At 64.1% G+C, this 50,705-nt stretch carries 49 protein-coding genes, 1 tRNA gene and 2 pseudogenes (1 of these 52 running past the window's edge); 28 read left to right on the forward strand and 24 right to left on the reverse strand.

The window, feature by feature from the left end; genetic code table 11:
- Window positions 1-238, forward strand: partial view of an alpha-amylase family protein gene (locus tag IC761_RS35480; RefSeq protein WP_195801240.1) — the end only. It extends 1,460 nt beyond the left edge of the window; 238 of the gene's 1,698 nt are visible here — the last part of the coding sequence; its start codon lies off the left edge, out of view; the stop codon is at window positions 236-238.
- 20 nt (window positions 239-258) lie between these two features.
- Here the strand turns inward: IC761_RS35480 and IC761_RS35485 are convergent, their stop codons facing one another.
- Window positions 259-1,860 carry an alpha-amylase family glycosyl hydrolase gene (locus tag IC761_RS35485; protein ID WP_195801241.1) on the reverse strand — a complete coding sequence of 534 codons (1,602 nt, stop codon included), beginning with the start codon at window positions 1,858-1,860 and terminating at the stop codon, window positions 259-261.
- 170 nt (window positions 1,861-2,030) lie between these two features.
- On the opposite strand from IC761_RS35485, the gene IC761_RS35490 reads away from it, so the two are divergent.
- On the forward strand, window positions 2,031-2,711 hold the full coding sequence (locus IC761_RS35490; protein WP_195801242.1) for an MBL fold metallo-hydrolase: 681 nt from the start codon (window positions 2,031-2,033) through the stop codon (window positions 2,709-2,711).
- Window positions 2,712-2,771: 60 nt separating this feature from the next.
- Here the strand turns inward: IC761_RS35490 and IC761_RS35495 are convergent, their stop codons facing one another.
- Entirely contained in the window at window positions 2,772-3,146 is a 375-nt protein-coding gene (locus IC761_RS35495) for a winged helix-turn-helix transcriptional regulator (RefSeq protein WP_195801243.1), read from the reverse strand.
- 137 nt (window positions 3,147-3,283) lie between these two features.
- On the opposite strand from IC761_RS35495, the gene IC761_RS35500 reads away from it, so the two are divergent.
- Window positions 3,284-3,589: a hypothetical protein gene (locus IC761_RS35500; protein ID WP_195801244.1), complete on the forward strand. Its 306-nt coding sequence runs from the start codon at window positions 3,284-3,286 to the stop codon at window positions 3,587-3,589.
- A 142-nt stretch (window positions 3,590-3,731) separates the two neighbouring features.
- Here the strand turns inward: IC761_RS35500 and IC761_RS35505 are convergent, their stop codons facing one another.
- Both IC761_RS35505 and IC761_RS35510 read right to left on the reverse strand, forming a co-directional pair.
- Window positions 3,732-4,916 (reverse strand): extracellular catalytic domain type 1 short-chain-length polyhydroxyalkanoate depolymerase, encoded by a 1,185-nt coding sequence (locus tag IC761_RS35505; RefSeq protein WP_195801245.1) that lies wholly within the window; start codon window positions 4,914-4,916, stop codon window positions 3,732-3,734.
- A gap of 150 nt (window positions 4,917-5,066) precedes the next feature.
- Window positions 5,067-5,507 (reverse strand): MFS transporter, encoded by a 441-nt coding sequence (locus IC761_RS35510; protein ID WP_246791417.1) that lies wholly within the window; start codon window positions 5,505-5,507, stop codon window positions 5,067-5,069.
- A 183-nt stretch (window positions 5,508-5,690) separates the two neighbouring features.
- On the opposite strand from IC761_RS35510, the gene sthA reads away from it, so the two are divergent.
- From sthA to IC761_RS35525, 3 genes are all read left to right on the forward strand, one after another.
- Window positions 5,691-7,082: a Si-specific NAD(P)(+) transhydrogenase gene (gene sthA / locus IC761_RS35515; protein ID WP_195801246.1), complete on the forward strand. Its 1,392-nt coding sequence runs from the start codon at window positions 5,691-5,693 to the stop codon at window positions 7,080-7,082.
- 121 nt (window positions 7,083-7,203) lie between these two features.
- Window positions 7,204-8,439, forward strand: a complete 1,236-nt coding sequence (locus tag IC761_RS35520) for an LLM class flavin-dependent oxidoreductase (RefSeq protein ID WP_195801247.1) — start codon at window positions 7,204-7,206, stop codon at window positions 8,437-8,439.
- A 91-nt stretch (window positions 8,440-8,530) separates the two neighbouring features.
- Window positions 8,531-9,907: a cytochrome P450 gene (locus IC761_RS35525; protein ID WP_195804884.1), complete on the forward strand. Its 1,377-nt coding sequence runs from the start codon at window positions 8,531-8,533 to the stop codon at window positions 9,905-9,907.
- Window positions 9,908-10,027: 120 nt separating this feature from the next.
- On the opposite strand, the gene IC761_RS35530 is transcribed toward IC761_RS35525, so the two are convergent.
- The gene (locus tag IC761_RS35530) at window positions 10,028-10,867 is read right to left on the reverse strand and encodes an SDR family NAD(P)-dependent oxidoreductase (RefSeq protein WP_195801248.1); all 840 of its coding nucleotides are present in this window, start codon (window positions 10,865-10,867) and stop codon (window positions 10,028-10,030) included.
- Between the two features lie 194 nt (window positions 10,868-11,061).
- Between IC761_RS35530 and IC761_RS35535 the strand changes: the two genes are divergently transcribed.
- The 12 genes from IC761_RS35535 (at window position 11,062) to IC761_RS35590 (ending at window position 26,204) form a co-directional block, all read left to right on the forward strand.
- Entirely contained in the window at window positions 11,062-12,027 is a 966-nt protein-coding gene (locus IC761_RS35535) for a sensor histidine kinase (protein WP_195801249.1), read from the forward strand.
- 448 nt (window positions 12,028-12,475) lie between these two features.
- The gene (locus IC761_RS35540) at window positions 12,476-14,206 is read left to right on the forward strand and encodes a putative bifunctional diguanylate cyclase/phosphodiesterase (RefSeq protein ID WP_195801250.1); all 1,731 of its coding nucleotides are present in this window, start codon (window positions 12,476-12,478) and stop codon (window positions 14,204-14,206) included.
- Window positions 14,207-14,532: 326 nt separating this feature from the next.
- The gene (locus IC761_RS35545; RefSeq protein WP_195801251.1) at window positions 14,533-15,717 is read left to right on the forward strand and encodes a substrate-binding domain-containing protein; all 1,185 of its coding nucleotides are present in this window, start codon (window positions 14,533-14,535) and stop codon (window positions 15,715-15,717) included.
- Between the two features lie 181 nt (window positions 15,718-15,898).
- A complete protein-coding gene (locus IC761_RS35550) occupies window positions 15,899-16,675 on the forward strand; it encodes an ABC transporter ATP-binding protein (protein ID WP_195801252.1) in 777 nt (258 codons plus the stop codon).
- Window positions 16,672-17,394 carry an ABC transporter ATP-binding protein gene (locus tag IC761_RS35555; protein ID WP_195801253.1) on the forward strand — a complete coding sequence of 241 codons (723 nt, stop codon included), beginning with the start codon at window positions 16,672-16,674 and terminating at the stop codon, window positions 17,392-17,394. The genes IC761_RS35550 and IC761_RS35555 overlap by 4 nt, the downstream gene beginning before the upstream one ends.
- Window positions 17,391-18,401, forward strand: a complete 1,011-nt coding sequence (locus IC761_RS35560) for a branched-chain amino acid ABC transporter permease (protein ID WP_195801254.1) — start codon at window positions 17,391-17,393, stop codon at window positions 18,399-18,401. The genes IC761_RS35555 and IC761_RS35560 overlap by 4 nt, the downstream gene beginning before the upstream one ends.
- A complete protein-coding gene (locus IC761_RS35565) occupies window positions 18,398-19,483 on the forward strand; it encodes a branched-chain amino acid ABC transporter permease (protein ID WP_195801255.1) in 1,086 nt (361 codons plus the stop codon). Before IC761_RS35560 ends, IC761_RS35565 begins: the two co-directional genes overlap by 4 nt.
- 195 nt (window positions 19,484-19,678) lie before the next feature.
- Window positions 19,679-22,771 carry an EAL domain-containing protein gene (locus IC761_RS35570; RefSeq protein ID WP_438265073.1) on the forward strand — a complete coding sequence of 1,031 codons (3,093 nt, stop codon included), beginning with the start codon at window positions 19,679-19,681 and terminating at the stop codon, window positions 22,769-22,771.
- A 1-nt stretch (window position 22,772) separates the two neighbouring features.
- Entirely contained in the window at window positions 22,773-23,819 is a 1,047-nt protein-coding gene (locus IC761_RS35575) for a sensor domain-containing diguanylate cyclase (protein ID WP_195801257.1), read from the forward strand.
- 57 nt (window positions 23,820-23,876) lie between these two features.
- A tRNA-Arg gene (locus IC761_RS35580) sits at window positions 23,877-23,953 on the forward strand.
- 494 nt (window positions 23,954-24,447) lie between these two features.
- Window positions 24,448-25,254, forward strand: a complete 807-nt coding sequence (locus IC761_RS35585) for an arylamine N-acetyltransferase family protein (protein WP_195801258.1) — start codon at window positions 24,448-24,450, stop codon at window positions 25,252-25,254.
- A gap of 251 nt (window positions 25,255-25,505) precedes the next feature.
- Complete coding sequence (locus tag IC761_RS35590) at window positions 25,506-26,204, forward strand: hypothetical protein (RefSeq protein ID WP_195801259.1); 699 nt, start codon at window positions 25,506-25,508, stop codon at window positions 26,202-26,204.
- An 88-nt stretch (window positions 26,205-26,292) separates the two neighbouring features.
- On the opposite strand, the gene IC761_RS35595 is transcribed toward IC761_RS35590, so the two are convergent.
- On the reverse strand, window positions 26,293-26,700 hold the full coding sequence (locus IC761_RS35595) for a nuclear transport factor 2 family protein (RefSeq protein WP_210338507.1): 408 nt from the start codon (window positions 26,698-26,700) through the stop codon (window positions 26,293-26,295).
- 21 nt (window positions 26,701-26,721) lie between these two features.
- Entirely contained in the window at window positions 26,722-27,294 is a 573-nt protein-coding gene (locus tag IC761_RS35600) for a hypothetical protein (protein ID WP_195801260.1), read from the reverse strand.
- Between the two features lie 268 nt (window positions 27,295-27,562).
- Between IC761_RS35600 and IC761_RS35605 the strand changes: the two are divergent.
- Window positions 27,563-27,683 (forward strand): annotated as a pseudogene (locus tag IC761_RS35605) (LysR family transcriptional regulator); the annotation flags it as partial.
- 103 nt (window positions 27,684-27,786) lie between these two features.
- Here IC761_RS35605 and IC761_RS35610 read toward each other — a convergent pair.
- Complete coding sequence (locus IC761_RS35610) at window positions 27,787-28,473, reverse strand: DNA-3-methyladenine glycosylase I (RefSeq protein ID WP_195801261.1); 687 nt, start codon at window positions 28,471-28,473, stop codon at window positions 27,787-27,789.
- 202 nt (window positions 28,474-28,675) lie between these two features.
- On the opposite strand from IC761_RS35610, the gene IC761_RS35615 reads away from it, so the two are divergent.
- Complete coding sequence (locus IC761_RS35615) at window positions 28,676-29,503, forward strand: metallophosphoesterase family protein (RefSeq protein ID WP_195801262.1); 828 nt, start codon at window positions 28,676-28,678, stop codon at window positions 29,501-29,503.
- On the opposite strand, the gene IC761_RS35620 is transcribed toward IC761_RS35615, so the two are convergent.
- The 4 genes from IC761_RS35620 to IC761_RS35635 form a co-directional block, all read right to left on the reverse strand.
- Entirely contained in the window at window positions 29,442-29,930 is a 489-nt protein-coding gene (locus tag IC761_RS35620; RefSeq protein ID WP_195801263.1) for a Crp/Fnr family transcriptional regulator, read from the reverse strand. The genes IC761_RS35615 and IC761_RS35620 overlap by 62 nt on opposite strands.
- 68 nt (window positions 29,931-29,998) lie before the next feature.
- Entirely contained in the window at window positions 29,999-30,739 is a 741-nt protein-coding gene (locus tag IC761_RS35625) for a di-trans,poly-cis-decaprenylcistransferase (protein WP_195801264.1), read from the reverse strand.
- Window positions 30,740-30,768: 29 nt separating this feature from the next.
- Window positions 30,769-31,143, reverse strand: a complete 375-nt coding sequence (locus tag IC761_RS35630; RefSeq protein ID WP_195801265.1) for a winged helix-turn-helix domain-containing protein — start codon at window positions 31,141-31,143, stop codon at window positions 30,769-30,771.
- A complete protein-coding gene (locus IC761_RS35635; RefSeq protein WP_195801266.1) occupies window positions 31,130-31,747 on the reverse strand; it encodes a hypothetical protein in 618 nt (205 codons plus the stop codon). The genes IC761_RS35630 and IC761_RS35635 overlap by 14 nt, the downstream gene beginning before the upstream one ends.
- Window positions 31,748-31,949: 202 nt before the next feature.
- Here IC761_RS35635 and IC761_RS35640 point away from each other — a divergent pair, with 202 nt between their 5' ends.
- On the forward strand, window positions 31,950-33,218 hold the full coding sequence (locus tag IC761_RS35640; protein WP_195801267.1) for a S1C family serine protease: 1,269 nt from the start codon (window positions 31,950-31,952) through the stop codon (window positions 33,216-33,218).
- Between the two features lie 9 nt (window positions 33,219-33,227).
- On the opposite strand, the gene IC761_RS35645 is transcribed toward IC761_RS35640, so the two are convergent.
- From IC761_RS35645 to IC761_RS35670, 6 genes and pseudogenes are all read right to left on the reverse strand, one after another.
- The gene (locus tag IC761_RS35645; protein WP_195801268.1) at window positions 33,228-33,965 is read right to left on the reverse strand and encodes a DUF899 domain-containing protein; all 738 of its coding nucleotides are present in this window, start codon (window positions 33,963-33,965) and stop codon (window positions 33,228-33,230) included.
- A 21-nt stretch (window positions 33,966-33,986) separates the two neighbouring features.
- Window positions 33,987-34,319, reverse strand: a pseudogene (locus IC761_RS35650) (SRPBCC family protein); the annotation flags it as partial.
- A gap of 11 nt (window positions 34,320-34,330) precedes the next feature.
- Entirely contained in the window at window positions 34,331-34,783 is a 453-nt protein-coding gene (locus IC761_RS35655; RefSeq protein WP_195801269.1) for an ArsR/SmtB family transcription factor, read from the reverse strand.
- 51 nt (window positions 34,784-34,834) lie between these two features.
- Window positions 34,835-35,098, reverse strand: coding sequence for a DUF3551 domain-containing protein (locus tag IC761_RS35660; RefSeq protein WP_195801270.1), 264 nt, complete (start codon window positions 35,096-35,098; stop codon window positions 34,835-34,837).
- Between the two features lie 138 nt (window positions 35,099-35,236).
- A complete protein-coding gene (locus IC761_RS35665) occupies window positions 35,237-35,515 on the reverse strand; it encodes a DUF3551 domain-containing protein (protein WP_195801271.1) in 279 nt (92 codons plus the stop codon).
- 147 nt (window positions 35,516-35,662) lie between these two features.
- Window positions 35,663-36,637: a Bug family tripartite tricarboxylate transporter substrate binding protein gene (locus IC761_RS35670; RefSeq protein ID WP_195801272.1), complete on the reverse strand. Its 975-nt coding sequence runs from the start codon at window positions 36,635-36,637 to the stop codon at window positions 35,663-35,665.
- A gap of 128 nt (window positions 36,638-36,765) precedes the next feature.
- Between IC761_RS35670 and IC761_RS35675 the strand changes: the two genes are divergently transcribed.
- Complete coding sequence (locus IC761_RS35675) at window positions 36,766-37,176, forward strand: VOC family protein (RefSeq protein WP_195801273.1); 411 nt, start codon at window positions 36,766-36,768, stop codon at window positions 37,174-37,176.
- Between the two features lie 96 nt (window positions 37,177-37,272).
- Complete coding sequence (locus IC761_RS35680) at window positions 37,273-38,850, forward strand: ATP-dependent acyl-CoA ligase (protein ID WP_195801274.1); 1,578 nt, start codon at window positions 37,273-37,275, stop codon at window positions 38,848-38,850.
- Window positions 38,851-38,860: 10 nt separating this feature from the next.
- Here IC761_RS35680 and IC761_RS35685 read toward each other — a convergent pair whose 3' ends face one another.
- Window positions 38,861-39,955 (reverse strand): HD-GYP domain-containing protein, encoded by a 1,095-nt coding sequence (locus IC761_RS35685; protein WP_195801275.1) that lies wholly within the window; start codon window positions 39,953-39,955, stop codon window positions 38,861-38,863.
- Window positions 39,956-40,216: 261 nt separating this feature from the next.
- Between IC761_RS35685 and IC761_RS35690 the strand changes: the two genes are divergently transcribed.
- The gene (locus IC761_RS35690; protein WP_195801276.1) at window positions 40,217-41,317 is read left to right on the forward strand and encodes a Fic family protein; all 1,101 of its coding nucleotides are present in this window, start codon (window positions 40,217-40,219) and stop codon (window positions 41,315-41,317) included.
- A 231-nt stretch (window positions 41,318-41,548) separates the two neighbouring features.
- On the opposite strand, the gene IC761_RS35695 is transcribed toward IC761_RS35690, so the two are convergent.
- Together IC761_RS35695 and IC761_RS35700 are read right to left on the reverse strand one after the other, a co-directional pair.
- Window positions 41,549-43,831 carry a xanthine dehydrogenase family protein molybdopterin-binding subunit gene (locus IC761_RS35695; protein WP_195801277.1) on the reverse strand — a complete coding sequence of 761 codons (2,283 nt, stop codon included), beginning with the start codon at window positions 43,829-43,831 and terminating at the stop codon, window positions 41,549-41,551.
- Window positions 43,828-44,319 carry a (2Fe-2S)-binding protein gene (locus IC761_RS35700; protein ID WP_092231998.1) on the reverse strand — a complete coding sequence of 164 codons (492 nt, stop codon included), beginning with the start codon at window positions 44,317-44,319 and terminating at the stop codon, window positions 43,828-43,830. Before IC761_RS35700 ends, IC761_RS35695 begins: the two co-directional genes overlap by 4 nt.
- A gap of 486 nt (window positions 44,320-44,805) precedes the next feature.
- Here IC761_RS35700 and IC761_RS35705 point away from each other — a divergent pair, with 486 nt between their 5' ends.
- From IC761_RS35705 to IC761_RS35715, 3 genes are read left to right on the forward strand one after another with little or no spacing between them, the layout of a single operon-like run.
- Window positions 44,806-45,570, forward strand: a complete 765-nt coding sequence (locus IC761_RS35705) for an alpha/beta fold hydrolase (RefSeq protein ID WP_195801278.1) — start codon at window positions 44,806-44,808, stop codon at window positions 45,568-45,570.
- Window positions 45,571-45,589: 19 nt separating this feature from the next.
- On the forward strand, window positions 45,590-45,931 hold the full coding sequence (locus IC761_RS35710) for a hypothetical protein (protein WP_195801279.1): 342 nt from the start codon (window positions 45,590-45,592) through the stop codon (window positions 45,929-45,931).
- 50 nt (window positions 45,932-45,981) lie between these two features.
- Window positions 45,982-46,653: a dienelactone hydrolase family protein gene (locus IC761_RS35715; RefSeq protein WP_195801280.1), complete on the forward strand. Its 672-nt coding sequence runs from the start codon at window positions 45,982-45,984 to the stop codon at window positions 46,651-46,653.
- A gap of 4 nt (window positions 46,654-46,657) precedes the next feature.
- On the opposite strand, the gene IC761_RS35720 is transcribed toward IC761_RS35715, so the two are convergent.
- The 3 genes from IC761_RS35720 to IC761_RS35730 all read right to left on the reverse strand — a co-directional run bounded on the left by IC761_RS35720 (window position 46,658) and on the right by IC761_RS35730 (window position 48,764).
- Window positions 46,658-47,398, reverse strand: a complete 741-nt coding sequence (locus IC761_RS35720; RefSeq protein WP_195801281.1) for a polysaccharide biosynthesis/export family protein — start codon at window positions 47,396-47,398, stop codon at window positions 46,658-46,660.
- A 257-nt stretch (window positions 47,399-47,655) separates the two neighbouring features.
- A complete protein-coding gene (gene msrA, locus IC761_RS35725) occupies window positions 47,656-48,312 on the reverse strand; it encodes a peptide-methionine (S)-S-oxide reductase MsrA (protein WP_195801282.1) in 657 nt (218 codons plus the stop codon).
- A 134-nt stretch (window positions 48,313-48,446) separates the two neighbouring features.
- Complete coding sequence (locus IC761_RS35730; protein WP_195801283.1) at window positions 48,447-48,764, reverse strand: hypothetical protein; 318 nt, start codon at window positions 48,762-48,764, stop codon at window positions 48,447-48,449.
- A 404-nt stretch (window positions 48,765-49,168) separates the two neighbouring features.
- Between IC761_RS35730 and rpsT the strand changes: the two genes are divergently transcribed.
- Window positions 49,169-49,435 (forward strand): 30S ribosomal protein S20, encoded by a 267-nt coding sequence (gene rpsT / locus IC761_RS35735; protein ID WP_027549990.1) that lies wholly within the window; start codon window positions 49,169-49,171, stop codon window positions 49,433-49,435.
- Window positions 49,436-50,705 lie beyond the last annotated feature (1,270 nt).

Raw genomic sequence — 50,705 nt, forward strand, 5'->3', positions numbered from 1 at the left:
GCACAATCTCGACGAAAAGCCACGCGAGACCGCGTTCGCGACCGGCCTGCCGGGCGATGCCGGCGCGCATTTGATCAATCTGCTCGCGGAGGATCACAGCCGCGCCGACAAGCGCGGCCAGCACCGTATCGTGCTGGAGCCGTATGGCTATCGCTGGTACCGCGTCGGCGGGCTGGATTATCTGCTGAAGCGGAGCGATATCGACGGCAGCACGGCGGGCAGCAAGCATCCTGGATGACTCCGTCGTCCCGGCGACGGCTAGGGTGGCGGCGCCACCACCACGCCTTCATTCCCCCGCAGATCCAGCACGCCCTCCAGCTTTTCGCCCTCGCGATCCAGAAACGTCGACAGCAAAATCTCGCTGCCAAACTTGATCGCACTGGTGGTCACCGCAATCGGCTCGGGGCCGAGATTGAGCACCACGATCACCGACCTGCCCTCGGCCTCGCGACGGTAGATCAGGAGATCGCCTTGGGCTGCGATCGGATGATAGTCGCCCGCGACCAGCGGCGGCGAGGCCTTGCGCAAGCCGATCAGGCGCTTGTACAGGCCGAGGATCGAGCGCGTGTCGGCTTCGAGATTGACGACGTTCTCGCGGACGTGATCCTCCGGCAGCGGCAGCCACGGCCGGACCTCGGAGAAGCCGGCGTAGTTCGAAGAATCCCACTGCATCGGCGTGCGGCAGCCATCGCGGCCAACGCCGATGCCGGGGACGTTCTTCTCGAAGGGATCGCGGACGTCCGCGGGCGCAATTGCGAGCTGATGCATGCCGATCTCGTCACCGTAATAGAGCGTCGGCGTGCCACGCAGTGTCAGCAGCAGCATGCCGGCGACGCGGGCCTGCGCCTCGCCGACCCGGCTTGCGACGCGCGGGCGGTCGTGATTGCCGAGCACCCAGTTGGGCCAGGCGCCCCTCGGCAGCGCTTTCTCATAATCGTCGACGATCTTCTCGATCGCGCGCGCGCTCCAGAAGGTCGAGAGCAGCGCGAAGTTGAACGGCATTTGCGCGCCGGTGAGGTCGTTGCCGTAATAGGCCATCAGGCGGTGCAGCGGCAGATAGATCTCGCCGATCAGCACGCGCGCACCAAACGCATCGGTGATGCGCCGCATCTCGGCGATGACATCCAGCACTTCCGGCTGGTCGGTGGAGTATTGCGTCAGGATCTTCTCGTTGGGGGGCCGGCCCGCGACATAATGCGGATTTGGCGGATTGTCGCGAAACTCCGCGTCCTTGATCAGGTGCCAGATCACGTCGACGCGAAAGCCGTCGACGCCCTTGTCCAGCCAGAACCGCATCACGTCATAGATCGCCGCGCGCACCGCCGGATTGCGCCAGTTCAGGTCCGGCTGCTGGGCCAGGAAGGCGTGGTAGTAATATTGACCCGTCGCCGCGTCGACTTGCCATGCGCTGCCGCCGAATTCGGACAGCCAGTTGTTCGGCACACCGCCATCGGGACCAGGATCGCGCCAGATGTACCAATCGCGCCTGGGATTGTCGCGCGAGGAGCGGCTCTCGATGAACCAGGGATGCTGGTCCGAGGTATGATTGGGCACGAGGTCGAGGATCAGCTTCAACCCGTTCTCATGTGCCGCGGCGAGCAGCGCGTCGAAATCCGCCATCGTGCCGAACAGCGGATCGATGCCGGTATAGTCGGAGATGTCGTAGCCGAAATCGGCCATCGGCGAGGGAAAGATCGGCGACAGCCAGATCGCATCGACGCCGAGGGATTTCACATAAGGCAGCCGCCGCAGGATGCCCGCGAGATCGCCGACGCCGTCGCCATCTGAGTCCTGAAAAGAGCGCGGGTAGATCTGATAGAAGACCCCCTCACGCCACCAGTTCTCGCCGCCCTGAGCCATGTCGGAAAACCCACCCTGGATATGCCTCGCGCGAGAGAACGCGGAAGCCGGGCCCAGGTTCAAACCAGCAAGCCAAATGGGACGGCCGTGTGACAATGGGTCGAGCTGTTCCCGGATTTCGACACGACTATTTTGCTTGGCGGCGCAGCAAAAATCGGCATTGTGAGGCCATGACCGAGCAAAACGACACCCAAGAGTCCTCGCAATCCAAGGCCGGCGCGATCATCGTGCCCGTGACGCTGTTCGAGCAGAACTGCACCATCATCTGGGACGAGCCCGGCAAGAAGGCCGTGGTGATCGATCCCGGCGGCGACGTGCCGAAGATTTTGGAGGCGATCAAGCAGACCGGCGTCACGGTCGAGAAGATCTGGCTGACGCACGGCCATATCGACCATGTCGGCGGCGCGGCCGAATTGCGCGACGCGCTGAAAGTGCCGATCGAGGGTCCGCATGTCGCCGACAAATATCTGCTCGACAACGTAGTCGAGAGCGGCGCGCGCTTCGGCATGACCGGGGGGCGCAATTTCGAGCCGGACCGCTGGCTCGACGAGGGCGACACGGTGTCGATCGGCGACCTCACGTTCGACATCCTGCATTGCCCCGGCCACTCGCCCGGCAGCGTGGTGTTCTTCAACAAGGACTTGCGTTTTGCCCATGTCGGCGACGTCCTGTTCGCAGGCTCGGTCGGACGCACCGATTTGCCCGGCGGCAGTCACGCCACGCTGATCAATTCGATCATGACAAAACTGCTGCCGCTCGGCGACGACGTCGGCTTCATCTGCGGCCATGGCGCCGGCTCCAGCATCGGCCAGGAGCGAATGACCAATCCGTTCATCACCGGCGAGATGTAGGACTTTCTTGCTTGCGCATGATCTGATCGGAAAACCGCTTCACACTTTCCGGATCATGCGCTATTCGGCGGCGTCCGCGAACGCTGACGCTTCGCCGAGGTTACGCTCGCCCCATTCGCGGATCGCGGCGACGACGGGCACAAAGCTCTTGCCCTTCCGCGTCAGGCGATACTCGACCTTGGGCGGCACCTCGCCAAAATCCTTGCGGTCAATCAGGCCGCTCATCGTCAACGCCTTCAATTCGCGGCTGAGCACGCGCGGAGTGATCTCGGCGCTGCCGGACGTGCCGCGCAACAGGCCGCTGCGGATCTCGCCATAGCGGCGCGGGCCGTCCTTGAGATCCCAGACGATGCGCAGCTTGTATTTGCCGCTGATCATTTTCTGAAACGCCGCGACCGGGCAGCTGCGGGCCGGAAGCGCCTTTGCCTTCGCCATGGTTTCCTCCACAGGTTAGCCTGCGGGCGAGGATAGGAGCGACGGCGAAAAAGTCCATACTATCAATTTTGTCCGTACTTGCGGGATTGTTCGCAAGGCGCAGATGATGCGTGCACATGACGAACAGGGAGCGTCACATGAAGCACTTCATGATCAAATACGAATTCAGGAACGGCACGACGGACGCATGGCACCAGGAGATCGGCCGCTTCATCAAGGCGATCAACGACGATCCGGAGCTGAAGGGCCGGATCGGCTATCGCGTCCTGAAAAATCGCGACGACGGCCATTACTTCCATCTCGCCAGCGTCACCGACGATGCCGCACAAAAGGCGCTGCAATCGCGCGACTTCTTCAAGGCCTATACGGAGATGACGCGGAAGGTCGCCGCCGGCGGCGAGGTGACGGTAACGCCGATCGAAATGATCGATCAGACGGGGTAGTACAAACCCCACAGTCGTCCCGGCGAAGGCCGGGACCCATACTCCGAGACGGGAGTTTGGAGTTGGTCGCTCGGCACTCCTACCGACCGCAATAGATAGATTCCGCGGTATGGGTCCCGGCCTTCGCCGGGACGACAAGCCGCTACTTCATCAATCCCGCGGCGGTCAGCGCGCGCGTGATGATCTCGCCAATGTCGAAGCCGCGCTTTTTCTCGCGCTTCGGCTTGGCCTGCTCGTCGGCGACGGCGGCGCGGATCGAGCGGGCGAGATGCGGCGCGGGCGACAGTTTTGGCTGCACCACGGCAGCAGGCGTTGCCTCCGCCTTCTTCGCAGCGTCCGGAATCCAGCCAGTCAGGCCGAAGAACTTTGCGATGTGATAGGACGAGGAGATGCCGGCCTCGATCAGGAAGGCGCCTTCGAGGCCGTAGCGCTGATCATTCTCGGCGATGCCGAGCGGCGTGCCATGCGCCATGCCGGTGATGGCATAGGATTCGACCAGCGTCTCGCCGTTCTTGTTCCACCAAGCCTGGCGCGGATAGCCGTCGACATTGGTCTCCGCCATCGGCACGGCTGGCAGCCCATGCAGGTCGAGCCACTGCTTGACGATCTCGTTGGAATTGCCGGGATTGACGGTGCGGTCGGCGCTGCCGTGCCACACCGATACCTTCGGCCACGGCCCGCGATGGGACGAGGCCTTGCGCACGAGATCGCCGAGCTCGCGCGCAGGCCGCACCGGGGAATGAAACATGCCGTCCAGCGCCTCGCGCAGATTCGAGGCGATGCCGTAGGGAAGTCCTGCGATCACCGCGCCGGCCGCAAACACGTCCGGATAGGTCGCGAGCATCACCGACGTCATGCCGCCGCCGGCGGAGAGGCCGGTGATGAAGATGCGTCGGGGATCGATCCGGTGCGCCTCGACCAGATGCGCGATCATCTCGCGGATCGAGCGCGCCTCGCCGGAGTTGCGTGCAGTGTCTTCGGGAGTGAACCAGTTGAAGCAGGTGTTGCCGTTGTTGATGCGCTGCTGCTCGGGCATCAGCAGCGCGAAGCCGTAATGCCTTGCGAGCGTCGACCAACCCGCACCGAGATCGTAGGCCGCTGCGGTCTGGCCGCAGCCGTGCAGCACGACGACGAGCGCGCGCTGCTTCTGCAATTGCGCCGGCACGAACGCGAACATGCGCAGGGCGCCGGGATTGCTGCCAAAGCCCGTGACTTCCTGCAACGGGCTCGACGCATCTGCGCTCGGGCCAAAGTCTGGAAAGCGCAGGCCATCCAGCTCCAGCCTCGGCAGGCGTCTCAACAGATCGACATTTCGGGCGAGTGACACGGCAACTCCTGGCGGGCGACGTTCAACGTTCATCCCAACCAAATAGTTGCTGCGGTGCAAAATAAAAAGACCGTGTGCTGTCGATCGCTGCGAAATCACCGAAAAGCCCGCAGGAATCCGCAAAAATCCGGAGGTATTAACCGCAATGCCTCAACTTGATGCAGCAGCGCGGCGCATCCACGTCAGGAATGCGGCGCAGATCGTGATTAACGTCACAAACAGCGCGAGCGAGACGAGAAATCCTGCGCGCGCCGATTGCAGCGCTTCGATCGCAAAGAACACCGCACCGATTGCGGCCACGCCGGCCGCATTCCCGATCTGAGCAATGGTGCCGTACATGCCGGAGGCCGAGCCGGCGGCGACAGGTTTTACAGTCGAGAGCGCCGCATCCGACAAAGGCGCCATCACCATCCCCTGGCCATAGCCGAAGATGATCATGATGAGCGCGAGCAGGAGCGGCGTCGGCTTATCGATCTCCACGACAACGAACGCGATCGCGGCGAGGCCCGCGATCTGAAGCATGCAGCCTTCGATCAACAGTTTGGTGCCGCGATGCTTCGCCCGCGCGACGCCACACCAGATCAGCGGCACGCCGAATCGATTTGTCTTGTGACGGTTTGATGGATCGGCGCACGGACCTTCCGGAATTATTTGCACCGGATGCTCTCAGATCGGCATCGTCCGCGCGATCACCTCAGAGGTAGACCTTGCTGCCTTGGCCCGATTGCTGCATGGGAGTTTCCGCTGGTCTCGCGGGGTTCGGAAGCGCGTCCGATGTACGACTACGACATGGTGGTGATCGGCTCGGGCCCGTCCGGGCGCCGGGCCGCGGTGCAATGTGCCAAGCTCGGCAAGGCCGTGCTGGTGGTGGAGAAGGGCCGGCGGGTCGGCGGCGTCTCGGTCCATACCGGCACCATCCCCTCGAAAACCCTGCGCGAGACCGTGCTCAATCTGTCCGGCTGGCGCGAGCGCGGCTTCTACGGCCGCTCCTACCGGGTGAAGCAGGACATCGCGGCCAGCGACCTGATGACCCGGCTGCAGAAGACGCTCGACCACGAGGTCGAGGTGCTGGAGCATCAGTTCAGCCGCAATCTGGTGCGCACCGCCAATGGCGAGGCGCGGCTGGTCTCGCCGCACGAGGTCGAGATCACGAGCTCGATCGGCGAGACCAAGACTGTGTCCGCCGCCTTCATCCTGATCGCCTGCGGCACGCGCCCGTTCCGGCCCGACTACGTGCCGTTCGACGGCGCGACCGTGCTCGACAGCGACGAGATCATCGAGCTGCCAAAGCTGCCGCGCAGCCTCGCCGTGATCGGCGCCGGCGTGATCGGCGTCGAATACGCCACCATCTTCAGCGCGCTCGACGTGCCCGTGACCCTGATCGAGCCGCGGCCGACCTTCCTCGATTTCATCGACAAGGAATTGATCGACGAGTTCATGCACGAGCTGCGCGACCGCAACGTCGCGCTGCGGCTCGGCGCCAAGGTCAATTCGATCGAGAAGACCGCGACGGGCGGCATCGTCACGCATCTCGCCGACGGGCGGCACGTCACCACGGAAATGCTGCTGTTCGCGGCGGGCCGCGTCGGCGCCACCGATCGCCTCAACCTCGAGGCCGCCGGCATCGAGGTTGACCACCGCGGCCGCATCAAGGTCGATCCCGTGACCTTGCAGACCAGCGTGCCGCACATCTACGCCGCCGGCGACGTGATCGGCTTTCCGAGCCTCGCCTCCACCTCGATGGAGCAGGGCCGCGTCGCCGCCTGCCACGCGCTTGGCATGGAGCCTTTGGCGCCGCCGGAATTCTTTCCCTATGGCATCTATTCGGTGCCGGAGATCTCGACCGCGGGACTCACCGAAGAAGAGGTGCGCACGCGCGGCATTCCCTACGAGGTCGGCATCGCGCGCTTCCGCGAGACCTCGCGCGGCCACATCATGGGCCTGAACAGCGGCATGATGAAGATGATCTTCTCGACCAAGACGCGCCGGCTGCTCGGCGTGCATATTTTGGGCGAAGGCGCCACCGAGCTGATCCATATCGGCCAGGCCGTGCTCAATCTCAAAGGCACCATCGACTATTTCATCCAGAACACGTTCAACTATCCGACGCTGGCCGAGGCCTACAAGATCGCCGGCCTCGACGCCTGGAACAGGATGACGCGGTAGCTTCGCCTCTCCGCACATAGCTGCATTCCGCCGCGCGGGACACCGCGCGATTGCGTTCGTGCCATCGGGCACGTAGCTTCACGGCACCTAACAAACAGAAAATTCAGCCGGAGAGAACGCCATGGCGCGCCTGAAGTTTGGAGCCTTTCTGGCCCCGCATCACCCGATCGGGGAGCATCCGATGCTCCAGTTCCGGCGCGACCTCGACCTGGTCGAGCAACTCGACGCGCTGGGTTATGACGAGTTCTGGTGCGGCGAGCACCATTCCTCCGGCTGGGAGATGATCGCCTCGCCCGAGATGTTTCTGGCCGCGGCCGGCGAGCGCACCAAGCGGATCAGGCTCGGCACCGGCGTGGTGTCGCTGCCCTATCACCACCCCTTCAACGTCGCGCAGCGCATGGTGCAGCTCGACCACATGACCGGCGGCCGCGCCATCTTCGGCTCCGGCCCCGGCGCGCTGGCGTCGGACGCGCACACGCTCGGCATCGATCCGATGACCCAGCGCGACCGCCAGGACGAGGCGATCGGCGTGATCCGCCGCCTGTTCAGCGGCGAGCGTGTGACCGCCAAGAGCGACTGGTTCACCATGAACGACGCCGCGCTCCAGATCCTGCCGTTGCAGGAGGAGATGCCGTTCGTCGTGGCGTCGCAGATCTCGCCGTCGGGCATGACGCTCGCCGGCAAATACGGCATCGGCATCATCTCGCTGGGCTCGATGACGACGCAGGGGCTGATGTCATTGCAGCAGCAATGGCAGTTCGCCGAGGATTCCGCCAAGAAGCACGGCACGACGGTCAACCGCGCCGACTGGCGCGTGCTCCTGAGCTTCCACATCGCCGAGACCCGCGAGCAGGCCCGCCGTGAGGCCGCCGCCGGGCTGATGCGCTGGCACAACGAATACAATGTCGGCACGTTGCAGCGGCCGGGCCTCGAGCCATTCTCCTCGCCCGATGAAGCCGTGGACAAGACCGCCTTCGTCGAGGGCGCGGCGTCCACCATCGGCACGCCCGACGATCTCGTCAAAACCATCAAGAACGTGATGCAGGTCTCCGGTGGAGTCGGCGCCATCATCGGCTTCGTGCACGACTGGGCCAATCTGGAAGCGACGCGCCGGAGCTGGGACATGGTGGCGCGCTATGTCGTGCCGGAGATCAACGGCTACATCGACGGGCTGCGCAAGTCGCAAAAATTCGTGATCGAGAACCGCGCGATCTTCGAGCGTGCGGGACAGGCCGTGATGGCCAAGATCATGCAGAACGAGAAGGCCGCCGAAGCGCTGAAAGTGACCGGCCCCGGCCGGGTCGCGATTCCCGCCGTGAATGCGCCGGATTTGCAGAAGGAAGCGGCGAAGCGATAGCTGCTTGCCGCAAGCCGCTGTGACGGTGATCACAGGCGAAGCATCTCCGCCTGTGCTATGCTGATCCGGTCAGTCAACCGGAACCTTCATGATGTCGATGCAGAATTTGGCCTCGCCTGCGCTTCAATACACCGCGCCCAGGCGCAACGAGCTGACGCACATCCCCGGCGACGAAGGCTGGCCGATCATCGGCAAGACGTTTCAGGTGCTGGCCGACCCGAAGGGCCACGTCGAGGCGAACGGCGCCAAATACGGTCCGGTCTACCGCACCCATCTTTTCGGCGAGACCAATGTCGTGCTGCTCGGGCCGGAAGCCAACGAGCTCGTGCTGTTCGACCAGCAGAAGCTGTTCTCGTCGACCCACGGCTGGAACAAGGTGCTTGGCCTGCTGTTTCCGCGCGGATTGATGCTGCTCGATTTCGACGAGCACCGGCTGCATCGCAAGGCGCTGTCGGTCGCGTTCAAATCCGGGCCGATGAAATCTTATCTCAGCGATCTCGACCACGGCATCGCAGGCCGCGTCGCGCAGTGGAAGGCCAAGCCCGGCGAGATGCAGCTCTATCCGGCGATGAAGCAGCTCACGCTCGATCTTGCCGCCGCGTCCTTCCTTGGCGCCGACATCGGACCCGAGGTCGACGAGATCAACCGCGCCTTCGTCGACATGGTCGCCGCCGCCGTCGCCCCGATCCGCCGGCCGCTGCCGGGCACCCAGATGGCGCGCGGCGTCGCCGGGCGCAAGCGCATCGTCGCCTATTTCAGTGAGCAGATCCCGCTCCGCCGCGCCAAACAGGGCGGCGAGGATCTGTTCTCGCAGCTCTGCCACGCCACCCATGAGGACGGCGCGCTGCTGTCCGAGCAGGACATCATCGATCACATGAGCTTTCTGATGATGGCGGCGCACGACACGCTGACATCGTCGCTGACCTCGTTCATCGGCGAGCTCGCGGCGAACCCGGAGTGGCAGGACAAGCTGCGCACGGAGGTTCAGGCGCTCGGGCTTGCCGCCGATGCTCCAAGCTCCTTCGACGATCTCGAAAAGATGCCGCTGTCGGAGATGGCCTTCAAGGAAGCGCTGCGGATCAAGCCGCCGGTGCCGTCGATGCCGCGCCGCGCGATGCGCGATTTCAGCTTCAAGGGTTTTACGATTCCCGCCGGCACCGCGATCGGCGTCAATCCGCTCTATACCCATCACATGAAGGAGATCTGGCCCGAGCCGGATCGCTTCGATCCGCTGCGCTTCACCGACGAAGCCCAGCGCAACCGCCATCGCTTCGCCTTTGTGCCGTTCGGCGGCGGCGCGCATATGTGCCTCGGCCTGCACTTCGCCAACATGCAGGCGAAATGCTTTGCGCGGCATTTCTTGCAGAACATCGAAGTGTCGCTGCCGCCTGGCTACAGGCCGGACTGGCAGATGTGGCCGATCCCGAAGCCGCGGGATGGGATGCGGGTGGTGGTGAAGGCGGTTTAGCCGCAGCTCTGGTAGGGTGGGCAAAGCGAAGCGTGCCCGCCCTGTTTCTCGATGCTCGAACAACGATGGTGGGCACGGCGCGCGAAGGGCGCGCCTTTGCCCACCCTACGGCTCCGCCTTCTACGCTCCCTGATCGAACGCCTTGCGCAAGGCCACATAGCCCTGCTGCTGCTGGGTCCAGTTGCGGCCGCCGGTGATGGCGCCGTCGATGACGAGGTCGTGGCCGTTGATGAAGCTGGACTCGTCGCTCGCCAGGAACACCGCGGCATGGGCGATGTCGTCGGGAAGGCCGGCGCGCGGGATCGGCTGCGCGGTCTTGTAGACATCGCGCATCACCGCCGGCGTCTTCTCGGCGGCCTCGGTGGACAGTCCGAGCGCCTTGCCAAAGATGCCGGTCGCGATTGCACCGGGCGAGATCGAGTTGACGCGCACGTTGGACTCGCCGAGCTCCATCGCCACGCATTTGGTGAGATGGATCACCGCCGCCTTGGCCGCGCCATAGACGACGGAGGACGAGAAGCCGGCCAGGCGGCCGGCAATGCTGCCATTGTTGATGATGCTGCCGGACCCCTGCTTCTTCATGTAAGGCGCGGCGTGCTTCATGCCGAGCATGACGCTGCGCACCAGCGTCGCCATCGCAGCGTCGAAGCGCTCGACCTCGAGGCCCTCGATGCCGCCGGTCTGGGCCGGACCGCCGGCATTGTTGAACAGGCAATCGATCCTGCCGAATTTCTCCACGGTGAGCGCGATCAGCGCCTGCATCTGCGCCTCGACCGTCACGTCCGTCTGACGGAAAACGCAGGCGACGCCGAGCTGCTTCGCCAGCGCCTCGCCTTCCGGTATGCGCCGGCCTGCGATCACAATTTTGGCACCTTCGGCAACGAAGACTTCTGCGGTACGCAATCCGATCCCGCTCGTCGCTCCGGTGATCACCGCAACCTTGCCGTCCAGCCTGCCCATGGAATGTTCCTGTTCTCGAACGTTTTGAAGCCAAATGGCGAACGCCGGTCGATGACGTCTCCGCGACAGCCGGAGCCGCGACAATCACTATTCCCGCGGGCTTCCACCAAGGCAAGCTTTGCTTGCGCGGATGACATGCGTAACATTCCCGACTGCCACTCGATTTTCGAACGCATATCGCGACTGGGCTGCGCATGGGGAAGCTGATCGACGAATTCCGCAGAGGCTGGCAGGGCGTGGCGCCGCCATCGCTCGGCCTTAGCATCGCCTTTGCGGTGGCTTGCCTCCTGGCCGCGACCCTGGCGCGCTGGGGCCTCGCGCAGGTGCGCCCCGACGTCTACTTCACGCCGTACTTTCCGGCCGTGTTCTTTGCCGCCGCCTTCGGGGGTTTAAGGATCGGCATCATCACGGCACTGGTCGGCGGCGTGCTTGGCGTTATCGTCAATTTCGGCGACGCCCATGCCGATCGCGCCAGGTTCGCCCTGCTGACACTTTATTGGGGCGTCTCGGCGCTTACCATCTGGGGTGTCGAGCATTATCGCACGATGCTGACGGAGCAGCGGCGGATCTCCAAGCGCCTGATCGAGGAAGAGGACTATCGCAAGCTCCTGGTCGACGAGCTCCAGCACCGGCTGAAGAACAAGCTGTCGACCGTGCATGCCGTGCTGCATCAGGTGCTGCATGACCAGCCGCAGGTCTGGGCCCGGATCGACCCGCGACTGCGCTCGCTGGCGGCAACCGACGATCTGATCTCGCGGATCGACAAGGCTGGCTGCGATATCCGCGACCTCCTGATCTCCGAGCTCGGCCCCTACGGCCATGTCCGCTTCACCCTCAACGGCGAGCGGCTGTTCCTGCCGCCGAAGCTCGCGGTCACGTTGTCACTAATGTTTCACGAACTCGCCACCAATGCTGGCAAGTACGGGGCCTTCTCTGCACCGCGCGGATTGTTGCAGGTGTCATGGACCGTCAGCGACGACCGTCTGACCGTTACCTGGGACGAGACCGAGGGACCGACTGTCGACAAGATTTCCGAGCCGGGCTTCGGCACCAAGCTGCTGAAATCGGCGCTGTCCGCCTTCGATGGCAAGACCGAGATCTCCTACCTGAAGACCGGGCTGCATTGCATCATGCAATGTCGCATTCCAAAGAGCGAATAGAACATGATGCGGTTAGTTCAAATGTCGCAACGTGGGAGGCGCGCTCCCTCCCCCCGCTTGCGGGGGAGGGTTGGGGAGAGGGTATCTCCGCGATCGAGAAACCGCGAAGAGGAGAGGACCCTCACCCGGCGCGCGGGACGATGCTTCATATCGCCCGGGACGCGCCGACCTCTCCCGCAAGCGGGAAAGGTGCACCGACCTCGCGGCCGACCGATTCTAGCCAAGCTCATCCTGCGCTAGACTCGTCTCAAACGAAAGCGCACCGCACGCTTCGCTTGCTCTTCCGCAAGCGCCGTTGACGCTCTGTTAATGACGATCGTCTGCGCGCGTCGCATCGCTGCGAAACACCCCCGTATTTCTTCGGACCCCTTAACCAAACCTAAGAGGGAATTGCGCAAAATCGCGTCCATTGCAAAGGCGCGCTGAAACAACAAGATTCATGACTTCTATGAACGACAACAAATATTTTGGCGCGTCCGAGGCCGAGCTCGGATTTCTCAAGGAAATCGTTAAATTGCTGCCGGCCGGCCTGACCGTGCAGGATGCGCAAGGCGAGCTTCTCCTGGTTAACGATGCTGCCGCAACCCAGCTCGGCATGGACGGCCGCCGGCCGTCACTCGATCTCGCGCAGCGTCGCGACGCTTGCCGGCGGGCACTGAACGCCGGCCAGGCCGTCATCGCTGAGGAAGCACTCCACGACGGCCCCGCGCGCCAGGTGCTGCTCACCACACATCGTCCGGTCCGTCTCGCCGGCCGCGACCTCCTGATCTCGGCCTCTGCCGACATCACCGAGCAGAAGAATTTCGAGGACCAGCTGTTTCGCTCGGCCTATTTCGACGAGCTGACCGACCTCCCCTCGCGGCGCGTGATCGAGCATCGCGCCAACAGCCTCTTGGCGCGCGATGGCGAGCGCTTTGCGCTTGCCTTTCTCGACGTCGACAATTTCAAGCACATCAACGACTATTACGGCCATGCCGTCGGCGATGCACTGCTGGCCGAGCTGTCGAAGCGGCTCGGGCGCGACTTGCGCGATTCCGACATGCTGTCGCGCATCTCCGGCGACGAATTTCTGCTGCTGCTGTCGCCGATCCAGAGCCAGGAGGAAGTCGCCGAATTCATGCAGGCGACGCTGGAGCGGCTGACCGCGCCGTTCTTCATCGACAATTCGGAGATCTTCGCCTCCACTTCGGTCGGCGTCAGCCTCTATCCGGATCATGGCCGCAACTTCGAGACGCTGCGCCAGAACGCCGACATCGCGATGTACCGCGTCAAGAACAACGGCAAGGGGTCTGCCGCGTTCTTCGATGCCGGCATGGAGCGCGAGGCGCTGGCGCGGATGAAGATCGAGCAGTCGCTGCGGCTCGCCATCCTCGAAAAGCGCTTCTGCTGCGCGTTCCAGTCCAAGGTCGATATCCGCACGCAGGCCGTGAAAGGCATCGAGGCGCTGGTGCGGTTGCGCGACGACGAGGGCGTCATCCAGGCGCCCGGCTCGTTCATCAACCTTGCGGTCGAGCTCGGGCTGATCGACGAGCTGACGCATCTGGTGCTCGCCGAGATCGTCAAGTCGATCGACCTGATCAACGACATGTTTGGCGCGGATGCGACCATCAGCATCAACGTCGCGGCCAAGCAGGCCGGCAACCCCGAATTCATGCGTAGCTTTGCGATCGCCCTGGAGGAGACCGGCTTTCCCAAGCGCTTCATGATCGAGGTGACCGAAGATGCCTTCGTCGCCAAGAATCATTTCCAGTCCGAGATCCTGCCGATGTTCCGCAAGCTCGGCGTCGGCATCTCGATCGACGATTTCGGCACCGGCTTCTCGTCGCTCTCGGCGCTCGCCGACATTACCGCCGACGAGATCAAGATCGACCGCTCCTTCATCACCGACATCCATAAGCGGCCGCGCAGCCAGGGCATCTTGCGCGCCATCGAATCCTTGAGCGAAGCGCTCGGGATGACGGTGATCGCCGAAGGCCTCGAATCCTACGAGGAGCTCGCCTATCTCCAGGCCGCGACCAAGATCCGCTATGCCCAGGGCTATTATTTCGCCCGCCCGATCTTCCTGGAAGAGCTGAAGCTCGCCACGCCCGCCTCCAGCGAGGCCCGCGTCAGCGTCGCCAGCCGGCCGACGCAGCAGAACCGCCAGGGCTATTCGCGCGCCAGCGGCTACCGGCGCTAGAGACCTAACGTTGTCCCACAACCTCGGTGTCGTCCCGGCGAAGGCCGGGACCCATAACCACAGGGAGCGGTTTGGCGGAGGCTGGCGATTACCAGCTCGCACCACGACATCGTCTGCGGCGTATGGGTCCCGGCCTTCGCCGGGACGACACTGGGACTGAGCCCCCGATCCAGGGATGGGTTCGCGCTGCCGATTTCCGTGGCAGGCGCGCGTCAAGACACTGTCACATGCGCTCCCTGCGAAGTCCGCCGGAAGGTGGAATTGCAATGTTCGCAGCGTTGTGCAAATCGCTGTGACCAAGGCATTTTAATCAAGGAGGAACCATCGTGCGTCGATCACTCATTTTAACGGCAGCTGTTCTCGGCCTGGCTGCGAGCTCCTCCGCTCGCGCCGAGGACCTCAAGGTCGCGCTGATCTATGGCAAGACCGGTCCACTGGAGGCCTATGCCAAACAGACCGAGACCGGCCTGCAAATGGGCTTTGAATACGCCACCAAGGGCACCATGACCCTCGACGGTCGCAAGATCGTCATCATCACCAAGGACGACCAGGGCAAGCCGGACCTCTCCAAGGCCGCGCTGGCCGAGGCCTATCAGGACGACAAGGCCGATATCGCGATCGGCACGACCTCGTCGGCCGCAGCGCTCGCCATTCTCCCGGTCGCCGAGGAGAACAAGAAAATCCTGATCGTCGAGCCCGCGGTGGCGGACCAAATTACCGGCGAGAAGTGGAATCGCTACATCTTCCGCACCGCGCGCAACTCCTCGCAGGACGCGATCTCGAACGCGGTCGCGATCGGCAAGCAGGGCGTCACGGTGGCGACGCTGGCGCAGGACTATGCCTTCGGCCGCGACGGCGTCGCCGCCTTCAAGGAGGCGCTCGCCAAGACCGGCGCGACGCTCGCCGCCGAGGAATATGCTCCGACCTCCACCACCGACTTCACCGCGGTCGGCCAGCGCCTGTTCGATGCGCTGAAGGACAAGCCGGGCCGCAAGGTGATCTGGGTGATCTGGGCCGGCGCCGGCAATCCGCTGGCAAAGCTCCAGGACATGGATCCGAAGCGCTACGGCATCGAGCTTTCGACCGGCGGCAACATCCTGCCGGCGCTCGCGGCCTATAAGGGCCTGCCGGGCATGGAAGGCGCGACCTATTATTACTATGACATTCCAAAGAACCCGGTGAACGACTGGCTGGTCGCCGAGCACCAGAAGCGCTTCAACGCGCCGCCGGACTTCTTCACTGCGGGCGGCTTTGCCGCCGCGATGTCCGTCGTCGCCGCCGTCACCAAGGCGAAGTCGACCGACACCGAGAAGCTGATCACCGCGATGGAAGGAATGGAGTTCGACACGCCGAAGGGCAAGATGGTGTTCCGGAAAGAGGACCATCAGGCGCTGCAGAGCATGTATCACTTCAAGGTCAAGGTCGATCCGAACGTCGCCTGGGCCGTGCTCGAGCCGGTGCGCGAGCTAAAGATCGAAGACATGGACGTTCCCGTCCGCAACAAGCGCTGAGTGCTTCACCTCTCCCATCGGGAGAGGTCGGCGCGAAGCGCCGGGTGAGGGATACCGCCCTCCCGTGGGACCTGAGCCCCCTCACCCGATTTGCACTGGACGATGCTCCGCATCGCCAGGAGCAAATCGACCTCTCCCCTCCGGGGAGAGGTGAACCGATGGACCAACCCGGTTTGCAAGAATGACGCTGACCCTCGAAACCCGCGACCTCACCATCCGCTTCGGCGGCCATGTCGCAGTCAACAACGTCACTTGCGGCTTCCGCCCGGGCGAGCTCACCGCGATCGTCGGCCCGAACGGCGCCGGCAAGACCACCTATTTCAACCTGATCTCGGGTCAGCTGCGCGCCTCCTCAGGCCACATCCTGTTCGGCGGCGCCGACATCACCGGGCATTCCGCGCCCTTGCGCACCCGCGCGGGCCTGGGCCGCGCATTTCAGCTCACCAACCTCTTCCCGAACCTCACCGTGGAAGAAAATGTCCGCCTCGCCGTGCAGGCGGCTGACGGCACCCATTACGACATGCTGCGGCCCTGGATGGTTCGCCGGGACCTGATCGCGCGGGCCGACGCCATTCTCGACCAGGTTGCGCTCGGCAATCGCCGCGGCGTGGCTGCGACGGCGCTGTCGCATGGCGACCAGCGCAAGCTCGAGGTCGCGCTGATGATCGCGCTGGAGCCAAAGGTGTTCATGTTCGACGAGCCGACCGCCGGCATGAGCATCGACGAAGTGCCGATCGTGCTCAACCTGATCGCACAGCTCAAGCAGGACAGGAGCAAGATCATCCTGCTGGTCGAGCACAAGATGGACGTGGTGCGCTCGCTCGCCGACCGCATCATCGTGCTGCATAACGGACAACTTGTCGCGGACGGCCCGCCGGCCGAGGTGATCGCCTCGCCGATCGTGCAGGAGGCCTATCTCGGCGTCGCACCCAAGAAAGCTGCGGAGGGCGCAGCATGACCGATCTGCTCAAACTCTCCGGCGTGCACACGCATATCGGCCGCTATCACATCCTCCAGGGCATCGACCTCGCGGTCCCGCAGGGGCAGGTCACGATGCTGCTCGGCCGCAACGGCGCCGGCAAGACCACCACGCTGCGCACCATCATGGGCCTCTGGCAGGCCTCGCAGGGTGAGATCAGCCTCGCCGGCGAGCGCATCGAGAGCCGCGCCACGCCCGATATCGCCCGCCTCGGCGTCGGCTACGTGCCGGAGAGCATGGCGGTGTTCTCCGATCTCACCGTGAAGGAAAATCTCGTTCTCGCCGCCCGCGACGGGCCGATGGACGACAAGCAGCTCGAGTGGATCTTCGGCTTCTTCCCGGCGCTGCGCCGGTTCTGGCTGTCGCGCGCGGGAAGCCTGTCCGGCGGGCAGAAACAGATGCTCTCGATCGCGCGCGCGATCATCGAGCCGCGCAAGCTCCTGCTGATCGACGAGCCGACCAAGGGGCTCGCGCCCGCCATCGTGGTGGCACTGATCGAGTGCCTGAAGGAGATCAAGCGCAAGGGCGCGACGATCTTGCTGGTCGAGCAGAATTTCTTTGCCGCCCGCGAGCTCGGCGACGTCGTGCTGGTGATGGACAACGGCACCATCGTCCATCGCGGCGAGATGGCGGCGCTGGCCGCCGACGTGCCGCTGCAAGAGCGGTTGCTCGGCCTGAGCCTGGAGGCGCATCAGTGACTGACCTTGCCGCAACCGATCCGCTACCGAAGCCGAAGCGCGACCTCGCGCCGATCCTGCTGCCGGTCGCGCTCGCGCTGATCATGATCCCGCTGGTCGGCTCGCCCTCGACCTGGCTGACGCTGACCGCGGCAAGCCTCGCCATGGGCATGATGATCTTCATCATGGCCTCGGGCCTCACACTCGTGTTTGGCCTGATGGACGTGCTCAATTTCGGCCATGGCGCCTTCATCGCGGTCGGCGCCTATGTCGCAACCCTGGTGTTCGCGCCGTTCGCGGCCTCGGTGCAGGCGGATTCGCTCTGGGTGAACCTCGCGGTGCTGGCGCCGGCGGCGCTGCTGTCGATGGCCGTTTCCGGCGCGCTTGGCCTGGTGGTCGAGCGCGTGCTGATCCTGCCGGTCTATGGCCAGCATCTGAAACAGATCCTGATGACGACCGGCGGGCTCATCGTTGCGGAACAGACGCTCTATGCGCTGTGGGGCCCGCAGATCATCCCGATGCCGCTGCCGACCTCGCTGCGCGGCTCCTTCATCTTCGGCGATGTCGCGATTGCAAAGTACCGCGTGCTGGCGATGCTGATCGGGCTTGCCGTCTTCATCGCGATCCAGCTCGTGCTCAACCGCACCAAGCTCGGCCTCCTGATCCGCGCCGGCGTCGAGAACCGCGAGATGGTGGAGGCGCTCGGCTATCGCATCCGCCGCCTGTTCCTCGGCGTGTTCATGACGGGATCGGCGCTCGCCGGCCTCGGCGGCGTGATGTGGGCGCTCTATCGCGAGCAGGTTCACGCCTCCATGAGCGACGAGCTCACCGTCCTGATTTTCGTCGTCGTCATCATCGGCGGGCTGGGCTCGATCGGCGGCTGCTTCATCGGCGCGATTCTGGTGGCGATGGTTGCCAATTACGGCGGCTTCCTGGTGCCGAAACTCGCCCTCGTCTCCAACATCCTGCTGATGGTCGCCGTTCTGATGTGGCGGCCGCGCGGCCTCTATGCGGTGACCAGCCGATGATGCTTCTCTCCGGCGACCCGCCGCGCAGCCGTGTGCTCACGCTCGTTCTCGTCGTCATCATCCTGGCGCTGGCGGCGACGCCGTTCCTGTTCCCCGGCGCCAAGGCGCTGAACGTCGCGGCGAAGATCTGCGTCTTCGCGGCGCTCGTTGCGTCCTACGATCTGCTGCTCGGCTATACCGGTTCGGTGTCGTTCGCCCACACCATGTTCTACGGCATCGGCAGCTACGCGATCGCAATCGCGCTCTACGGCATGGGCCCGACCTGGACCGCGGTCGCAACCGGCATCGTCGTCGGCCTGCCGCTGGCCGCGCTGCTCGCGCTCGCCATCGGCCTGTTCTCGCTGCGGGTCGCCGCGATCTTCTTTGCCATGATCACGCTCGCGGTCGCTTCGGCCTTCCAGGTGCTGGCCTCGCAGCTGTCATGGCTGACCGGCGGCGAGGACGGGCGCAGTTTCCAGCTGCCCGAGCTGCTGCGGCCCGGCACGGTGCTGATCTCCAGGAACCTGCTCGGCTTCGAGATCAACGGCCGCATCCTGACCTTCTATCTGTTGTTCGCGGTCTCGGCCCTGATGATCCTGGCACTGTTGCGCGTGGTGAACTCGCCGTTCGGACGCGTGCTCCAGGCGATCCGCGAGAACCGGTTTCGCGCCGAGGCGCTCGGCTTCCGCACCGTGTTCCATCTGACCTATGCCAACTGCCTCGCCGCGCTGGTCGCCGCCGGCGCCGGCATCCTGAACGCGCTGTGGCTGCGCTATGCCGGCCCCGACACCTCGCTCAGCTTCTCGATCATGCTGGACATCCTGCTGATGGTGGTGATCGGCGGCATGGGCACGATCTACGGTGCGATCATCGGCGCCACGATCTTCATCCTGGCGCAAAACTATCTGCAATCGCTGATGGGCGTCGCCTCCAAGGCGGCCTCGGAGGCCGGCCTGCCGCTGTTGCCGGGATTGCTGCATCCCGACCGCTGGCTGCTGTGGCTCGGGCTGCTCTTCATCGCCAGCGTCTATTTCTTCCCGACCGGCGTGGTCGGGCGTCTCCGCAATGTGGGCGGCGACAAGGGCACGGGCGCCTCGCATTAGGCAGCGGTTAATGATGCAGCGCAGCGGTTGTTGCGGACGCCGTGCAACTGCGGAGCGATTCGCGCCCTGCTCGATGCCGGCGCGATCGCGCAAACGGATTAATCCTTAGGTAACTGGCTTTCCTAAGCTTTGGGCCATCTGTGCGGTGTATTTCTGTTCCTCCAGGGGGAGGCAATGCGCCACGCAGTTTCAGGGATGGCAGCCAAACTGTCGCTAGCCGCGAGGAGCGGCTGGGACGCTGCCATGCGGCGCAGCCCGGTGCTGTGGCTCATCCTGTCAGGCGCGCTGTTAGTCGCCGGCATCTTCACCGCCACCACCATGGTGATCGGCGACTTCCGCGAGCGCGCCCTCGCCAACAACGAACGAGAGCTGGAGAATACGGTCCTCCTGTTGACCCGCCACTTCGATCAGCAGTTCGAGGATTCCGAGACCGTCGCCGCCGATCTGATCTCGCAGATGAACCTGCCGGACATCAGCTCGCCCGAGACATTTCGCGAGCGCATGTCGGGCGCCGACGCGCACCGCATGCTCGCGAACAAGATCAGCGCCGTGAACTATCTCGGCGACATCGCGATCTACGACATCAACGGGGACATCATCAACTGGTCGCGAAACGAGCCTCTGCCGCGCATCAACATCTCGTCGCGGAGCTACTTCCAGACCTTCAAGTCCAACCCCCGATCCGAACCGGTGCTGCTGGAAACCGTGCGGAGCTTTCTCATCGACAAATGGACCACCGTGGTTGCACGCCGCTTGACGAGCCCGGCAGGCAAGCTGCTCGGCATCATGGTGCGGCGGATCGATCCTGAGAGCTATCAGAAATATTTCTCCTCTGTGGCGCTCGGAAGCGGCGCCGCCATCTCGCTGTTCGACCGCCGCGGCACGATGCTGGCGCGGCACCCTCACGTCGAGGAACTGATCGGCAAGAGCTACGCCAATGGGCCGTTGTTGCAGAAAATCCTGGCCGAAGGAGGCCAGCAGACGCTGCGGATCGAGAACAGCCCGATCGACGGCCAGGGGCGCCTGGGCGCGGGGGCGCCGCTTCGGCATTTCCCGATCATCGTCATCGCGACCAATACGATGGAATCGGCCCTTGCAGATTGGCGCGAGCAAACCCGGTTCATGATCACCGCGGCCACGCTGGCGGCAACAATCATCGCGCTGATCCTGTTCCTGATCATCCGCCAGATCAACCGGCAGAACCGCGAGGCCCAGCAGCGTCTCGAGGCGGAGCGGCAGCGGCTCGACACCGCCTTGAACAACATGTCTCAGGGCCTGATCCTGTACGACGCGGCGGGATACATCGTCACCTGCAACCGGCGCTATGCCGACATGTTCGGCCTCTCCAGCGAAATCATCAAGCCCGGCTGCCACATCCGCCAGGCGATGTATCATCGTAAGGAGCGCGGCGCGTTCGATGGCGACGTCGAGGCGTTCTGCGCCGATGTCATGAGGGTCGTCGCCGAACGCAAAGTCTCCACCCGGACCCACGAGCTGCCGAACGGCCGCGCCTTCCAGGTCATCAACACCCCGCTCGCGCAAGGCGGCTGGGTCGCGACCATTGAGGAGATCACCGAGCGGCGCAATCTGGAGCAGGAGCGCGACCGCAACTACACGTTCCTGCGCGAGATCATCGACCACATCCCGTCGCAGATCACGGTGAAGGATGCCCGGACGCGGCGCTATCTGCTGGTCAACCGGATTGCCGAGGAGACCTTCAAGGACGCGGCCGAGACGCTCGTCGGCAAGACCGCCGCCGATATCCTGCCGGAAGCGGACGCCGACATCGTCACGTGCGACGATGACGCCGTGCTGCACTCGCCCGACTGGCTGTTGCTCAAGGAGCAAAGCTGGCAAACCCCGGCCGGAGGCCAGCGCCATACCATCTCGAAGCGCATCGGCATCCGCGACAAGGCCGGTGAGCCGCGCTACATCATCAACGTCATCGAGGACGTCACGGAACGGCGAAAGACGGACGAGAAGATCGCCCACATGGCGCATTACGATGCGCTCACCGACCTGCCGAACCGGGCGCTGTTCCGCGAGCAGATCGAGCGCGAGCTCACGAAGGTCGCCGGCGGCGAGCAGTTTGCGCTGCTCTATATCGACGTCGACGAGTTCAAGGGCATCAACGATTCGCTCGGTCACCATGTCGGCGACGAGCTGCTGAAGGCGATCGCGGACCGCATCCGCGGCTGCCTCAAGCCGGGCGACCTGATCGCGCGGCTCGGCGGCGACGAATTCGCCGTGATCCAGACCGGAGTAGAATCCTCCGCCGACGTGCTCGCCTTCGTGACGCGGATCCATGAAGCGATCCGCCGCCCCTATCACTGCCTCGGCCATCAGCTCTCGACCGACGCCAGCATCGGCATCGCGCTCGCGCCGCAGGACGGCACCGATCTCGACCAGCTCGTCAAGAACGCCGACCTCGCGATGTACGGCGCCAAGGCGGAAGGGCGGCGCACCTACCGCTTCTTCGTGCCGGAGATGGATGCGAGCGCGAAGGCCCGCCTCACCCTGGAGCAGGATTTGCGCCAGGCGCTGGTCGATGGCGGTTTCGAGATTCACTACCAGCCGCTGGTCAATCTGCGTTCGGGCGACGTTTCCGGCTGCGAGGCGCTGTTGCGCTGGCGCCATCCCGAGCGGGGCATGGTGTCGCCGGCCGAATTCATTCCGATCGCCGAGGATACCGGCCTGATCAACGAGCTCGGCGACTGGGTGCTGCGCACCGCCTGCAACGAGGCCGCGACCTGGCCTGCCCATGTACGGCTCGCGGTCAACGTCTCGCCGGTGCAGCTCAAATGCGACACGCTGGCGCTCAAGATCGCCGGCGCGCTGGCCGCTTCCGGGCTCGAGCCGTCGCGGCTCGAGCTCGAAATCACCGAGGCCGTGCTGATCCGCGACGACGAGGCGGCGCTCTCGATCCTGCATCAGTTGCGCGCGATCGGCGTGCGCATCGCCCTCGACGATTTCGGCACCGGCTATTCGTCGCTGAGCTATCTGAAGCGCTTCCCGTTCGACAAGATCAAGATCGACCGCTGCTTCGTCGCCGACATCGCCGATGCCGGTGGCGCACCCGTGATCGTGCAGGCGGTGGTGAACATCGCCTCCGCCAGCAACATGACCACGGTCGCCGAAGGCGTCGAGACCGAGGCACAGCGCGAGATGCTGCGCACGCTCGGCTGCACGGAGATGCAGGGCTATCTGTTCAGCAAGCCGAAGCCGGCGGCCGAGGTCCGAAAACTGTTCGGCCCGGGCGATGCGATGCCCGTGGCGGCGGTGGCCTGAGATGGCAAAATCTCCCAAAACCACCATCGACGTGGCGCATTCCTACGCGGTGCGGCTGATGCAGCATCTGGTGGTGCCGACCTTCGTGATCGACCCCAGGCGCCGCGTCGTGATCTGGAACCGCGCCTGCGAGCGGCTGACCGGTGTCGCCGCCTCGGAAGTCATCGGCACGACAAAACACTGGCAGGCCTTCTACGAGACCAAGCGCCCTTGCCTGGCCGATCTGGTCGCGCTCGACCGCCCGGAGCAGCTGCCGGAATATTATTCGGAATACGCCGCGCGCGGCCACAACGGGCTCGGCTTTTCCGCGGAAAACTGGTGCGTGATGCCGAAGCTCGGCAGCCAGCTCTATCTCGCGATCGATGCCGGCCCGATCCATGACGAGGCCGGCAATCTGATCGCCGTCGTGGAGACGCTGCGCGATCTCACCGACCAGAAGCGCGCCGAGACGGCGCTGAAGGAGCTCGCCACCAAGGACGGGCTGACCGGGCTTTCCAACCGCCGCTCCTTCGACCAGATGCTGATGACCGAATGGGCCCGCGCCCAGCGCACGCAAAAGCCCTTGGCACTGCTGTTCGTCGACGTCGACCATTTCAAGCTGTTCAACGACCGCCACGGCCACCAGACCGGCGACGAATGCCTGCGCGCGGTGGCTCATGTCGTCAGCCGGCATGCGGTGCGGCCGCTCGACCTCGCCGGCCGCTATGGCGGCGAGGAATTCGCGCTGATCCTGCCCGATATGAGCTGCGATGACGCCTGCGCCATCGCCGAGGAGATCCGCTGTGCCGTGATGGCCTTGGCGATCGCCCATGGCGCCGACGGCGCGGGAGATCACGTCACCCTCAGCGTCGGCGTCGCAGGCCACGTCCCGGGTGAGAGCGACGGCGGCCCCGACCGGCTGCTAGGGGCGGCCGACCAGGCGCTCTATGCCGCCAAAAGGCTCGGCCGCAACCGCGTCATTTGCGCAGATCGGATGCTGGCCGAATTCGTGGGCCTTGGCCGGGAAAGCCTGCCGGTTCCTGCCCCGACGGCCCGCAAAACCGCCTAGAATGACGCGGCGAGACCGGTTGCCCGCCCCTCGCCAATCGGCTAAATGAGCCCCACTGCACCCGTAGCTCAGCTGGATAGAGCGTTGCCCTCCGAAGGCAAAGGTCACACGTTCGAATCGTGTCGGGTGCGCCAGTAAAATCAGCAACTTAGATCAATCCTATGGTTTCGCGCGTCGCGCCTGGGCAGCGGTTGCAAAAATCCGTCAATTCGCCTGAGGCCGCAAAGTGAGCTGCCGCACGAGGGTCCGGGCGCGAAGGTGTTACTTTCATGACGCCGTCGACCTCGTCGCAATGCCTGACAGCGGTTCCCCGAGCACAACCAACGCGATCAGAAGGATGATGACCCCGGCCGGCAGCCGACCAGATAGCCGGCCGAAAAGCCCGGCGGATGGACTTAATTATTCGGGTCTGACACCATGAAGCACATAGGGCGGCGTCCCGCTATCGAAGCGAATTGGGTTGGCTCCCATCGCTTTAGGAGGTGCAGTGACCATGGCTGAAATACTTTGCGCAGATCGCCTAAGGAACGACTGCGCCCTGCTCTTGCGCCGCAACGATTTTCCGCGTCCTCGCGCAATCCACTCGCGCGCTGTTCAGTAATTTCTTCGCATAAGGGTGTTCAGCACGATGCCGAATACTTTCGACCTCGACGCTTACCTCGGCCGTATCAACTACACTGGCCCGCGCACGCCGACCTACGAAGCCCTGGCTGGAATCCTCGCGGGCCACGTCGCGCACATCCCCTTCGAAATCTTTGACATCCTCCTCGGCCGCCCGATCAGGCTGGATCCCGAAGGACTGAAAGCCAAGATCATCACTGCCCGTCGCGGCGGACATTGCGTCGAACACGCAACCCTCATGTATGCCGCCCTGCATGCGATCGGCTTCAATCCTGTCAGGCACTCGTCCCGCGTCGTTTTCTTCAAGCCCCGTCATGAGAGCGTGCGGGAGCACATGTTTCTCTCGGTCGCGGTCGATGGCGCCACCTACGTGGTCGATCCCGGCTTCGGTCCCTTTGCCTGCCCGCACCCGATACCCGTTGACGGCACTCCCGTGCCGATCAGCGCCCCAACCCACAGGCTTGCCCACGAAGGCAATGATTGGATTCTCTACGTGATCCGTAACGGCGGGGAGACGCGAGGATGGATATCCAAGATGGAGGAGGAGTACCCGGTCGATTTCGAGATGATGCACTATTACCTCGTCAGTCACCCGCATTCTTTCTACACGCACAACCTTGTCGCCAGCGCCGTCACGAAGGAAGGCCGCATCAACATCACGAACCAGGAGGCCAGCTTCATCCGTGATGGCGCGGCTCAACCGGTTCAACTCGCCGACCGCAAGGCGTTGCGCCTGCTCGTCTCACAGCACTTCGGGTTCGACCTTCCCGAACTGGAAACGATGAAAGTCGACGGCGTGCCCGGCTGGCTATAGCCGACAGCACCGCACGGAAGGCTGGCGACCTCGGCACGTGGCCTCTGGCTGCGATATTTTGTTTCTGAATGTTTCTATCAGTTGCCTGGCAATATCAGGCAACCTGCACCGCGTCATGCCGAAGGCTCCGCGCCAGCTCCCATTTCTACCACGGCTCAACCGGGCGAACCCAACAGCCAGGGCGAACCCAGGACTGGATAACATTTGGGGGCGATTTCACCTCAAATCCATCACAAGCACGGAAAGCCAGCATGACCTCGATTTCGGCGCTCTCCTCACACCACCACCGCACATCGCCGCTGCAGCGGCTGCAAGACGAACTGCAATCGGAAGTCTCCTCCGGCGCGATCAGCTCGACCGATCAGTCGGCGCTGTCGTCGGCGCTCAGCGACATCGATACCGCCTTGCAGTCAGGCGACGCGAGCGATCAATCCGGCAGCGGCACGTCATCGCCCGACGCCGTCAAGTCGAAGATCGATGATCTCATCCAGCAGGAAGTCTCGTCCGGCAAGCTGACCGACCAGCAGGCCACCGAGCTGCAAGGTGTTTTCAAGGCGGCGTTTTCCGATGGACCGGATGGAGCCGGCGGAGCGGGTGGGCCGCCGCCCGGCGGGCCTCCTCCGGCTGGCGGCCCGCAGGGTTCGTCGAGTGGCAATTCGGTGGTGGACTTGCTTCAGCAATTCCTTCAGTCGCTGAAAGACGCGCTCACGGGCTCGACCTCCTCGAGCACCACGGCATCAACCGACACGACGACGACCAGCGCGTCGTCTGCGACCAGCAGCATCGACAGTTCGTCGAGTGGCAGTTCGACAACGGACCTGCTCGAGCAATTCCTTCAGTCGCTGAAAGACTCGCTCACGGATCCGACCTACAGCGCGACGGGATCAGGCAACACCACGAACGCGAACGACCCTTCGCTTTCCGGTGTGATTCTCAACGAGAAAGTCTGACGACGGCCGCAATCATGCGGCTGGCTTGCGTTCCGATCGCGACGTCCGGACGGGGGCCGCACGCGGCCCTCGTTTTCGTGCCAACGGCTCAAGTCGGGAATTTGTCGCCGAACATCGGCAGGCCGCTGCGCGACTGCGCCTGCGTTGCTTCGTCCTGGATCACGTCCCAGTGCTCGGCGAGCACATCGTCTTCCATGCGCACGATGTCCGCGACGACCCACGCCGCCGGCAGGCCGATGCCGCTGAACCGCCCGTGGAGAATGACGAAATCGCCCGTTGCCGCTGCGACGTGATTCTCGTAGCGCAGCGTCGCGGGCAAGCCCTTGATCAGATCGAACAGACCCTCACGTCCAGGCGGAATATGTGCGCTGTGCTGGATGTAGCGTGGCGACCAGAACCGCTCGGCGGCAGCGTAGTCACGCTTGTTGAAGAGCGTATCAAACGCATTCAGGACGATCTGGACGCGGCCACCTTCGCCGGACGTAATCATGGTCATTCTCCTTGTCGAATCCTGGGGTTACTTCCGGACCAAAGGGATTTGCAGATTGGTCGGCCGGTTCTGCTCGGTATCGAACCCGCGGCCGTCGATATTGCGCGCGCCCCAGAACAGCAGGTCGCCCCTGAGATAGACCAGGTCGTACTCCATGAAGTTCGTTCCCTCCTTGAGACCAAAGGGAACGAAGGTCTTGCCGAAGATGCTCTGCGACGCATTGACGGCCCAGGGCGCGTACCCGGCTGACGCGACCTTGTTCAGCAGATCGGCAAATCCCTGCACCAGCGGCGTCACCTCGTAGGTCTCGTCGGCAATGAAGTCGACTTTCTGCGCGCCGGGCGCGATCGGATGCGCACCTTGCCACTGCATGTGCCCGCCGATCTTGATGCGCGCCAACGGCACGGCCCCGTAGGGGTCGGCCGAGTTGATGATCTCGAGCTCGAACCGGTCGGATGGCAGATATCTGAAGGCGCGCTTGAGATAGAACGGCTTCAGCGTGCCGTCGGCGTTCTTGCTTGCGCTGGGCCGCACCTCGGGCGCGATGCTTTCCCAGTTTCCGAGCAACGACCCTTTGATCTTGGTGACGTCCGTTTCCATGGCTGCTCTCGCCTGGTTGGGTGGAGACTGCGCCGCAGCCCCACCGATATCTGCCATCACCAGAAGCGACAGCAGCAACGCTTTAACGCCGTGACACATGTGCGTGCTTTCCTCTCGCCCGGAGCAGCGCGTGCCTCTGCAAGCCCGCGCATGCCCTGCCTCGCAGGCAGCCCCCGGATACGGCTCTCGCTCTGCTATAGAAGCTGCTAGCGGGCCTGAAAAAGACTTTGTAGGCTGGCCCCATGCCTGTGAGACATGGGAGATTGGGATGGAGCTCCGGCATCTTCGCTACTTCATCGCCGTCGCCGACGCCGGTAGCCTGACCGTTGCGGCCGAGCAGAAACTCCACACGTCGCAGCCCTTCCCTCAGTCGGCAGATCCGGGATCTGCTGCTGCTGTCACGAGTCGGCAAGCTCGCGGGGACGTCGTAGCCGCGCCGAGCCGTCGACCGCCACCGACCGCGCGCGGCGCGCCTGCATCGCGAGTCGAACGTTACTCGCTCCTGACCTCGCCAACCGAGAGCGCGCAGATCCGTGACAGATGCGTGTAGGGCAGACCAGTCTCTTTCGCCCAGGCATTGAACTGCGCCTGCACCTTGGCGAGGTCTCCCTTGGACTTGACCTCTTCTGCGATGTCGAGGCCGGCCTCGCGGAGGCAGGCAACGACATCCCTGGAGGCGACAAAACCGTCCCAGCCGACGAAGCGCAGCAGCATCTGGCCGGTGTTGCCGCCGAGCCGGCTGCCGCGCTTGGTGAGGAGATCGAGCAGGCCGATTTCATCGGACGGCGGCCATTTCGCCAGGAACTTGCCGAAGCTGCCGTGCTCCCTGGCGATTTCCTGCACGAAGGCGGCGTTCTCGCGTACCGACATGATCTTGGCGCCGTTGCGCACGATGCGCGCGTCGCGCGAGAGGCCTTCCCAATAGTCCTCCGGCTGGAAGCTGAGCTTGGCCGGCGAAAAGTGCAGGAAGGCGTCTTCAAAGCCATCCCACTTCGCATCGATCACGCTCCAGGCAAAGCCCGCGCAAAACACCCGCTTGGCCATCTCAGCAAGAATGCGGTCGTCGCCGAGCCTGGCGAGCCGCTTCAAATCGGGCTTGTCCGGCATCAGCGCCTCGAGCGCCTTGGCGCCGCCCTTGCGTTTCTCGGCGCGCGCGCGAATGGTCTTGAACGAGGTCATGCGGTCACCGCGTTGAGGGCGCGCCACGACATCAGAATTCGACGATCCGGTCCAGCCCTGCGACGCACCGACACTTGCATCGGCGCCGACGCCGCAGCATGCTTTGGTCGGCCGAAGGATTTGCGGCCGTGCTGGTCTGCTTCTTGCTTTTCAAGATTCTGGGATTCTCAAACATTTTCAATCTCTCACGGACGGATTTCTAATGCGCTGCCTGGTCGTGGCCGACCTGCACTATTCGCTGCCGCAATTCGACTGGCTGGTCAGCGCGGCTGCGCAATTCGACCTCGTGATCTTTGCCGGCGATGCGCTCGACATCGGCTCGATGGTGGATTTCCGTGCCCAGATCGTGGTGGTGAAGAAGTACCTGGCGCTGCTCGCGGCGCAGACCAAGGTCATCCTCTGCTCCGGCAATCACGACCTCGACGAGCGCAACGCGGAGGGCGAGAAGGTCTCACGCTGGATCTCGGAGGTGCGCGAGCTCGGGATTGCCTGCGACGGCGACAACATCGCCATCGGCGACACGCTGTTCACGGTGTGCCCGTGGTGGGACGGGCCCCTGGTCAAGCAACGCATCGCCGAGCAGCTGCGCGACGCTTCCGTCAACCGCCCATCGCGATGGATCTGGGCGCATCACGCGCCGCCGGCGAATTCCCCGACCAGCTGGGGCGGCAAGCGCTTCTTCGGCGATGTCGAGCTGGTGCAGTGGATCATGCAATATCAGCCGTCGATGGTGATCTCGGGCCACGTGCACCAGTCGCCCTTCATCAAGGACGGCTCGTGGTTCGACCGATTGGGCCAGACCTGGGTCTTCAATGCCGGCCTGCAACCGGGCCGGCCGCCGACGCACATCGTGCTTGATCTCGATGCGAACAAGGCGTTCTGGCTAGCCGCGGGCGAGGGCCGATGGATCGACCTCAGCGCGCCGCTGAAGCGGCCGGCCGCCATGATCGTGGATCCGCCGGACTGGCTCACATCCTTGGGTCGGATTGCCGATCCGAGCCTGGCGAGACCTCAAGCGGCGGCAGGTTGATCATGCTCTGGAGCACCTCGCCGACCATGGCGAGATGGGTGCCATGGCCGGCATATTGCCGCTTGAGATCGGCGAGATAGGTGTTGGCGACGTTGAGCCGCTGCGCCAGCATGCGCGCGAGCAGCAGCGCCACCTCCGGCTCCTGCTTGAGGAATGAGGCGGCGTCCTCGAACTCGTAAATGACAGTATCGGAGCAGGCCCGCACCGTCGCGGTGTGCGGCAGTCCGAGCAGCACGGACATCTCTCCGAGCACTGCGCCGGGCTCGGCGATGGTGGCGACCACCATGTCACCCTTGAGCACCTCGAGCTTGCCGCTCATCAGCACATAGAGACGGCCGGAGGAGGTGCCGCCTTCGATGACCAGATGCATGCCGGCGGCAACCTGCCGCTCTGTTCCGCCGGTGCAATAATCCAGAACTGCGCGCATCTTGCGAAAGCTCCTGCCGCGGGAGCTTACTAGAGCACGATCCGTGCCACGCGGCAAATCATGGCATGTCATGCACGGGAGAGTGAAGGCACCTCGGCCGGCATGATCGCCTGGAGGCCGCCGAAGCGGCGCTCGCGACCGTGGAAGGAGGCCAAGGCCGCAGCGAGGTCGGCCGCGTCGAATTCCGGCCACATCCGCTCGGTGAAGTGCAGCTCGGCATAGGCGCCTTCCCAAAGCAGGAAGTCGGACAACCGCTTCTCGCCGGAGGTGCGGATGATGAGATCGACGTCGCGCAAACCGGCCTCGCCGGTGACGAGCTGAGAGAACGCCTCGCGGGTGAGGCTCGTCAGCGCGGCCGCCTTGGCCGCGGCGTTGAGGATGGCGTCGCGCGCGGAATAGTCGACGGCGATGCGCAGATGAAGTGTGCTGCCGTGTGCGGTGGCGTCTTCGGCACGCGCGATCGCCGTGGCGATTCCGTCCGGCAGACGGTCGCGGCGGCCGATCACGGAAAGGCGCACGCCGTTCCTGACCAGGCTCTGCACCTCGTTGGCGAGATAAAAGCGCAGCAGCGTCATCAGCGCACCGACCTCGGCCTTGGGCCTGCGCCAATTGTCGGTGGAGAAAGCGTAGAGCGTCAGCGTGCCGATGCCCTGCTTCGGCGCGGCCTCGACGATGCGGCGGATGGTCTCGACGCCGGCCTCGTGGCCGCGCACGCGCGACAGGCCGCGCCGCGTGGCCCATCGGCCGTTGCCGTCCATGATGATGCCGACATGAAGCTTCTCGCTGTGGGACGTGACGTCACTTTGCATTGCAAAGTCTCCAGTCAAAAAAGGGAGGATCAGGTCGAAAGGATGCCGAGGCGTCCGAGCGGCGGCGCCTCGCGGCCGGCGGCTCTCGCCGCATCGCGCACCAGCCGCTCGAGCACCGCGAGATAGTCGAGGAAACGCCTGCGGCCGGTCTTGGTCAGGCGGCAGGTGGTGTGCGGGCGGTTGCCCTCATAGCCCTTGGTCACCTCGACGAGGCCGGCCTCCTGAAGCACGGCGAGGTGCCGGCTGAGATTGCCGTCGGTGAGACCACAGAGCTGCTTGAGATCGGCAAACGCCAGTCCCTTCGGATGCGCCATCAGCGAGCTCAGAAGCCCGAGCCTCGCCTTCTCGTGGATCACGCGGTCGAGCCCTTCATAGGAGAACGGCGCGCTGTCAGTCTTCGACATCATTGTCTCCGGACGCGAAATACAGAATGGTTGCCATCACCGACTGACCGATCACGAAGGGCAGCCCCATGGTCCAGGGCGACAGCGTGTGGGTCTGGCTCGCGTGCACCACCACCGCAAAACCCGAGATGAAGTACCAGGCGCCGGCGAACGCCACGCTGCGCGGCAGCGAGCGGACGGATGCGAAAATGCCGAGCGACACCAGGATCTGCCACAGCCCCGGCAAGAACCACAGCGTCTCGGCGGCGAACTTCCACATCACCACCGCCAGCAGGACGCCAGCGACGCCGGCGGGCAGGAACTGCTCGACGGCCTGGTGGATCATCGCATCCGCAAGGCCGGAATGATGCCGGCGCGAGCGAGCGCGCATCTCGACCCAGATCATCAGGCCGGAGAGCGCTGCGGCAACGAACCAGCCGAGGAAGAAGCCGAGCGGCTGACTGCTGGGATCGCCGAGCAGCCAGAATTGAAGGATCGCGGTGATGAGCGCGACGGCACCGGTCGCAGCCATGGTCGCCGGGCCGTAGCCGCGGAATGCCGTGCCGGCCGCAATCTGGCTGCGGATCGCCACGATATCGGCCAGCGCCTTGTCGAGATCGCGCATCGGCAACGCCAAAACCTCGCTCCACCCAAGCTTGCGGACCGGCTCACCCGGTCACTTTGTATCGCAAAGTATACCGCGTCACAAAGCAAACGCAAGCGGGAAGGTCTTAACGGGGAGATGACATTCACCGGGGACAACTGCGGGTTGCGCCGAGCCCGTGACGGCGGATATGATGGCCGCATAAGCGTGCTGGGGGGAAGTCATGTGGCTTAGATCGTTCGCCGTCGTCTCGCTGTTTCAGGCAAGTCTTGCGTTAGGTCTTGGCGGTGTGGCACATGCGGCGGGGCCGTTTGGCTCCGTCAACGTCGGCAACTGGATCGGCGGCGCCTTCAGCAACGATCAGACCGGCGACTTCTCCCATTGCGCCGCCACGGCGCCCTACGCCAATGGCGTCATCCTCGTCGTGAGCCAGAATGCCGCCGGCACGTGGTTGCTGGCCTTTGCGAGTCCCAGCTACCGCTTCAACAAGGGTGAGAACGCCGCGATCGACGTCATCTTCGACGGACAGGAGCAGGCCAGACTGTTCGCTACAGCGAACCAGACCAACATGCTGACGGCCGTCATGCCGGCCAATGTCGTGCGGACGTTTCAGAAGGCAAGCCTAATGGTCGCCACCAGCGGCCGCACCGTCCTGAATTTCGACCTCAGTTCGACCGGGCCAGTCATCGCGGCCTTGGCGAATTGCGTCACGCGCGTGAAGGCCGACGGGCTCAGCAAGGCCGGCGATTTCACCAAAGGCGCGGCGAAGCCGGCAGCCGTGGCGGACAAGCAGGGGTCACCGCCGGCCGGCAAGTCCGGCAAAGGAACCAAGGGTAGCAGCGGCTTCGGCACCGGCTTCGTGGTCAGCGCGAGCGGGCACATCGTCACCAACAACCATGTGATCGACGGTTGCAGCGAGCTCAAGGGCAATCTCACCGGCGAAGCCGCGATGGTGTTGCGCGTCGTGTCTGCTGATGCGAACAACGATCTGGCTTTGTTGCAGCCGTCGACGACGGCATCATTCAAGGACTTTGCCCGGATTCGCGACCGCTCGTTCCACTCCGGCGATTCCGTCGTGGCGATCGGATTTCCCTATCATGGCTTGCTGACGTCGGACTTCACCGTGACGACCGGCATTGTCAGCTCGCTCAGCGGCATGCGCAACGACACGCGTTTCCTGCAAATCAGCGCACCGGTGCAGCCCGGCAATAGCGGCGGCCCGTTGTTCGACACCAGCGGTCAGATCGTTGGCGTGGTCACTGGAAAGATTCCCGGATTGCGCATTGCCGCGCTGACCGGCGATATTCCCGAGAACATCAACTTCGCGATCAAGACCGGCGCGCTGCGCGACTTCCTCGACAATTCCGTGGTGCCTTACCAGACGGCCGAGCCGAAGGGCGAGCTCAAGACCCCCGAGATTGCCGGCAATGCCCGCGCCTACACGATGCTGATCTCGTGCAAAGGCACGGAGCAGGCCGACGCGAAGAAGTGAGAACCGCTCTCACCCTTGGCAGCACGCGTCCTTATCGGCCTGCGGCTCGTACTGGTCGCGCAAGCGCACCCAGTCCATCGGATAGGGCAGCCCGTCCTCGTGACGGCCGAGCGGGGTGAGGTCGAGATATTGATAGGCGGCATTCATCATGTCGAGGCCGCGGGCGAAGCAGGAATAGGTGTGGAAGATCTCGCCGGCCTCGTTGCGGTAGAACACGCTGATGCCGGGCAGCTCCGGGCCATAGAACGGCGTGGTGCCGAAATTGTATTTCGGCACGCCCTCGTCGATCTCCTCGCGCGTGAACGAGACCTCATAGTCGTGATTGAAGTCGTTGCCGCCTGAGGAGACCCAGTCGAAGCTCCAGCCCATCCGCATCTTGAAGGCTTCGAGCTTCGCAACTGGCGCCAGCGAGATCGCGACCATGGTGGTGTCGCGCGCGGCCAGATGCGGCACCATGCGCTCGAAGCCGTCGGCCCAGAACGAGCAGCTCTTGCAGGCTGCCTCCCAATCGGGCGCGAACATCACATGCTGGACCACAAGTTGCGGACGACCCTTGAAGAGATCGCCGAACGTGATCTTGCCGTTCGGCCCTTCGAACACGTAATTCTTGTCGACCTTCACCCAGGGCAGCGCACGGCGCTCCTCGGCGAGGCGCTCGCGGGCCTGCGAGAGCTCCTTCTCATGTGCGAGATGAGTTTTCCGGGCCGCGATCCATTGCTCGCGCGAGACGATCTGATGTTGCTGCATGGTGTCCTCCTCTGACAGGGATCAGGCGACGAAGGCGTCGAGCTTGTCGAAGAACGAGCTCCAGCCGCGCTGATGGTTGTCGCGCGCGGTCTCGTCGACGAACTGGGCGTGATGGAAAATCATCAGGGTGCCGGCGCTGTCAGGCTTCAACGTGATCGTCACCAGCGATTCACGTTCCGGCGTCGAATGCCAGGCCCAGGTGAAGACCAGACGCTCATTCGGCACCACCTCGCGATAGGTGCCGCCGGCCTCGAAATATTCGCCATCGTCGCGGGTGAAGGAGATGCGGTAGCGGCCGCCCGTCCGAACGTCGAGCTCGGCGTTCAGCGTCGCCGGCTTCATGTTCGGCGGGCCGAACCATTGCGCTAGCTGCTCGGCTTGCGTCCAGGCAGCGAAGACTTTTTCCGGCCGCGCGCGGAGCCGGCGGGTGAGCGTGAGACTTGGACGCTCCGATGTGCGGGGATCGGCGTTGACGGCTGCGTTGGCCATGGTTTGTCCTCCACAAAGGCGGCAAGGCGGTCGAAACTCTCGGACCAGAATTGCGCGTAGCGATTGAGCCAGTTCATCGCCTGCTCCATCGGCTGCGCGGTGAGCCGGCAGGCGACCGTGCGCCCGGTCTTCTCGCGCACGATCAGGCCCGCATCCGTGAGCACGTCGAGATGCTTCATGATCGCCGGCAGCGAGATCGAGAACGGCGCGGCGAGCTCGCTCACTGACAGGCCGTCTTTCTCGCCGAGACGCGCGAGCAGCGCGCGCCGCGTCGGATCGGACAAGGCCGCGAACGTGCGGTCGAGCGTCTCATCTTTATACTTAACCATAAGGTTTAGTATAGGCGCGAGCGCGATGGCGTCAAGCAGGAACTCTGGCAGCTAGTTCGGCGAAAGGCGCGGCCTGCGCCGCGCGGGAGGCTGCGCAGGTCGATTCAGGACGAGGCGAGGATTTTCGCTGCATGATCCCTTCTGGCCCGACACGCTCTGAAGGCACTGCTCGCGGGTTTGATAGGCGCAGTCCCCGGGATAGCCGTATTCCGCATCCTGAATGCACCAGGGGTAGTCATAGTCCGCGCGCGCCGGGCTACCGCCTGCGAGCCACACAAGGACTATGGTGCCAAGCACAATTTGCGCTTTGGGCATGACCGATCTCCCATGTTGGCCGCTCGCGACATGCGACCTCACAGAGAAAGAGGCTGGCGGAGCCGATTTATTCCGGAGCGATCACGCAAAAATGCGCCGTCGCGGCATGCGCGATGGCTTCATAGAATGTGAGCGCGATCAATACGGCGTGACGGGCCGTGCGCGACGATGCGGCCGGGGTAGCGGCTGCGGGGCCTGTCCATAGGCGACGCGCGGATTGGGACCGCAGTACAGCAGCCGGCCGGAGACGCTGGCCTCGCATTGCTCGTAGGTGCTGTAGGCGCATTCGCCGGGATAGTCATATTCCCCGCCTTGGGCACACCAGGGATAGTCGCGAGCCGCGGCCGGTGTGACCGTGACGAAGCCGGCAAGGACCGTCGCGCCCAGTGTCAGCAGCGCCAATTGCGTCTTGCGCATGATCCCAACTCCTCTCTTCACGGCACGAGATACGCGCCATGTATCATCAGGTTTCACAGCACCGTTTTATTCCAGCTTGCCGCGCAGCCTCGCAAGAAAAAAGCCCTGCCGAACGGCAGGGCTCCATTCCCACTCATCACAAGATCGCTACTCGACCTTGAGGCCGGCGAATTCGACGACCTTCTTCCATTTGGCGGTCTCGGCCTCGATCTCCGTGCCGAACGCCTCGGGCGTCTGCACCAGCGGATCGCCGCCGAGCTCGACCAGGCGCTTGGTCATGTCCGGCTCCTTCATCAGCGCGTTGATCTCGCTGTTGAGCTTGGCGATCATCTCCTTGGGCATGTTCTTCGGCGCGCCCATGCCGAACAGCGCGCTCGCCTCGTAGTCCTTCACGGTCTCGCCGATCGCCGGCACGTCGGGCAATTGCGGCGAGCGCTGCGCCGTGGTGACGCCGAGCGCGCGGAGCGAGCCCGAGCGGATGTGCTGGATGATCGAGGGCATGTTGTCGAAGATCACCTGCACCTGGCCGCCGAGCATGTCGGTGATCGCGGGCGCAGCACCACGATAGGGCACGTGCTGCATCTTGCAGCCGGTCAACGCCATGAACATCTCGCCGGACAGATGCACCGAGGTGCCGTTGCCGGAGGAGGCCATGTTCACCTTGCCGGGATTGGCCTTCACATAGTCGATGAACTCGGCGACAGTCTTGGCCGGCACGTCCTTGTTGACGGTCATCACGTTCGGCACGCGCTGGAACGAGGCGATCGGCGCGATGTCGCGCACGAAGTTGAACTTGAGATTGGCGTACAGCGTCGCGTTGATGAAGTTGGCCGGATTGACCAGCAGCACGGTGTAGCCGTCGGGCTCGGCGTTGACGACGGATTCGGTGCCGATATTATTGCCGGCGCCCGGCTTGTTCTCGATCACGAATTGCTGGCCGAGCTTTTCCGACAGCCGCTGGCCGATCAGCCGGGCCAAAATGTCGGTGGCGCCGCCCGGCGGATAGCCGACCACGAACTTCACCGGCCGGGACGGATAATCCGCGGCAAAGGCCTTCGACAGCGGGCTGGCTGCAAGAGGCGTGGCGGCAAGCAGGCCCAGCGCGGAACGGCGAGTGATCATCTCAAGGGTTCTCCCAAGTGTTGTTCTTAAAAAGAGGCGTTGTTCTTGATAGCGGCGTCAGCGGCGTTGTAACAAAGCCCGACTGCTGCGGAAAGTGCGCAAGCCCCATGGCGACGAAAGGATGAGGCATGCCGGTCAAGGTTCAGGCCCTCGATCACCTCGTGATCAACGTTGCCGATGTCGCAGCGACCACCGAGTGGTATCGCAAAATCCTCGGGATGGAAGTCAAGGTGTTCGACCCCGGCGGCGGCAAAGCGCCGCGGACGTCGCTTCAGTTTGGTCAACAGAAGATCAACGTCCGGCCCCGCGATGCCGACAAGGTAGAGTGGTTCACCGCCGACCAGACGACCGCCGGCAGCGAAGATCTGTGCTTCCTCACCTCCTCGACGCCCGACGAGGTGGTGGCGCATTTAAGGGCACATGGCGTCGCGATCGAGGAAGGCCCGGTTCTCAAGCAGGGCGCCCGCGGCACCCTGCGCTCGGTCTATTGCCGCGATCCCGACGGGAGCCTGATCGAGATTTCGTCGTACGAGACATAGGGCGTTGCCTGCGATTTGCTCCCCGCGCCATCCGGTGGCAGAAAGTCTCCCGACAACACAAGCAGCCGCCGCGAAGCAGGCTGCACGGGAGGACACATGCCGAACGACACGGCCGCCGGAATCGTAGGTCCATTCGCCGGGCTCGACGTGCCCTGGCTGCTCCGGATGCGGGCCGAGGTGCGCAGCTCACATCCATTCCTGATCTGGGCGCCGTTCGATGCGCCGGCGCGACGCTGGAGCTATGGCGAGTTTCACGAGCGGGTCGGCGCACTCGCCGCGGGGCTCGTAAAGCGCGGCATCAAGCCGGGCGAGTACGTGCTCATTCATCTGGACAATTGCATCGAGGCGATGCTGGCCTGGTTTGCCTGTGTCGAGCTCGGCGCCATCGCGGTCACCACCAACACCCGTTCGGCGCCGGCCGAGATCGCATATTTCGCCGATCATTGCGGCGCGGTCGCTGCGATCACGCAACCGGCCTATGCGGAGATCGTCGCACAGAATTGCCGCGACATTCGCTGGATGGCGGTGACCTCGCACGATGCGGGCGCGGCGCCTGCGCACGCGGTCTCACGCGGCGACAGTTTTGAGGCGCTGTTCGCCGACAGCGCCGACCGGCCACAGCGCGCGACCGATCCGCTCGCGCCATGCAGCGTGCAGTACACGTCGGGCACGACCTCGCGCCCGAAGGCGGTGCTGTGGACACATGCCAACGCGCTGTGGGGCGCCAAGGTCAACGCCGCGCATGAGGATCTGCACGCGGGCGACGTGCACCAGGCTTACCTGCCGCTGTTCCACACCAATGCGCTGGCCTATTCCATGCTGGCGACCTTGTGGGTCGGCGCCACCTGCGTGATCCAGCCGCGCTTCTCGGCGAGCCGGTTCTGGGGCGTCGCGCGCGAGCACGGCTCGACCTGGACCTCGACCATTCCGTTCTGCATGAAGGCGCTGCTCGAGCAGGAGATCCCGCGCGACCATAAATTCCGCCTGTGGGGCACCGCGATCAACGAGCCGCCGGCTTTCGCCGCGTTCGGCGTCAAGATGATCGGCTGGTGGGGCATGACCGAAACCATCACCCACGGCATCGTCGGCGAGGTGGACCAGCCCAACATCCCGATGTCGATCGGCCGTGCCGCGCCGGAATATCAGATCCGCATCACCGATGATGACGGAAGGCCGACCGAGGTCGGCGACACCGGCAATCTCGCGATCAAGGGCATCCCCGGCCTGTCGCTGTTCGCCGAATATCTGCACAACGAAAAGGCCACGCGCGAGAGCTTTGACGCACACGGCTTCTTCCTCACCGGCGACCGCGTCGAGCGGCTGGAGAACGGCTTCATCAGGTTCGGCGACCGCGCCAAGGACATGCTGAAGGTCGGCGGCGAGAACGTCGCGGCCTCCGAGATCGAGCAGGTGATCGCCGTGGTCCCCGGCGTGCGCGAAGCGGCCGTGGTGGCGAAGAAGCATCCGATGCTGGACGAGGTGCCGGTCGTCTTCGTCATCCCGCACGGCGGCGTCGCGGGCGCCGCGCCCGATCTGCATGACCGCGTGATGGCGGCCTGCCGCAAGGGCCTCGCCGACTTCAAGGTGCCGCGCGAGGTCAGGCTCGTCGACGACATGCCGCGCTCGACCTTGGAGAAGGTCGCGAAGGCGGAGTTGCGGAAGATGCTGGAGTAACGGCGCCGGGTCAGAACGACCCGAGCGCCACCGGGCGGAACGCCTGCAACAGCTGCTGGTCGAGCTTGCCGCCCATGCCTTCCATCATCGTGAAGGCACGCGAATGGGTGAAGGGCATGCGGTAGGCGCGCTTCTCGACCAGGGCGGCGTAGATGTCGACGATGGTCGTCAGCCGCACGATGTCGCTGATCTGGTTCGACGACAGGGCATTCGGATAGCCGCTGCCGTCGAGGAATTCGTGGTGATGCAGCACCACGTCGAGCATCTCCGGCGGGAAGCCGCCTTGGGCTGCCAGCGCGTCATAGCCGCGGCGCGGATGCTGGCGGACCTCGGCCATTTCCTCATCCGTGAGCTTGCCGGGCTTGTCGAGCAGCGCGGAGGGAACGAAGGCCTTGCCGACATCGTGCAGCAGCGCGGCGCGGGTCAGCCGGCGCTGGTCGTCCTCGCGCATGCCGAGATGCTGCGCGAAGGCAACCGCGAAGCCGGTGACGAACAGGCAATGGCGATAGCTGCCGACATGGTGGCAGCCGACGGTGGTGAGCCATTCGCGCAGCGAGGAGTGCTTGATCGCCTTCAGGATCTTGCTCTCGGCGGCGATGACGTCGTCGAAGGTAAAGGGCACGCCGAGCGGCAGCTTCTCGAACATCTTGGCCAGCACCGCATGCGCCGCCTCGACGCCGCGGTTGAGCGTCTTGCCGCGATCGGTCGCGTCATAGGTCGCGGTGTCCGGGAACGCCGCGCGGATGCGCTGGAGGATCGCGTCGGGCTGGAGCGGACGCGAGATGGTGTCGGTGGCCCCGAGCGCCCAGGCCTGCATGGTGCCGTGGTGAAGCGCGTCCGCAAGCACGAACAATCGCGGCAACGAACGATAGCCTTCGCTGCGCAGCTTGTTGCGCACCCGCTGCACGCTTTCGGGCGAGCGCAGATTGATGTCGACCACGAGGCCGGACAAATCGCGCGACGGCTGCTCGGGGATATCCTGGGTCGCGACGGTCGCGACGTCGCCGACCGCCTTCAGGATGCTGGCGAGCTCGCTGCTCTGATCACTGCGATCCGAGGCCAGCAGGAGCTGGCGTTTGGTAGCCGGTTTGGCTGTGGCGTTCATGGCTTCCCCAAAAGCACGGGACTGTCTTTGGCGAGAGCCTAAGCCGGATCAGGTTCTCCGGGGCTTAAGAGGCGTGCTCAATGGAAGCCTGAGGATTTGGGTACAATTTGAGGAACTTGCGGGCCGGCTGGCTCCGACAAAAATGTCGAAAACAACCCCATGCACAGTAGCCGGGCCACCTCATTCCCATCAATAAGTGACGAGAATAGACTGGACGCGACGAGAATAGGCTTGATATTCTCGTCATAGAGCGCAGAGAATATGGCCTATATCCATGACAGACCGGACTGGCCCAAGTTTCAGTGGCGCGCGGACACGCTCGCGGCGCGGCTCGCCCAGGTGCGCCACAAGCAGGGCCGCCTGCTCGGACGGATGGAAAGCCTCGGCTTCAATTTGAAGGCCGAAGCCTCGCTCCAGGTGCTGACCGAGGATGTCGTCAAGTCCAGCGAGATCGAGGATGAGATCCTCGACCGCGATCAGGTCCGGTCGTCGATCGCACGCAGGCTCGGCATCGATATCGGCGCGCTTGCACCTGTCGACAGACAGGTCGAGGGCATCGTCGACATGACGCTCGACGCCACCCGGAATCACGATCAACCCGTCACCGCCGAGCGATTGTTCGGCTGGCATGCGGCGCTCTTCCCGACCGGCCGGAGCGGCATGTTGAAGATCGTTGTTGGCGGATGGCGCACCGAGCAATCCGGTGCCATGCAGGTCGTCTCCGGACCAGACGGCCACGAACACATCCATTTCGAAGCGCCGGCGGCCGGGCGGCTCGACAAAGAGATGCGCGCGTTCCTCGACTGGTTCAACACCGATCGGGACTCAGATCCCGTCATCAAGGCCGCGATCGCGCATCTCTGGTTCGTGACCATCCATCCGTTCGAGGACGGCAACGGCCGCATTGCGCGCGCGATCGGCGATCTGGCGCTGGCGCGTTCGGAGCAAAGCACGCAGCGCTTCTACAGCCTATCGGACCAGATCCGGAAAGAGCGAAGCGCCTATTACGGCATCCTCGAAAAGACCCAGCGCGGAACGCTCGACATCACCGACTGGCTAAATTGGTTTCTCGACTGCCTCGACCGCGCATTCGACGGCGCCGAGATGATCATCGGCGATGTGCTGCGCAAGGCGAGGTTCTGGGAGCGTCACGGCACAAGCTCGCTCAACGATCGCCAGCGACGCATGTTGAACCGCCTGCTCGATGGCCTTGAAGGCAAGCTGACGTCGTCCAAATGGGCGAAGATCGTCAAGGTTTCGCAGGCGACCGCTGCGCGCGACATCGAGGATTTGATCGACAAGGGCATCCTGCAAAAGGACGCCGCCGGCGGCCGCAGCACAAGCTATTCGCTGGTGGTGTAGAGACGTGGTGAATTCTGTCCGATCGGGCACTTTGGTTCACCTCTCCCCAGCGGGGAGAGGTTGGATTGCGCAGCAATCCGGGTGAGGGGCCGCAACGCTCAGTGAGACCCTAACCCCTCACCCGGATCGCATCTTCGATGCGACCCGACCTCTCCCTTCGGGAGAGGTGAACCAAAAAAATCCGCCGGAGGTAGCCCTCCGGCGGATTGTCTCGCGCAGCCCTCGGCCGCCTTACGCCTTCATCGCGCCCTTCACGGCCTCGGCCGTAATCGGGAGCGACCGCACGCGGGCGCCGCTGGCGTTGAAGATGGCGTTGCCGATCGCCGGGGCGACCACCGTGACCGCGGGCTCGCCGACGCCGGTCGCCTTCTCGCCATTGGCGATCACGGCGACGGCGACCTCGGGCATCTGGCTCATGCGGAGCGGCGTGTAGCCATCGAAATTGGTCTGCTCGATGCCACCGTCCTTCAGCGTCGCCTTCTCGTACAGCGCCAGCGACAGGCCCCACAGCGCCGCACCCTCGACCTGGGCGCGGATGTTGTCGGGATGCACCTGCGTGCCGACGTCGGTTGCGACCGTGAGCTTCTTCACGGTCACCTCGCCTGACGAAGCCACCGCAACGTGGGCGACGCAGGCTGTCCAGCTTGCGGATGCGCGTTCCTGCGACGACACGCAGGCAACGCCCATGCCTTCACCTTTCGGCAGCTTCTTGGTGCCGTAACCGGCAAGGCCCATCGCGGCGAGCAGCGTGTTGCGCAGCCGCTGCGCGCCGCCGTCGTTCTCGCCGGCGCCGTCGAGCAGCGAGATGCGGAGCTGGGCGGGATCCTTGCCCGTCGCAGCCGCGATCTCGTCGATCATGCTTTCGACCGCCCAGAAGGTCCAGCCCGGCGCCACCGAGCGGAGCTGACCGGACGGGGTGGCGTTGTGCGCCATCTCGTTCTTGATCGCCCGCACATAATGATTGGGCACGGTGTAGAAGAAATCCGACCCGTTCACCGTGAAGGCATCGAGCGGTCCCTTCTTGTCGACCGAGGGCGACAGGAAGTCGGGAATTCCCCAGCGCTGGGTCGGCCAGGCCGAGACCACGTCGTGGCTGAGCGCGACGATCTTGCCGTCGCCGTCCATGCCGGCCTTGATCTTCTGGTAGGTAAGCGGACGCGAGAAATCCATCGTCATGTCGTTCTCGCGCGTGTAGATCACCTTCACCGGCTTGCCGACCGCTTTCGCGGCCTGCACCGCCGGCACCATCATGTCGGCATCGAGCCTGCGGCCGAAACCGCCGCCGAGCCACATCTGGTGCATCACCACGAATTTTGGGTCGATCCCGGCGGCGCCTGCGGCGATGGCGCCGGAGCGCGTCGCGAACTGGTTGCCGGAATAAATGTGCAGGATATCGCCCTTGAACTCCGCGGTGGCGTTCATCGGCTCCATCGGCGCGTGGATGTTGATGCTGGTGGTGTACTCCGCCTCCAGCACTTTTGCCGCCGTACCGAGGGCAGCCGCGGGATCGCCGTCCTTGACGAAGAACTGGCCGGAATCGTCGAGCCCTTGAAGCCGCTTGGCCTCGGCGTACAGCGACTCGCTCGACACCTTCGCATTCGGACCGCCGTCATAGCTGACCTTCAGCGCCGCGGCCGCCTTCTTGGCGTTGGCATAGGTGTTGGCGACCGCAACGACCCAACCGGTTGTCGTCTGGGTCTTGTCGTCGAGGGTGACGGCCTTGATGAAGCCCGGCACCTTCTTGGCATCGCTGTCGTCGACCGACTTCACCGTGGCGCCGTAGCGCACCGGCGGCGTCACCACCGCGCCATAGGCCATGCCCGGTATCATCACGTCGATGCCGTATTTGGCCGTGCCGTTGGTCTTGGAGGGGATGTCGATCTGCGGCACCGACACGCCGATCATGCTGTATTGATCCGGCGTCTTCAGCTTGATCGCCTTCAGCTCGTCCGGCGTGAAGGTCTTGGTCGCCTTGCCGCTCTTGACGATATCGGCGAACGACATCTGCTTCTTCGACTTCGGATGCACGATCATGGAATCGCGCACCACGAGCTCGCCGGCCGGCACGCCCATCGCAGCGGCCGCGCCTTCCGTCAACGCCATGCGTCCGGCGGCGCCGGCGCGGCTCATGGCGTCAAAGTTCATCATGGTCGACCAGCTGCCGCCGGTGATCTGCGCCCCGAGCACGGGGTCGTTGAATTTTGGATCGTTGGAGGCGAGATTGACCCGCATGTCGCTCCACTTCGCGCCCAGCTCCTCGCAGACGATCTGCGCCATGGTGGAGGCGATGTGCTGGCCCATGTCGGCCTTGCCGCAGGTTACGGTGACGAGACCGTCGGGCGAGATCGCATACCACACGCTCGGCTCGAAGTTCGAAGGTGCGGCGAGCGCCTCGCCGATGCCGGGCACTCCGGCATAGCCGAGCACGAGGCCGGTCGCGGCGGTGCCGACCAGGAACGAGCGACGGCTGAGATCTGATGTCTCGGGGATGATGTTCTTGATGTGCTGATTCATGTGGGCCTCCGCTCGTTGCCGGCGGCCGATGCGGTGCGCATTTCAGTAGCGGCGCGCATGATCGCTTTCTGGATCCGCGAATAGGTCATGCAACGGCAGAGATTGCCGTCCATATGCGCCACGACCTCTTCCTTGGTCGGATTGGCGTTCTTCGCGAGCAGCGAGGCTGCCTGCATGATCTGCCCGGACTGGCAGTAGCCGCATTGCGGCACCTGCTCGGCGATCCACGCCTTCTGCAAGGGATGATCGCCCTTGGCGGAGAGGCCTTCGATGGTGGTGATCTTCTTGCCGGCGACGTCGCCGACCATGGTCTGGCACGAGCGCACGGCTTCGCCGTTGACATGCACGGTGCAGGCACCGCACAGGCCGGCACCGCAGCCGAATTTCGTGCCGGTCATCTGGAGTTGTTCGCGGATGGCCCACAGGAGCGGCGTGTCGTTCGCCGCATCCACGGACATACTCCGCCCGTTGATGGTGAGAGTTGGCATAGGCGTCTTCCCCTGCCGGTGCATGAAGCCGCTTACGGCGGCAACTTGTGATGACGGACGCCCACCGGGCCGGCGGCCGCCTTGCGCGCAAGAATGATCGCGTTCGCGCGCCGAGGCAAACGCAATTTGGAATCGATCGAAACTATCGCGGCGTCTGCTCGTTGTGCGTTGCGACAGCGGAACTGACGTTAGCGACTGGACACGACAAGCGGTGCGGCGAGGCATGAGTGCCACTGCGCTCAGGCAGTTTCTTCAAGGTAACTTACAGAGCTAGAGTGCAGCCGCGGATGCGGTCGTTCCCTTCTCCCCTTGTGGGAGAAGGTGGCGCGAAGCGCCGGATGAGGGGTTCTCTCCACTCGCGAAACCATTCGTGAGGAGAGAGACCCCTCACCCGGCTTCGCTTCGCGAATCCACCCTCTCCCACAAGGGGCGAGGGTGCACCGTCATCGTGGTTAGAATGAACAAGCATAAGGAGGGCGGAAGCAAATGCCACGGATCGCTCGGGACGGCGTCGACATCTATTACGAGGTGTACGGTGATGGGCCGCCGCTGCTGCTCACCCACGGCTATTCCTCGACCTCGGCGATGTGGCACGGCCAGATCGACGCGCTCGCACGCGACCACAAGCTCGTGCTGTGGGACATGCGCGGTCACGGCCAGTCGGATTATCCCGATGATCCCAACGCCTACAGCGAAGCGCTGACGGTCGGCGACATGGCGGCGATCCTCGATGCGGTCGGCGCGGAGCGCGCCATCATCGGCGGGCTGTCGCTCGGCGGCTACATGTCGCTCGCCCTCTATCGTGCGCACCCGATGCGCGCCCGCGCGCTGCTGATCATCGACACCGGACCGGGCTTCAAGAAGGACGACGCGCGCGAGGCCTGGAACGCGCGGGCGCTTGCAACCGCGGAGAAGCTCGACCGCGAAGGTCTCGACGTGCTGAAGGCGGCGACGCGCGAGCGCGCCACCGCCAGCCATCGCAACGCCAAGGGGCTGGCGCTGGCCGCGCGCGGCATGCTGACCCAGCGCGATGCCAAGGTGATGGAGCTATTGCCCGACATCAAGGTGCCGTCGCTGATCGTGGTCGGCGCCGACGACACGCCGTTCCTGGCGGCGTCCGACTACATGGCAGCCAAAATCCCCGGCGCACAAAAGGTCGTGATCCCCGCGGCCGGACACGCCGTCAACATCGATCAGCCGCAGGCTTTTGTTGACGCCGTGCTGCCTTTCCTGAAGAACTTGCCGGAATAGACAAACAGGAATCACGACGATGAAGCGGGCACTACTAGCTGCGGGCGCAGCGCTTCTCTCCATGGCAGCGTCGGTGCAAGCCGAGCCGTTCGGCACGGTGCCGCCGCGCCGTCCCTTCGTCGACACCCTGTCGAACAACACACCCCTGGCGTTCGGGATGGATGCGGACCAAACCGCGCGGGCGCTCGGACAACCCCTGCAATATGTCAAAGGACGTCCCGGCAACGAAATCTATCTCGCACTGCGCGACGTCGGCGGCAGCGGATTGATCCCCTATCGCCACCGCCTGTTCCTGCAATTCCGTCACGGACGGCTGGCGGGATGGAAAGAGGATTACGGCGAGAACTGGATGTGGGAGTGAGGGGCAGCTGCGAGCCCCGCATCGACAATCAACCAAGAAGGACAAACCGCGTGGGACAAGACATCAAACTGACGGCGTCCGACGATTTCCAGCTTGGCGCCTATCGCGCTGACCCGGCCGGAACGCCCAAGGGCGCGGTGGTGGTGATCCAGGAGATCTTTGGCGTCAATCATCACATCCGCTCGGTCTGCGACCGCCTCGCCGGCGAAGGCTATGTCGCGATCGCGCCGTCGATCTTCGACCGGACCTCGCCGGGCTTCCAGTCCGGCTACACGCCCGATGAGATCGCGGAGGCGCGCAAATTCGTCGCCAATCCGGACTGGGCGGCGATGCTGCGCGACACCCAGGCCGCGATCGATGCGGTGAAGGGCGCCGGCCCGGTCGGCATCATCGGCTTTTGTCTCGGCGGCAGCATCGCCTTCGTCGCGGCGACGCGGCTGTCGGGCCTCAAGGCCGCGATCGGCTATTACGGCGGCGCCGTGGTGCGCTTCGCCGACGAGACGCCGAAGGTGCCGACGCAACTGCACTTCGGTGAAAAGGACACCGGCATTCCCCTGACCGACGTCGAGACCGTCAAGGCGAAACGGCCGGACGTCGAAATCTTCATCTATCCCGGCGCGCAACACGGTTTCCATTGCGACGAGCGGCCGAGCTACGACAAGACCAGCTCCGAGATCGCCTGGCCGCGCAGCCTGGCGTTTTTCGCGAAGCATTTGAAATAGCGCGCTAGAACCAACGCTCGCCGACGAACACGGTGTCGCCGGGGCTGACGGGCGTGCCGAGCGGCACGACGGCGCGCATGGCGCCGCCGCCTTCGGTGTGGGTGACGGTGACCACGTCGCGCTTGGCGCGCGGCGAGAAGCCGCCGGCGATCGCGACCGCGCTCTCGACGGTCATGTTCGGCACGTAAGGATATTGGCCGGGGGCGGCGACTTCACCCAGGATGAAGAACGGCCGATAGGATTCGATCTCCACCGCCACCGAAGGCTCGCGGATATAGCCGTTGCGCAGGCGAGCGGCGATCTCGCCGGCAAGGCCTGCCGTGGTGCGGCCACGCGCCGGCACCGCGCCGATCAGCGGCATGGTGATGGAACCGCCGGCATCAATGGCGTAGCTGTTGGTGAGACCTTCCTGGCCATAGACCACGACGCGCAGCTTGTCGCCGGCATCGAGATGATAGGAGGCGTCGTAGCGGACGGGTGCTGCCACCGCCATCGGCGCGGCATAGGCGACCGGCATCGGCGCAGGACCCGAGGCAAAGGAATTGGTGAGCGCATCGATGGCGCCGCCGCCATTGGCAACGACGACCGGCCGCGGCGCGCTGTAGGGCGCGCCATAGGCCATGGTGTCGAGATCGGGGCGCGGCTGCACGTATGCGACGGGACCGGCGGTCTGCATGCAGCCGCCAAGGCACAGCGCGGCGGACGCTGCCAAGATCGACCAATGAGACGCGCGCGCAACCGGCACTGGAGCTATCCCTGAAAACGAGACAGCTTCAGTGATGCACTGGTTATGGTTAATAAAGGGTTGAGGGGGCCCTGGGGCGCGACGATGCCCGCTGCGGGCGCGGTGCGCCCCCTCTCCCGCTTGCGGGAGAGGGTTGGGGAGAGGGTGTTTCCGCAATGGGACTCCCCAAGAGGAGAGAACCCTCACCCGCATTGCATCTTCGATGCAATGCGACCTCTCCCGCAAGCGGGAGAGGTGCAACGCGCCCGGAACGCAGACTACGCGCTCACACCGACGCCGATCGGGCAGGACACGCCGGTACCGCCGAGGCCGCAATAGCCGGCCGGGTTCTTGGCCAGATATTGCTGGTGGTAGTCCTCGGCGAAATAGAACTCGCCCGCCGGCGCGACCTCAGTGGTGATGGCGCCGAGGCCTTTTGCCGCGAGCGCCTTCTGGTAGAGCTTCTTCGAGTCGTCGGCCGCCTTCTTCTGCGCATCTGAAGTGGTGTAGATCGCGCTTCGGTATTGCGTGCCGACGTCGTTGCCCTGGCGCATGCCCTGGGTCGGGTTGTGGCTCTCCCAGAACGTCTTCAAGAGACGCTCGTAGGAGATCTTCTTCGGATCGAACACGACCAGCACCACTTCGGTGTGGCCGGTGCGACCCGAGCAGGTCTCTTCATAGGTCGGATTCGGCGTGTGACCGCCGGCATAGCCGACCGCGGTCGTGACGATGCCGTCGCCGAGCTCCCAGAATTTGCGCTCGGCGCCCCAGAAGCAGCCGAGCCCGAACACGGCCTGCTCGAGGCCGTCGGGATAAGGCGGCTTCAGCTGCGCGCCGTTGACGAAATGGGTGCTTGCGGTCGGGATCGGTTGCGCACGGCCGGGCAGCGCTTCAGCTGCGCTCGGCAATGCGGTGGTCTTGCGCATGAAGAACATGATCGGATCTCCGAAAACGGGCTGCGCATCGCCTGAGCCAGAGGTGCTCGGGCGGCGTGCTCGCGATCAAATGGGAATATAGGTCTTTACGTAAAAAGAGGCAGCCCTGTTACGGCGCCCCTGACGTGTGGCGCTCAGTCCCGCGAATAGCCGATCAACGGTTTCCGCGGCCGGAACAGGATCATCAGCAGGATGCCCAAAATGCCGAGAACGGCGAACACCGGCTGATCCAGCACCAGGCGGATCACCGAGGTCCAGAGCCAGGGCGCCTTGGCCTCGATCCAGGTCCGGAACGCCGTCTGGCTGGTCTGATTGATGTCGTTCCAGAACTGGCCGAACCGGGTGAACCGCAGGGTCTGGTCGGCCACCCAGCGGGCGCCGTCATAGACCATGAAGATGAACCCGCCGGCGAGCAGCAACAGCCCTATCAGTCGGAAAAAGCCGCGGATCATGCCCCACCTTATATGGTCGTCCGATCGAACGAGCCTAAGAAATCGCTGCCTGCCAATAGCCGCAAGGCGGCAGAAATTCAACCTCATCAGGACGTTACGGCCCCTCCTGGAGCGCCCGAAAGCCGCTTTTTTGGGGCCCGGAAAGCGTTGACGCTGCCAAAGACCGCCTCTATAAGGGCGCCAACTGGCGGTGGGCGCAATCCTGCCGCCGCTGTTCTTTGAGCAGTTGCAGGCTTCTTGAGCTTTAAGGCTCTTTGGGCCTTTAGAGATGGCCGCAAGGCCGTCGCTCATGCTCCCGGAACAGCCCAGCACCGAACACCCTAAATCCGAGCGTCGATTAAGCGGTCAAGCAGCCGGCGCTACCCGACCAAGACGCGACCGGTACCGCAAAGGATATTGAGACCATGGCCAATACCACTTCCGCCAAGAAAGCGACGCGCAAGATCGCCCGCCGCACTGCCGTCAACAAGTCGCGCCGCACCCAGATGCGCGGTGCCGTGCGCACCGTCGAAGAAGCCATCAAGACCGGCGATCGCGCCGCCGCCGTGAAGGCGCTGGCGAATGCCGAGCCCGCGCTGATGCGCGCCGCGCAGCGCAACATCATTCACAAGAACAACGCCAGCCGCAAAGTCTCGCGGCTCACCGCCCAGATCGCCAAGCTCGCGAAGTAATCTCCGCCGAGGCCTCCGATCGATGCGTTCGATCGGCTGAAGCGGCCATCGCGTTCGTCACAAAGCCCGGCAGCTGCGCCGGGCTTTTTATTTTTCTGTCACAATTCGCGCTCGCGGTCGCGGGGCAACCAATCTTCCGTTGGAAGAGTCGCATCGTCTTCGCTATGCTGCATCCGTAATTTTACCTGCCGGCGTTTTTGCAATCGCGGAAACTTTCACTGCGCTGCGATAAATCCCTGCGGGGCAGGCCTAAGTTGGATTCGCACACGTGCCGCTTCTGCACACCGTAGTTTCCACGAAACGCGTTTCGCAATGGAGTTACCCTGCGAAACGAGACTCAAAAAGCGGTGTCTCGATAATCACTTATCCACATAGCGGCGGCAAGCATTTGGAAAACGAGCCGACGCGGCGATCGCGTGACGCTTTTGTAAAATATTTTTGGCTGCTGTTCGGCAATTGTCACACTGCGACTTTGGCGTTCGAATCTCTACGCTGATTCAAACTCTTGGTCTCAGGCTTGTGAACAAGCCGCGCGCGGCGTTAACGCAGATCAAGTTTTTAGTTGCCTCAAGTGTGAATCAATTCGATTGCGCCTCTTAGCGCATCGTGTATTTCTTAAGTCGTTCGCGGCGCCCACGATCCTGAGACCAGCGCGGTATCGGAAACGGGGCGAGCGTGCAAATCGGCGGCGGTGTGCACGTAGGCGACGCTTCAACAAGCGATTGTCGGATCGAAACCCATAGCAATATGGGAACGGTAGCTCTTTGTCTGAATGTCTCCAAGCGGGATCTTTCCGATCTCGCTCGCGCCAGGCGCTTGTGAGAGACATCTTGAGGCTATCCCGACACGCGCGATGGCGAAGCCGAGCGAACGACACGAGCAGACGGGCAGGGCATTCGCGACTGGAGCGTTTCAGGGGCGGTTGTCTTTTTGACACGCAGGACCTTGCCGTGAGCAATCACGGCAGGACGGGGAGGTATCATGTCCTACGGATTCAACGCGGTATTGAGTTTGGCTTCATCGTTCAACGATGCCGTTTCCGATCCGTCCTGCGATCAGCCTCCCACGTGTGACGGCGCGTCGAGTACGCGCTGACCTCGCGAACCATCCATCTCTGACATCGCTGATCTGACCCGCGGCGTTCCCGCCGAACGGTCGAGCTGTGCCTGACGATGGACTCGCTTGAGGTCGCGCCATCCAGAGTCCTGGCAGGAACTCTGCATGGCGCCCACCATGAAACCAAAACTCTCAAGAAAAGTCTTTATAGATG

The organism is Bradyrhizobium commune (assembly GCF_015624505.1).
Classification (GTDB): Bacteria; Pseudomonadota; Alphaproteobacteria; order Rhizobiales; family Xanthobacteraceae; genus Bradyrhizobium; species Bradyrhizobium commune.

Coding starts and splice junctions, on each gene's coding strand:
- IC761_RS35675 (WP_195801273.1), top strand. CDS start 36,766: ATGCCGGTCAAGGTTCAGGCCCTCGATCACCTCGTGATCAACGTTGCC.
- IC761_RS35540 (WP_195801250.1), top strand. CDS start 12,476: ATGAACGACAACAAATATTTTGGCGCGTCCGAGGCCGAGCTCGGATTT.
- IC761_RS35655 (WP_195801269.1), bottom strand. CDS start 34,783: ATGGTTAAGTATAAAGATGAGACGCTCGACCGCACGTTCGCGGCCTTG.
- IC761_RS35485 (WP_195801241.1), bottom strand. CDS start 1,860: ATGGCTCAGGGCGGCGAGAACTGGTGGCGTGAGGGGGTCTTCTATCAG.
- IC761_RS35730 (WP_195801283.1), bottom strand. CDS start 48,764: ATGATCCGCGGCTTTTTCCGACTGATAGGGCTGTTGCTGCTCGCCGGC.
- IC761_RS35645 (WP_195801268.1), bottom strand. CDS start 33,965: ATGCAGCAACATCAGATCGTCTCGCGCGAGCAATGGATCGCGGCCCGG.
- IC761_RS35680 (WP_195801274.1), top strand. CDS start 37,273: ATGCCGAACGACACGGCCGCCGGAATCGTAGGTCCATTCGCCGGGCTC.
- IC761_RS35615 (WP_195801262.1), top strand. CDS start 28,676: ATGCGCTGCCTGGTCGTGGCCGACCTGCACTATTCGCTGCCGCAATTC.
- IC761_RS35565 (WP_195801255.1), top strand. CDS start 18,398: ATGATGCTTCTCTCCGGCGACCCGCCGCGCAGCCGTGTGCTCACGCTC.
- IC761_RS35535 (WP_195801249.1), top strand. CDS start 11,062: ATGGGGAAGCTGATCGACGAATTCCGCAGAGGCTGGCAGGGCGTGGCG.
- IC761_RS35705 (WP_195801278.1), top strand. CDS start 44,806: ATGCCACGGATCGCTCGGGACGGCGTCGACATCTATTACGAGGTGTAC.
- IC761_RS35590 (WP_195801259.1), top strand. CDS start 25,506: ATGACCTCGATTTCGGCGCTCTCCTCACACCACCACCGCACATCGCCG.
- IC761_RS35520 (WP_195801247.1), top strand. CDS start 7,204: ATGGCGCGCCTGAAGTTTGGAGCCTTTCTGGCCCCGCATCACCCGATC.
- IC761_RS35550 (WP_195801252.1), top strand. CDS start 15,899: ATGACGCTGACCCTCGAAACCCGCGACCTCACCATCCGCTTCGGCGGC.
- IC761_RS35555 (WP_195801253.1), top strand. CDS start 16,672: ATGACCGATCTGCTCAAACTCTCCGGCGTGCACACGCATATCGGCCGC.
- IC761_RS35600 (WP_195801260.1), bottom strand. CDS start 27,294: ATGGAAACGGACGTCACCAAGATCAAAGGGTCGTTGCTCGGAAACTGG.
- rpsT (WP_027549990.1), top strand. CDS start 49,169: ATGGCCAATACCACTTCCGCCAAGAAAGCGACGCGCAAGATCGCCCGC.
- IC761_RS35500 (WP_195801244.1), top strand. CDS start 3,284: ATGAAGCACTTCATGATCAAATACGAATTCAGGAACGGCACGACGGAC.
- IC761_RS35525 (WP_195804884.1), top strand. CDS start 8,531: ATGTCGATGCAGAATTTGGCCTCGCCTGCGCTTCAATACACCGCGCCC.
- IC761_RS35635 (WP_195801266.1), bottom strand. CDS start 31,747: ATGCGCGATCTCGACAAGGCGCTGGCCGATATCGTGGCGATCCGCAGC.
- IC761_RS35665 (WP_195801271.1), bottom strand. CDS start 35,515: ATGCGCAAGACGCAATTGGCGCTGCTGACACTGGGCGCGACGGTCCTT.
- IC761_RS35530 (WP_195801248.1), bottom strand. CDS start 10,867: ATGGGCAGGCTGGACGGCAAGGTTGCGGTGATCACCGGAGCGACGAGC.
- IC761_RS35625 (WP_195801264.1), bottom strand. CDS start 30,739: ATGCAAAGTGACGTCACGTCCCACAGCGAGAAGCTTCATGTCGGCATC.
- IC761_RS35640 (WP_195801267.1), top strand. CDS start 31,950: ATGTGGCTTAGATCGTTCGCCGTCGTCTCGCTGTTTCAGGCAAGTCTT.
- IC761_RS35575 (WP_195801257.1), top strand. CDS start 22,773: ATGGCAAAATCTCCCAAAACCACCATCGACGTGGCGCATTCCTACGCG.
- IC761_RS35660 (WP_195801270.1), bottom strand. CDS start 35,098: ATGCCCAAAGCGCAAATTGTGCTTGGCACCATAGTCCTTGTGTGGCTC.
- IC761_RS35690 (WP_195801276.1), top strand. CDS start 40,217: ATGGCCTATATCCATGACAGACCGGACTGGCCCAAGTTTCAGTGGCGC.
- sthA (WP_195801246.1), top strand. CDS start 5,691: ATGTACGACTACGACATGGTGGTGATCGGCTCGGGCCCGTCCGGGCGC.
- IC761_RS35495 (WP_195801243.1), bottom strand. CDS start 3,146: ATGGCGAAGGCAAAGGCGCTTCCGGCCCGCAGCTGCCCGGTCGCGGCG.
- IC761_RS35710 (WP_195801279.1), top strand. CDS start 45,590: ATGAAGCGGGCACTACTAGCTGCGGGCGCAGCGCTTCTCTCCATGGCA.
- IC761_RS35490 (WP_195801242.1), top strand. CDS start 2,031: ATGACCGAGCAAAACGACACCCAAGAGTCCTCGCAATCCAAGGCCGGC.
- IC761_RS35685 (WP_195801275.1), bottom strand. CDS start 39,955: ATGAACGCCACAGCCAAACCGGCTACCAAACGCCAGCTCCTGCTGGCC.
- IC761_RS35610 (WP_195801261.1), bottom strand. CDS start 28,473: ATGACCTCGTTCAAGACCATTCGCGCGCGCGCCGAGAAACGCAAGGGC.
- IC761_RS35570 (WP_438265073.1), top strand. CDS start 19,679: ATGGCAGCCAAACTGTCGCTAGCCGCGAGGAGCGGCTGGGACGCTGCC.
- IC761_RS35620 (WP_195801263.1), bottom strand. CDS start 29,930: ATGCGCGCAGTTCTGGATTATTGCACCGGCGGAACAGAGCGGCAGGTT.
- IC761_RS35585 (WP_195801258.1), top strand. CDS start 24,448: ATGCCGAATACTTTCGACCTCGACGCTTACCTCGGCCGTATCAACTAC.
- IC761_RS35700 (WP_092231998.1), bottom strand. CDS start 44,319: ATGCCAACTCTCACCATCAACGGGCGGAGTATGTCCGTGGATGCGGCG.
- msrA (WP_195801282.1), bottom strand. CDS start 48,312: ATGTTCTTCATGCGCAAGACCACCGCATTGCCGAGCGCAGCTGAAGCG.
- IC761_RS35670 (WP_195801272.1), bottom strand. CDS start 36,637: ATGATCACTCGCCGTTCCGCGCTGGGCCTGCTTGCCGCCACGCCTCTT.
- IC761_RS35695 (WP_195801277.1), bottom strand. CDS start 43,831: ATGAATCAGCACATCAAGAACATCATCCCCGAGACATCAGATCTCAGC.
- IC761_RS35630 (WP_195801265.1), bottom strand. CDS start 31,143: ATGTCGAAGACTGACAGCGCGCCGTTCTCCTATGAAGGGCTCGACCGC.
- IC761_RS35595 (WP_210338507.1), bottom strand. CDS start 26,700: ATGACCATGATTACGTCCGGCGAAGGTGGCCGCGTCCAGATCGTCCTG.